Below are 57,671 nucleotides of genomic sequence, written 5' to 3' on the forward strand. Positions count from 1 at the left end.
CGAGGCCGCGGGCGGAGAGAATGGGTTCCTGACCGTTCATCACGCAGACACCTTTCTGATCCACTGGTCGATACCGACGGCAATGATGGTGAGCCAGCCGATCGCGAAGACCTGCCAGAGCACGTCGACGCCGATAAGCCTGAGACCCGAGTTGAAGACGCCGACGATGAGGGCGCCGATCAGCGGGCCGAGGATGGAGCCGCGCCCGCCGAAGAGCGAGATGCCGCCGATCACCACCGCGGTGATGGATTGAAGATTGGCCTCCTGGAAGGATTGCGGGCTTACCGAGCCGACGCGGCCGATCGAGGCCCATGCTCCGATGCCGCAGACGAGGCCGGCGACCATGTAGACCGAGATCAGGGTGCGGTCGGTGCGGATGCCGGACAGTTCGGCCGCTTCCTTGTCGTCGCCGATGGCATAGACGTGACGGCCCCAGGGCGTGTGATTGAGCACGTACCAGAGGATCGCGAAGATCACGATCATCAGGATCGACCCATAGGTGATCTGTGCATTGCCGATCCGCACGCTGTCGCCGAAGATCTTTAAGAGCGGCGCGACCTCGTCCAGGGTCTGGCTGCGAATCGACTGGGCGCCGGACAGCCACAGGTTCAGCGCGAAGAAGATGTTCCAGGTGCCGAGCGTCACGATGAAGGGCGGCAGCTTGATCTTGGTGACGAGGAAGCCGTTGAGCGCACCTGCTCCGGCCCCTCCGGCGAAGCCGATCAGGATCGCAAGCGGCGTGGGCAGCCCGGCGAAGACCGCGAGGTTCCCCATGATCACCGACATCAGCACCATGATGGCGCCGACCGAGAGGTCGATGCCGGCCGTCAGGATCACGAGGCTTTGCGCCGCCGCAAGGATGCCGATGATTGAGACCTGCTGCATGATCAGCGACATGTTGAAGGCGGAAAAGAACTTGGTGCCCGCCAGAATGCCGAAGGCCGCGATGGATAGCACCAGCACGATGACCGGCACCATGGTCGGATTGCCGTGCAGGAAATGCTGCGCCCTGTCGAACAGCGTCCTTTCGCGAACGTCGAACTCGGCGACACGCGTGTCGCTCTTGTTCAGCGCCGTTTCGAATTCCTGTGGGCCGCGCGGCGCCTGAGATGCGTCGCTCATGACCGTTCCTCCCGATTATACCACGTGTGAAGCCTTCGCTGCCGGCTTGCCGGACCCCGCCTGCAGGCGGGATCCGTATCGCGTTTGTCGTTCGTTAGCCGGCGAAAGGACTTGTCAGCCCCAGCACTTGTTGAGGCCTTCGGCCGAGTCGATCGATTCCACGCCGTCGACCGGCTTGTCGGTGATCAGCGTGACGCCCGTGTTGAAGAAGTCGAGGCCCGGCGAGTTTTCCGGCTTGGCGCCGCTGTCGGCCCAGGCCTTGATCGCCTCGATGCCGAGCGAGGCCATCAGCAGCGGGTACTGCTGCGAGGTGGCGCCGATCACGCCTTCCTTGACGTTCTGCACGCCGGGGCAGCCGCCGTCGACGGAAACGATCAGGACGTCGCTTTCCTTGCCGAAAGACTTCAGCGCCTCGTAGGCGCCGGCCGCCGCCGGCTCGTTGATCGTGTAGACGACGTTGATATCCGGATCCCGCTGCAGGAGGTTTTCCATAGCCTTACGGCCGCCTTCCTCGTTGCCGTTGGTCACGTCGTGACCGACGATGCGGGCGTCTTCCTCGTCGCCGATCTTGTTTGCATCCTTGATGTCGATGCCGAAGCCCTTGAGGAAGCCCTGATCGCGCAGGACGTCCACGGAAGGCGCGCTCGGTGCAAGGTCAAGAAGGGCAATCTTGGCATCGGCGGCCTTGTCGCCGAGGCTCTTGGCGGCCCAGGCGCCGATCAACTCACCGGCCTTGAAATTGTCGGTGGCGAAGGTCGCGTCGGCGGCGTCGATCGGTTCCAGCGGGGTATCAAGAGCGATGACCAGGAGACCGGCATCGCGCGCTTTCTTGACCACCGGCACGATCGCCTTGGTGTCGGAAGCCGTCAACAGGATACCCTTCGCGCCGGAAGCGATGCAGGTTTCGATCGCCTGGACCTGGGTTTCGTGGTCGCCGTCGATCTTGCCGGCATAGGTCTGCAGCTCGATGCCGAGTTCGCCGGCCTTGGCTGCCGCACCTTCCTTCATCTTCACGAAGAACGGGTTGATGTCCGTCTTGGTGATCAGGCAGGCGGAGACGTCGGCGGCAAGCGCCTGGCCCGCGCCCATGGCTGCCATGAAGGAGCCGGCGAGAAGCAATTTGCGAAGCATCATTTTTCCTCCCTGGTCTTTCCCTAGTCGCTTGCCCGGGAGCTGACCAGACTGGCTCCCCGGCGCGATGACGGCGCGACAGGGCCACCCCTGTCGGCAGGTCCCGGGCGCTCGGCCCGAAGCTGGTCCTCACCGATCAGGATCGAGGCCCGCGGCGAGAAGTTGAAGAACATCGGCAGGCTGGCCGCGCCGATGGCCCCTGCATCCGGACCGAAGGAGCCGCGCAGGATTTCCGGCGGCTGCCGTGCTTCCGGGGCAGTCTCCGCCAGGCGCTGGCGCAGCATGGCAATCATGCGGTCGATGAGGCCACCATCGATATCGGCGTCGAGCACGAGGTTCGGCGCATCCGCGATCGCATGCGCGGACCAGATGGCCGGGAGGAGCGCATCGACGCAGTCGTCGAGCCATTCCTCGACGGCCGGAAGTTTCTGCTCCACCGCTTCCTCCAAATCCGTCCGGCTGGAGGTTTCGTGGTTCTGGTAGGCCAGGTGTCGACCGAGAGCGGCCAGCGAGGCGCGCGTGATCAGCAACTCCCAGGGGCCTTTCGGCTTGGGTGCCGAGGCAAGCTTGCTCGGCGGCACGGGCATGACGGCGAAATGGCCGGCGTTTCCGGTCATGCCCCGCAGGCAATCGCCATTGACCACGATACCACCGCCGATGGCAGGGCCGATGAAGATGTAGAGGAAGTCGTCGGATGTCCGTCCGACTCCATAGAAAAGCTCTGCGATGGTGGCTGCGGTCGCGTCGTTTTCGCCAAAGACCGGATAGGGCAGCGCCTCTTCCAGAAGGGCTGCGAAGTCGACTTCGTCCCAGAGACGGAACGTTTCGCCCGGCAGGCCGAGCTCGCTCAGCCAGGAGCCGAGGTTGAACGGCATGCCAAGCCCGATCCCGGCAACCCTGTCGCGTTGCGCCTTGTCCAGCAGGTCGATTAGGCCGACCACGTCGCGGGTGATGATGTCGCGCGCCTTTTCGGGTGCGGGCAGGATCATGTCATGTGCCCGCCGCCCGATCACCCGTCCGGAGAAATCGACGAGAACCGTCTCCAGTGAGGTTCGATCCAGGCGTACGCCGATGCCGAAGGCGCCGCCGGCATCCAGCCTCAGCATAGTGGCGGGCTGACCGCGCCCGCCGTCGTGACGCTTGCCCAGTGTCTGGATGAGGCCTTCTGCCTCAAGTTCCTGGATGATGCCGCCGATCGCGGCGTTGGTCAGATGGGCATGGCGGGCGAGATCGGCCTTGGAAGCCTCGCCGACGCGGCGCAGTGCCTGCAGCACGATACGCTCGTTATAGCGCCTGAGCTGGACCGAATTGGATCCGCGCCCGGTGCGGGGCCGTTCTGCCACTTTCTCCTCCCGCGCATTCGGCTTATTCTATTTCTTATTTGCCTCTTTGACAGCTCTGCCGTCCCTGTGAGGCTCTCTCATGCCTGTTGCGTCGATAATTAATTCTAGTTGATTTAATTAATGTCTAGTTTTGAGTGACTGTCAAGCTCTTCCGCTGGAATCCGCTGCGTAAATAGAGCAATCGCCCTCCGCACGGCGGATCGCGATTTAATCGATAGGACAATTCGGGCGAATTCGTCGGGTTCTGCTGATCAACGCAATGCGGCCGGACATTGCTGCCCGGCCGTCATGTGTTTCCCGCCAATGGAAGTCGCATCATCCAGATGCGCCTGCGTCAAACGTCGAGATTGGCCACGGCCAGCGCGTTTTCCTGGATGAACTCGCGGCGCGGATCGACGTCGTCGCCCATCAGCTTGGTGAAGATGTCGTCGGCGTCGTCCGCCTCCTTGACCTTCACCTGCAGCAGAGAGCGCACGTTCGGATCGAGCGTCGTTTCCCAGAGCTGGTCGGGGTTCATCTCGCCCAGGCCCTTGTAGCGCTGCAGCGAGATGCCGCGGCGTCCGGCGGCAAAGACGGCATCCAGCAGGGCTCTGGGTCCGCGGATCTCCGTGGCGATATCGCGCCGGATGAGCTTGGCCGCCTTGATGTAGTTGGCCTGCAGGTGTTCCGCCTGGGCATTGAGCTTGCGTGCGTCCGCCGAGCCGAGCAAGGCGGCGTCGATGATCGAGACTTCCTTCACACCGCGCACGATGCGCTCGAAATGCAGCGAGCCGTCGTCATGTGCTTCGCCTGTCCAGCCGCGTTCAAACTCGTCGGCCAGGATATCGAGGCGGCGCGCGATGTAATGTGCTGCCTCGGTGGCTTTCTCGCGGTCGTGCAGCACTTCCGGATTGAGGGCGCCCGCGATGGCCGCCTGTTCGACCGTATCCCGGTCGTAGCGCGAATGCAGGCCATCGAGGATGGAGGCGATATTGCGGGCTCGCTCGACCGTCGCAAGCAGGTCGGGACCGGCCTGCACCTCACCTGTAGCGAGCGTCAGTGTCGCGTCATCGAGGCCTGATGAGATCAGATAGTCCTCGAGTGCCTTCTGATCCTTCAGGTACTGCTCCGACTGGCCGCGCTTGACCTTGTAAAGCGGCGGCTGGGCAATGAAAATGTGGCCGCGCTCGATCAGGTCGGGCATCTGGCGGAAGAAGAAGGTCAAAAGCAGCGTACGGATATGGGCACCGTCGACATCGGCGTCCGTCATGATGATGATCTTGTGGTAGCGCAGCTTTTCGACGTTGAACTCTTCCTTGCCGATGCCGGTGCCGAGCGCGGTGATCAGCGTGCCGATCTCGTTGGAGGAAAGCATCTTGTCGAAGCGCGCACGCTCGACGTTCAGGATCTTGCCGCGCAGCGGCAGCACTGCCTGGTTCTCGCGGTGGCGGCCCTGTTTGGCGGAACCGCCGGCCGAGTCGCCCTCCACCAGGAAGAGTTCCGCCTTGGAAGGATCGCGTTCCTGGCAGTCCGCGAGTTTGCCGGGCAGGGAGGCGATGTCGAGAGCGCCCTTGCGGCGCGTCAGTTCGCGGGCCTTGCGGGCGGCTTCGCGCGCGCTCGCGGCCTCGACCACCTTGGAGACCAGCGTGCGGGCCGGGGCCGGGTTTTCCTCAAGCCACTCGGCAAGCGATGCATTGACGATGTTCTCGACGACGGGGCGAACCTCGGACGACACCAGCTTGTCCTTGGTCTGCGAGGAGAACTTCGGATCCGGCACCTTGACGGAGAGCACGCAGGTCAGGCCTTCGCGGCAGTCATCGCCGGTCAGCGATACCTTCTCCTTCTTGAGCAGGCCCGACGTGTCCGCATAGCCGGTTATCTGGCGCGTCAGTGCGCCCCGGAAACCCGCCAGGTGCGTGCCGCCATCGCGCTGTGGGATGTTGTTGGTGAAGCACAGCACCTGCTCGTGATAGCTGTCGTTCCACCACATGGCCGCCTCGACGGTGATGCCGTCCTTTTCGGCGCGCATATAGATCGGCTTCTCGATCAGCGGATGCTTGGCGCGGTCGAGATAGCGCACGAAGGCTTCCAGTCCGCCCTCGTAGTGCAGTTCCTCGCGCCGCTGCTCCACGCCGCGGTCGTCGGTCAAGACGATGCGCACGCCGGAGTTGAGGAAGGCAAGCTCGCGCAGACGGTGCTCGAGCGTCGCATAGTCGAATTCGGTACGCGTGAAGGTTGCCGGCGAAGGGAGGAAGGTGACTTCCGTGCCCGTCCTGCCTTCGGCCTTGCCGACGACGGCAAGCGGGGATTCCGGATCGCCATTGCGGAAGCGCATGAAGTGCTCGCTGCCGCTTCGATAGATGCGCAGGTCGAGCCAGGTGGACAGGGCGTTCACCACCGATACGCCGACGCCGTGCAGACCGCCGGAGACCTTGTAGGAATTCTGGTCGAACTTACCGCCGGCGTGCAGCTGGGTCATGATGACCTCGGCCGCAGATACGCCTTCACCGGAATGGATGTCGGTCGGGATACCGCGGCCGTTGTCGGTGACCGTCACCGACCCGTCGGCATTGAGCGTCACGGTAACGAGATCGGCGTGGCCGGCCAGCGCCTCGTCGATGGCGTTGTCGACCACCTCGTAGACCATGTGGTGCAGGCCGGAACCGTCATCGGTGTCGCCGATATACATGCCGGGCCGCTTGCGGACGGCATCAAGGCCCTTGAGGACCTTGATGGATTCCGCGCCGTAGTCGCTGGCGCCATTCGCCGCTTCGGGCATGCCTTCGCCGGAGGTCGGTGTATCGCTCATCCGAATCACTTCATCCTTCGCAAGAAGAGGCTCTTCCCGGTTATACGGGCTCTGGCGCCCCCTTCAACCGGCCTGGAGCGCTTTCCACGAAAGCGGAACCGCTTTCGCCGTAGGAAGTTGCTCCAGGATCAATATCCGGAGCATCTCCCGCCAAATCCGATTCAGATTTGTCGGGATATGCTCAAGCCCGGCAGGGCCTCTTTCATGCCGGTTTTCCATGGAAAACATGGCTTTTTTGCCGTGTCGCGCCGACCGAACCCGCAAGGCAAACCGACGGTCGTGCCTGTTTCCGCAAGATTCCTGCGCGACAACGCGCCTTTCTAGCCGACAATCCGGCTTTCGGCCACTGTGAAGACCTGCGAGGCGTCCGGCAAATGATCGAACAGCAGCGGATCGGTCCCGGTCATGAACACTTGCAGTCCCAGCCGCTCCAGGCGTTCGAAAAGCGCCTTCCTCCGGTTGGGGTCGAGATGGGCGGCGATTTCGTCCAGAAGCAGCACCGGCGTCATGCCGGAAACGCTCGCCGTAAGCTCGGCGTGGGCCAGTACAAGGCCGATCAGAAGCGCCTTCTGCTCGCCGGTTGAGGCCATTCCCGCCGGCATCGCTTTCGCGACGTGGAGCACGGCGAGATCGGAGCGATGCGGCCCGTCGAGGGTGCGTCCCGCGGCCCGGTCGCGATACCGCGCCTGGCCGAGCATCAACCGGTAGCGGTCCTCAAGGTCGGAAGCGGCAAGGCTTGCCGCGGTTTCTTCGAACGGGCCTTCAAGTGTGACCTCGGCTTGCGGAAACGGCAGGTCGAGGGCTGCCTGCTCGGCCAACCTCCTGGCCAGCAGATCGACCGTCTCGCGCCGCGCCAGTGAAACCGCGACACCGATCATCGCCACCTGTGCCTCAATCGCGTCGAGATAGGCGGCGGATGCACCTTCCTCCAGCAATCGGTTTCTGGAGCGCAACGCCTTCTCGAAATCGGCAACCCGGCGGCCGTGACCCGGATCGACCGCAAGAACCAGCCGATCAAGGAACCGCCGCCGGTCGCCGGCCGGGCCGGTAAACAGGCCATCCATGGCAGGAAGCAGCCAGAGCACGCGGAGATAGTCAAGCAGCGCTTCCGACGAACGCGCTTCCTCGCCGTCGATGCGCACCTTGCGCGAGCCGTCTCCGGTCGCAAAGCCGGTGCCGAGCCGCGTTTCGCCAAACGGGCCGTCGACGATCGCGGAGATCGCGAAATCCTCGCAGCCGCGCTGACAGAGTTCCGGCAGCGGTGCGCGGCGGAGCCCCCGTCCGGCCGATAGCAGCGAGATGGCTTCAAGCAGATTGGTCTTTCCCGCGCCGTTCTCGCCGACGAAGGCGATCATCCGCGCGGCGAAGTCGAGCGTGAGGCCGTCGTAATTGCGAAAATGCGTCAGGCTCAACCGGCGCAGCGCAACCGGTGTCGGTTCAGCCATGCTGCCTCGCTTATCCGCGGCTTTCGTCGAACGTCAAACCCGCATCGGCATGAGGACGTAGAGCGCATCTTCCGCACCATCGTCCTGGATCAGCGTCGGCGCACCCGGATCGGCGAAACGGAAGGTCGCGGTGTCCTTCTGCAACTGGGCCGCGATGTCGAGGAGATAGCGGGAGTTGAAGCCGATTTCCAGCGGTTCGGCCTCATAGTCGACCGCGAGCTCTTCCGTCGCGCTGCCGGAGTCCGGATTGACGACGGTCAGTACCAGCCGGCCTTCCGAAAGCGCCATCTTCACCGCGCGACCGCGCTCGGATGAAATGGTCGACACGCGGTCCACTGCCTCGCGGAATTCGTCGCGATCGACCTGCAGGCGCTTGTCATTGTTCTGCGGGATGACGCGGCCATAATCCGGGAAGGTGCCGTCGATCAGCTTCGACGTCAGAACCACGTTGCCGGTGGTGATGCGGATCTTGGCTTCGGATATCTCGATCCGCACTTCCGCTTCCGGGTCTTCCAAAAGCTTCTGGATCTCGCCCACCGTCTTGCGGGGAACGATGACGCCCGGCATGCCGACAGAGCCGGAAGGCGCCGGGATCTCGGCCTGCGCCAGGCGGTGACCGTCGGTGGCGACCGCACGGAAACGGTCGCCGCCCGCACCCTGCACCGTGTGCAGGTAGATACCGTTGAGGTAGTAGCGTGTCTCCTCGGTGGAGATCGCGAATTGGGTGGAGTCGATCAGCCGGCGGATGTCGCGCGCGGTCAGCGTGAAGACATGGCCGAATTCGCCCGCCGTCAGGTCGGGAAAGTCGGATTCCGGCAGCATCTGCAGCGCAAAGCGCGAGCGTCCGGCGCGGATATCGAGCGTGGCGTTGTCCGTCGACGTTTCAAGTTGCACCTGGGCGCCGTCGGGCAGTTTGCGCACGATGTCGTAGATCATGTGCGCGGGAACGGTCGTCGCGCCGGGGCGCTCGACGAGTGCGGCGACGGTCTCCGTCACTTCCAGGTCGAGATCGGTCGCCTTCAACCGCAGCTGGCCGCCATCCGAGCGCAACAGCACGTTGGAGAGGATGGGAATGGTGTTCCTGCGCTCGACGACACGGTGGACATGGGTCAGGGACTTCAGGAGGTCCGAGCGCTCAAGCGTCACTTTCATAGTGTCGTCCGTCATCCAGTTGCGGCTGCGGCGCCGGTTACGGCGCATAGCCGGAAAATTAGGTCTTTGGCCCACCGCCCGCTTCGCCGGGCGGGGCGAAGACACTGCCCGCTCGCCCGGCCAAAAGCAAGGCCTTCGGCTCTATTCGGAAGCAGGAATACCCGCATTCACGGCCGGACTGAGGCGCAAACGGCCGACGGCGGTTCGTCCCGCCTGCCGGCCGCGTGCAATTCGTCGCCGTTCTACGCCTCAGGCGTCGAGCATCCGCTTCAGCAGTTCGATCTCCTGCGCCAGCGTTGCATCCGCCTTGGTCAGTTCCTCGATCTTGCGAACCGCATGCAGCACGGTGGTGTGATCGCGATTGCCGAAACGGCGGCCGATCTCGGGAAGAGAGCGCGGGGTCATGATCTTGGCGAGATACATGGCGATCTGGCGCGGCCGCACGATGGTGCGCGTGCGGCGGGCCGAAAGCAGGTCGGCCTTGGTCACGTTGTAGTGCTTGGAGACGATACGCTGGATATCCTCGATCTTCACCCGGCGCGGCTCGACAGCGCGGATGAGGTCGCGAAGCGTGGTTTCGGCCATCTCCTGCGTGACCGGCTGGCCGGTCAGCTGGTTATGGGCGATCAGCCGGTTCAGCGCGCCTTCCAGGTCGCGGCCCGAGGCGGTGATGTTGCGGGCGACGTAGTCCAGCACGCCTTCGGGGATCGAGAAGTTCGGGTAGGTGGCGCGCACCGTCTCGATACGGCTCATCAGGATGGCGCGGCGCAGGTTGTAGTCCGGATCGCCGATCGCAACCACCAGGCCGCCGGCAAGGCGCGACCGGACCCGGTCGTCGAGCGTTTCCAGTTCCGACGGCGGGCGGTCGGCGGCAACGATCACCTGGCGCGCGCTGTCGATCAGCGCGTTCAGCGTATGGCAGAACTCCTGCTGCACCTGCTTGCCATGGAGGAATTGCATGTCGTCGATGAGCAGCAGGTCGATCGCCCGCAAGGTATCCTTGAAGGCGAGGGCGGATTGCGCCTTCAGCGCCGCCACGAAGCGGTACATGAAATGCTCGGCGGTCAGGTAAAGCACGCGCCGCCCGGCCGCCTTCGCCTGGGCCGCAACAGCCTGCATCAGATGGGTTTTGCCGAGGCCGACGGAGGCATGCAGGTAAAGCGGATTGAAATTCACCTTCCCGCCCGCGGCAACCTGCCGGGCGGCGGCGAGCGCCAGTGCATTGGAATCGCCTTCAACGAACGAGCCGAAGGTGTATTTCGGATCGAGCGCCGCGCCGTCGAGGCCATCGGAGGCTGTAGCTGAAGATTCCGGCTGCTTCGCCGAAACTGCCACGGCCGGAACCGCCGGCGTTGTGGCCGGGCGCACTGCCTCGCCAATGGCGATCGGACGGGTGTCCCCTGCCGGCCGGGGCACCGGGTTCCGGGCGGCGACAGGGGCGGTGGCGGCCGTGGCGGCGCGCTGCACGGTCGGGCGGATCGCGCCGCGGACCGTCAGTTCGATGCGGTGAACATCGCCGCATTCACGCTTCCAAAGTCCCATCAGCCGGTCGCGGTAATGCGACTGGATCCACTGTTTCAGAAAGCGGGTGGGAACGGAAAGCCGGATGGTGCCGTCATCATGCCCTTCCAGGTCCACGCGAGCAAACCAGCTCGCAAAAACGTCCTCGCCGAGTTCCGCGCGAAGCCGCTTCTTGACCCTTGCCCATTGCTCCGGTCCCGGAACTTCCTGAAGGTCCATAGCTTTCGCCTCCAAATCTGGTCGGGAACGAACCGCCGCAGCCGTCCCGAATAAAAATGCCTCAGCCGCATGTGCGGCCTGGTTTGTGTCTTTTTGCGCAAAAGAAGCCACCGTGACGGACCTCTCCGTCGCGCGCGCACCTTCTGGCGTATTGCTGGTTGGGCTAGCTTTGCGAGCCCGGAAGGCGTGGCGCCCTCCGTGCAATCCCTGCCCCTTGGCGTCCTGCCTTGCGAGGCAGGGGCTGGGGGCCACCCATCACGATCGAGTGGCGCGAAAGACCGGTTTCTTCCGCAGCAGGTGCTGCCGATCGGGCCCTCGCGCCGGACCGGCACAGAAAATCGATTGAGCCGTCATGGTCAAGCCCTTCTTTGAAGAGATCCTGCAACAAGGTTTCCAGGGCATGTCCCGGAGAAGCGACTGCATGCAGGTTCCGCCGGGCGGCGGAAAGGGCTCTGCCGTGGACCTCGAATGAAGTCCGGGCGTTGGAGAAATACCAATTCGCGATCTCGTGCGAATGGAGAGAGCGGGTCTTCGATGTGTCGCAGAAAGCCTTGCAGGCTGTCTTAGCGTCGCCGTCCCCCGCATTTGCTGTTGATTGTTTATATGACACAGTGCCCCCTTCTTGCTGAAGTAAATCCAGCAAGTTCAACGCCGTTTGTTTTTATGATTATTACCCGCCGGCTAGTGGCGGGTTAGTCCCCCGCAGTGAAGAACGCCCACTGTAGGCAGGCCTGTCAGATTGGCCGAATGGTCTCGGTCTCTCTATAGTTCGGCAATAGTTAACCATTGCTCTTTCACAGGCTCTTTTGTTTCTGTTTTACGATTGGTCCGGGCGACCGCCCGATGGAGATGACAATACACAGGCGGGTTGGGGGTCGCAACAGCGTATGGTTACTAAAATCTTAACGTTGCGCGGGGCTGTGGCCTGACGACAACGCCCCTCTTCTGGCGAGGCCTGCGGAATGTATTTTGACTCAAGGTTTTTTGGACATGGCAGGGTTGATTCCCACTTTATGTAACAGGCCCAAAAAAAATTATTTCGACGCCGTCTTGACTCCTGCCGAATCCGCTTTTGCTCAGTCCATACTTGGGGACATAGGGCTAAGCCAATGAAAAATATAGAAAAATAGTGTCACCCGGATTTTCTGATAATTTCCTGTCTTCGGCATCAGTCTTTAGTCGGATAGCGTAGGGTACGGTTTCGTCGGCTAAACAAGAAACTAAACAAAAAAGCCCGGCCAATGGCCGGGCTTTTCAGTAATTCAAAATTTGAACTTTAGGCCTGAAGCGCCTTGATGCGGGCATTGAGGCGGGAAACTTTCCGCGCTGCCATGTTCTTGTGGAACACGCCCTTGGTGACTGCGCGCATGATTTCCGGTTGCGCCTGCTTGAAGGCGGTGTTCGCGGCCGTCTGATCGCCGGAAGCGATTGCTTCCTCCACGGCGCGCAGGAAGGTGCGCACGCGGCTGCGACGGGCCTTGTTGATGGCCGTGCGGCGAGCGATCTTGCGCGTCGCCTTCTTGGCCGAAGAGGTGTTGGCCATGGTCTGTCCTGATCCCCTACTCGGGCTTTGAGCGTGGAACTTGCGGTTCCGATCGCATGCGAGGCCGCCGCAAGCCGCCCCGGTCAATCGAAGTGAAACGAAAACGGCGGCAGGCCGACCTGCCACCGATCAAGCGGTGCTTATAGTGGTGCCGGTTGCCGCCGTCAACGCGTTTCCTGCGCGAGACCGGCTACTTGTTGCGGAATTGCGGAGCGCGCTTTTCCACGAAGGCAGCCATGCCTTCCTTCTGGTCCTCGCTGGCGAACATGGAATGGAAAACCCGACGCTCGAAGCGCACGCCCTCCGCCAGCGTCGTCTCATAGGCGCGGTTGACGCTTTCCTTGGTCATCATGGCGATGGGCAGCGAGTAATCGGCGATCTTCTCGGCGACCTTGAGGGCTTCCTCCAGCAATTCGTCGAGCGGCACCACGCGGCTTGCAAGGCCGGAGCGCTCGGCTTCGGCGGCGTCCATCGTGCGGCCCGTCAGGCACATTTCCATCGCCTTGGACTTGCCGACGAAACGGGTCAGGCGCTGGGTACCGCCGGCGCCCGGCATGACGCCAAGGGTGATTTCCGGCTGGCCGAAGCGGGCATTGTCCGCCGCCAGGATGAAATCGCACATCATGGCAAGTTCGCAGCCGCCGCCGAGCGCGTAACCGGCAACGGCGGCGATGATGGGCTTGCGGAACCGCGAAACGTAATCCCAGCTGGTGATGAAGTCGTTCTTGTAGGCGTCGATATAGGTGAGCGAGCTCATTTCCTTGATATCGGCGCCCGCGGCGAATGCCTTTTCGGAGCCCGTCAGCACCACGCAGCCCGTCTTGTCGTCCTTCTCGAACTTGGCGAGGGCCTCGTTCAGTTCGCCGATCAGTTCCGAGTTCAGGGCGTTGAGCGCCTTCGGCCGGTTGAGCGTGATGAGCCCCACCTTGCCGCGCTTCTCGACGATGATGTTGTTGTATGCCATGAAACCTCCCCCAGTCGGCCCGCCGCTTCCGCGCGGGCGAGTTCTCAAGGACGGACCTCGCCCTGATATGGAGCGACGGTCTTCTGTCGGCGAATTCTTGCGCATCAGGCGTAGCCCAAGGCCAATTGCCCCGCAACCACCCCTGACCGAATGGCGGGGGGCGGCCGGACGCTTGCGCTCCTATCCCTGGCACACCGGGCAATAGAATGTGGAGCGGCCCGACTGCACCAGTCGTTCGATGGTGCCGGAACAGGCCGGTTTGCGGCATTCCTCGCCTTCCCGGCCGTAGACGGCGAAGCGATGCTGGAAATAGCCGAGCGTGCCGTCGGCCTGCCGGTGGTCGCGCAGCGACGAGCCTCCCGCCTCGATCGCTTCGGCAATGACGCTCCTGACGGCCTCGGCCAGGCGCTCGGCGCCCTTCGTCGGCCTGCCCTTCGCGGTGACGAGGCTGGCGGCGGGATCCTTCGGTGAAAGATCCGCGCGGTGGAGCGCCTCGCACACATATATATTGCCGAGCCCCGCGATCAGATGCTGGTCGAGCAGGGTGGCCTTCAGCGGGCTCTTCCTGCCGGCGAACAGGCGGGCGAGGAGGTCGGCATTGAATTCGTTGCCGGTCGGCTCGACGCCAAGCCTTTCGAAGAGCGGATGGCGCTCCAGTTCGCCGCGCTCCACCAGGGTCATGAAGCCGAAGCGGCGCGGGTCGTTGTAGACGATGCGCAGCGCGGCATGGCCCGGCGGCGGCGCCAGGTGAAAGACCACATGGTCGTGGCGCGGATCCTTGGACTTTTCGTGGAAGAAGGGGCCGATCGCCTTCGTCGCTTCCGCTTCGATGCGGAAGGAGCCCGACATGCCGAGATGCATGACGAGGATGGTCTGATCGTCGAGATCGGCCATCAGGTATTTCGACCGCCGACCGAGGCTCGTGACCTTCCGGCCTTCCAGCCGCTCGGCAAAGGCGTCGGGAAAGGGAAAGCGCAGGTTGGCGCGGCGCTGTTCGACGCGTTCCAGCCGCGCGCCTTCGAAGCTTGGCGCAAGGCCGCGCCGAACGGTTTCCACCTCGGGTAATTCAGGCATTCAGGTGCAGGTCCTTGCATCGGGCGAGATCAAAGGGCATGAGGAGCGCTCGCCCGCCTCCGCCTTGTGGCGGGTGTGGCGTCGGGCGGCGTTTCTTCCATGCGCGCTATATATTATGGTCCGCCGCGAAAAGGAGAACAGGCATGGTTGCAAACGGTGATCCCGGTTCGGCGGGCGGACGCACGCAAGGTCCGGAGATGGCGACGAGCTTCGGCTTCAGGACCGTCGCGGATGGCGACAAGCAGCCGCTGGTCAACGATGTCTTCCACAAGGTCGCGCGCCGCTACGACATCATGAACGACCTGATGTCGGCTGGCCTGCATCGCGTCTGGAAGGATGCGATGGTGTCCACGCTGGCGCCGCCGAAATCGGCCGGACGCGGGTTCAAGGTGCTGGACGTTGCCGGCGGCACTGGCGACGTTGCCATGCGCATCGTCGAACGCTCCGGCAACACGGCGCATGCCGTGGTCTGCGACATCAACGGATCGATGCTGTCGGTTGGCCGCGACCGGGCGGCGAAGGCCGGCCTTTCCGAATATGTCCGTTTTGTCGAAGGCAACGCGGAATCACTTCCCTTTCCCGCGGGCCATTTCGACGCCTACACGATCGCTTTCGGCATTCGCAACGTGCCGCATATCGATCGCGCGCTCACCGAGGCCTTCCGCGTGCTGAAGCGCGGCGGCAGGCTGCTGGTGCTTGAATTCTCGCAGGTCGACATTCCGTTCCTGGACCGCATCTACGACGCTTATTCCTTCAACGCGATCCCGGCCATCGGCCAGGCGGTCGCCGGTGACGGGGAGCCTTACCGCTACCTGGTGGAATCGATTCGCAAGTTCCCGCATCAGGAGCGCTTCGCCCAGATGATCCGCGACGCCGGCTTCTCGCGGGTGACCTACCGCAATTACACCGGCGGCATCGCCTGCCTGCATAGCGGCTGGAAGATCTGACGCCGATGGCCCTTACCGCCCTTTTTCGGCTTGCCCGGGCCGGCTACGTGATGGCCCGCGAGGGCGTGTTCGGCATGTTCGACCTGCCGGACCTGCCGCCGGGGCCGCATTTCGCGCTGAAACTCGTGCGCCTGCTGGAGCGCCGTTCGGTGCGCACCAAGCCGGCGGATCGGCGGCTGACCGACGCCCTGACCAGGCTCGGGCCGTCCTATGTGAAGCTCGGCCAGTTTCTGGCCACGCGTGCCGACGTGGTCGGCAGGGACGTGGCGCGCGAGCTTGCAGCCCTTCAGGACAAGCTGCCGGCCTTCCCGGTCGAAGAGGCCCGCAAGGTGGTTGCCGAGCAGCTTGGCCGGCCGATCGACGAGGTCTTCGTCGAATTCGGCGAGGCGGTTGCCGCGGCGTCCATTGCCCAGGTCCACGAAGCGAAGGTGCTGGACCGAGACGGCGAGGTCAGGCGGGTCGCCGTCAAGGTGCTGCGGCCGGGGGTGGCCAGCCGCTTCAGGCGTGATCTCGACGGCTTTTATGCCGTCGCCCGCCTGGCCGAAAAGCTGCATCGTCCGTCCAGGCGGTTGCGGCCGATTGCGGTGGTGGACACCCTTGCCCGTTCCGTCGAGCTTGAGATGGATTTCCGCCTCGAAGCGGCGGCTTTGTCGGAAATGGCGGAGAACACGCGCGATGATCCCGGCTTCCGCGTGCCGGCGGTCGACTGGACGCGTACGGCGAAGTCGGTCCTGACGCTTGAATGGATCGACGGCCGCAAACTGTCCGACGTCGAGGGCCTCGCAGAGGACGGTCACGACCTTCCCGCCCTTGGCGCTTCCATCATCCAGTCCTTCCTGCGCCATGCCGTGCGCGACGGCTTTTTCCATGCCGATATGCACCAGGGCAATCTTTTCGTGGAGGCGGACGGTACGCTGGTCGCCGTCGATTTCGGCATCATGGGCCGCTTGTCGCGGGCCGAGCGTCGCTTCCTCGCCGAGATCCTCTACGGATTCATCACCCGCAACTACAAACGCGTGGCGGAGGTGCATTTCGAAGCGGGCTATGTGCCCGGCGATCAGGATGTCGATCTGTTCGCCCAGGCGATCCGGGCGATCGGCGAGCCCATCCACGGTCACGACGCGTCGGAAATCTCCATGGCGAGGCTGCTAACCCAGCTTCTGGAGGTGACCGAGCTTTTCAACATGCACACCCAGACCCAGCTCATCATGCTGCAGAAAACGATGGTGGTGGTGGAGGGCGTCGCCCGCACGCTCGACCCGCATCTCGACATGTGGCGGACGTCCGAACCGGTGGTGCGCAGCTGGATCGAGCACAATCTCGGGCCCGCCGGTCGCCTGCAGGATGTTGCCGGCGGGCTTTCGGCGCTCGGCCGCATCGCCACCGACCTGCCGATCTTTGCCGAGCGCATCGGCAGGCTTTCTGCCGATTTCGAGCGCATGGCCGAGCGTGGCCTGCGTTTCGACCCGGAGACGGCGGAGGCGATCGGCAAGGCGGAGGCTCGCCACACCCGCTCCGGCCGCGCGGCGCTGTGGGTCATTGCCGCGCTAATCGCGCTTACCCTTCTTGTCTGACCGGCGTGACCCGCCTGAGCGTCAGGTTGAGGCGGCCGCCATTGGCAAGCAGCGTCGAGGTGCCCGCCAGAACCCGGTCGATGCCGTGAAAGGCGAGCCTTGCGTTACCGCCCAGCACCACCACGTCGCCGGAGGCGAGCTTCATCGATGTGGTGGGGTCCTTGCGGTTCGTGCCACCGACGCGAAAGACCGCGGTATCGCCCAGCGACACGGAGACAACGGGGGCAGATAAATCTTCCTCGTCGCGGTCCTGATGCAGGCCCATCCGGGCGCCAGGTGCATAGAAATTGATGAGGCAGGCTTCCGGTTCGGGCGCGCCGGCTGCAACGTCCTCCCACAGATCCAGCAGGCGCTGCGGTATCGGCGGCCAGGTCCGTCCGCTGTCTGGATGGTGCGGCTGATAGCGATAGCCATCGATATCCGATACCCAGCCGAGCGGCCCGCAATTCGACATGCGCACGGAAAACGCCTTGCCGGTACGCGGCATCACCGGCTGGAAGAGCGGCGCCTGCGCGATCGCCTGCCTGATTTCCCCGACAAGGCTTTCCTGCGCCTGCCGGTCGAAATAGCCGGGCAGAAATCGCAGCCCGTTCCCGCTCGGATGTAACTTCAAGCTCGACGCCATCCCCTGAACTGTCTCTTTATATATGGAGGATCGTAGTGAACTGCCTCCCGTTCCGCCACTTGGTGGACTCCTCGGCAAGGAAGCGTTAAGCCCTGTTGTCCAAATCAACGCAAGAAGCGCCTTGCGCTCGTCTTGCGAGGCGCCAGCCGCCAACTTATATACCGTTCACGTTCAGCATCCCGCGTTTTCCTGCCATTTGGCAGGCGGCTGCCGGGAGCACATCAAAACGTGAATGGGGGCCGTCTGGATGCCGCAACGGGTCCGGTCGGTCTGCTGGAAAGAGAGGATATTATGGCAAAGGTCATCGGCATCGACCTCGGTACAACCAATTCCTGCGTCGCCGTCATGGACGGCAAGGCCGCGAAAGTGATTGAGAATGCGGAAGGCGCGCGCACCACGCCCTCGATGGTCGCCTTCTCCGACGATGGCGAGCGTCTCGTCGGCCAGCCGGCGAAGCGCCAGGCCGTCACCAATCCGACCGGGACCCTCTTTGCCGTCAAGCGCCTGATCGGTCGCCGCTACGAGGATCCGACGGTCGCCAAGGACAAGGCCCTCGTTCCCTACGAGATCGTCAAGGCCGACAATGGCGATGCATGGGTCCAGGCCAATTCGCAGAAATATTCGCCGTCGCAGGTTTCCGCCTTCATCCTGCAGAAGATGAAGGAAACCGCCGAAGCCTATCTCGGCGAAACGGTCACGCAGGCCGTCATTACGGTTCCCGCCTATTTCAACGACGCTCAGCGTCAGGCCACCAAGGATGCCGGCAAGATCGCGGGTCTCGAGGTGCTGCGCATCATCAACGAGCCGACGGCCGCCGCGCTCGCCTACGGGCTTGAGAAGAACGAAGGCAAGACGATCGCCGTCTATGATCTCGGCGGCGGCACCTTCGACGTGTCGGTGCTGGAAATCGGCGATGGCGTTTTCGAGGTGAAGTCGACGAACGGCGACACGTTCCTCGGCGGCGAGGACTTCGACATGCGCCTCGTCGACTATCTGGCTGCGGAGTTCAAGAAGGAGCAGGGCATCGACCTGAAGGCCGACAAGCTCGCCCTGCAGCGCCTGAAGGAAGCGGCGGAGAAGGCGAAGATCGAGCTTTCTTCCTCGTCGCAGACAGAGATCAACCTGCCCTTCATTACCGCCGATGCGTCCGGTCCCAAGCACCTGACCATGAAGCTGACGCGCGCCAAGTTCGAGCAGTTGGTCGATGATCTGGTCCAGCGCACCATCGAGCCGTGCAAGGCGGCGCTGAAGGATGCGGGCCTGGCGGCCGGCCAGATCGACGAGGTCGTGCTCGTCGGCGGCATGACGCGCATGCCCAAGATCCAGGAAGTGGTGAAGACCTTCTTCGGCAAGGAGCCGCACAAGGGCGTGAACCCGGACGAGGTTGTCGCCATGGGTGCGGCGATCCAGGCCGGTGTGCTCCAGGGCGACGTCAAGGACGTGCTGCTTCTCGATGTCACGCCGCTGTCGCTCGGCATCGAGACGCTGGGCGGCGTCTTTACCCGTCTGATCGACCGCAACACGACGATCCCGACCAAGAAGAGCCAGGTCTTCTCTACCGCCGAGGACAATCAGACGGCGGTGACGATCCGCGTCTTCCAGGGTGAGCGCGAGATGGCGGCCGACAACAAGATGCTTGGCCAGTTCGATCTCGTCGGCATTCCGCCGGCGCCGCGCGGCGTGCCGCAGGTCGAGGTCACATTCGACATCGACGCCAACGGCATCGTCAATGTCTCGGCCAAGGACAAGGGCACGGGCAAGGAACAGCAGATCCGCATCCAGGCTTCCGGCGGCCTGTCGGACGCCGACATCGACAAGATGATCAAGGATGCCGAGGCGCATGCGGACGAAGACCGCAAGCGCAAGGAGCTGGTCGAGGCGAGGAACCAGGGCGAGGCTCTGGTCCATTCGGCCGAGAAGTCCGTGAAGGACTATGGCGACAAGGTTTCTTCGGCCGAGAAGGACGCGATCGAAGCGGCGATCGCTGATCTCAAATCCGCGCTTGAGGGCGAGGACCTTGAGGCCATCCAGTCCAAGACGCAGTCGCTTGCCGAAGCTTCGATGAAGCTTGGCGAGGCCATGTACAAGCAGGCCCAGTCGGAAGAGGCGGATGCTTCCACCGGCGAGGGCGGTGACGACGCTTCGCGCAAGGATGAAGATGTCGTCGATGCCGATTTCGAGGAAGTCCGGGACGAGGACGATAAGAAGTCGGCCTGATCGAGGCCTGTTCGAGCCGGCGCCGGGGCAACCTGGCGCCGGTTCCTTTCGAAAATGGCCCGCTATGACAGTGCGCTTTTCGATCCGTTTCGTTTAAGAAGGCTGAGCCCGCGCCGTTGGAAAGGCGGCGCGGGCTTACCGCCGCGAACGGTGGGGATCCCGCGGGTGTCGTGCTGAATTCAGGTGAATGAATTCATGGAAAAACGTGATTTCTACGAAGTGCTCGGCGTTGGCCGCGAAGCGGACGAGAAGGAGCTGAAGAGCGCCTATCGCAAGCTCGCCATGAAGTTCCACCCGGATCGCAATCCGGGCGACGCCTCGGCCGAGGCCCAGTTCAAGGAAGTCAACGAAGCCTATGACACGTTGAAGGATGCGCAAAAGCGCGCCGCTTACGACCGCTTCGGCCATGCCGCGTTCGAGAATGGCGGATTTGGCGGCGGTCGTGGTCACGGCAACGATTTCGCGTCCGCGATGTCGGATATTTTCGACGAATTCTTCGGCATGGGTTCCAGCCGCCGTTCGAACGGGCGCGAGCGCGGTGCGGATCTGCGCTACAATCTCGAGATTACGCTTGAAGAAGCCTACACGGGCAAGGCGGTGGAGATCGAGGTGCCGACTTCGATCACCTGTGACGCCTGTTCCGGCAGCGGCGCCAAGCCCGGCACCCAGCCCACCAACTGCCGCACTTGCGGTGGGGCCGGCCGCGTGCGTGCCGCACAGGGCTTCTTCACGCTGGAGCGGACTTGTCCCACCTGTCAGGGACGTGGGCAGGTGATTTCCGACCCCTGCGGGACCTGCGGCGGATCCGGCCGCAAGACCCAGAACCGGACGCTCTCGGTCAACATTCCGGCCGGCATAGAGGATGGCACCCGCATCCGGCTCGGCGGCGAGGGCGAGGCGGGCCTGCGCGGCGGTCCTCCGGGCGATCTCTATATCTTCCTGTCCATCAAGCCGCACGCCTTCTTCCAGCGCGATGGCGCGGACCTCTTCTGCCGCGTGCCGATTTCCATGACGACGGCGGCGCTTGGCGGGCAGTTCGACGTGCCGACGCTCGAAGGCGCGCCGACCCGCGTCAAGGTTCCCGAAGGCAGTCAGACCGGCAAGCAGTTCCGCCTCAAGGGCAAGGGCATGCCGGTGTTGCGGACGGCGCAATTCGGCGACCTGTATATCCAGGTCACGGTCGAAACGCCGACGAACCTCACCAAGAGGCAGCGTGAGCTTTTGGCCGAATTCGAGCAGGAATCCTCCGGTGCCACGCATCCGGAGTCACACGGATTCTTTTCCAGAGTTAAGGATTTTCTAGATAATCTAGGTAGTTAGCGGATTTCGCCATCAATTTGCCATCTCGTGCGTCAAGCCTGTACCCTGCCGATTGAGTGAAAAGGTGTTTCAGCAATGCTTGACGTATCGGCCCGCAAGGTTCGGGGATTGACGGCAAAGATCGCAGATGAAGTGCGCTTCATCCGCAGTTGGGCGGAAAAGCCGCTGACGACGGGTGCTGTCAGTCCGTCGGGCCCCGATCTCGCGAAGAAGATGGCGGGCTTCGTTGAAGCCGGACGCAGCGGCGACGTGCTGGAGCTTGGACCGGGTACCGGAGTTGTCACCAAGGCGATCCTGGATCGCGGCATCGCGCAGGAACGCCTCGTCGCGGTCGAGTTCAACCGCGATTTCTGCGACCTTCTCGGGCGGCGGTTTCCTGGCATGAGTGTGGTGGAGGGCGACGCCTATCGCCTGCGCGACACGTTGAGCGACGTCGAGCCGGGCAGCCTTGCCAGCATCGTCTCCTCGCTGCCCCTGTTTACCCGGCCGAGGGAAGAGCGGCGCTCGCTGCTTGGCGATGCGCTCGATCTCCTGCAGCCCGGCGCCCCCTTCATCCAGTTCTCCTATGCCCTTGTGCCGCCGATTGCGGAGGAAGAGGGAAACCTGATGATCGAGCGGACGAACTGGATCGTCATGAACCTGCCGCCTGCCCGCGTCTTCGTCTATCGCAGGGCCGGGCAACCGAATTGATGTCCTGATCTGTTTCTGTGTTGTTTTCGGGTTTTACGAATCCCGCGAAAATTTGTTTTCGGTCCGACTGATTTCGCATATTCCCTTAAAGATTCGACACAGTTGTTGGTCGATGGGATGATGTTTCCGCTTTTCGGCTGGGGGAAATGAAAAGCGCCGCTGTCATGGAACTCTCGGGAGGAAACGCCATGGCTACCTGGAAACCGGATCCCTCTTTCTATCCATCTCCGCGAATGGCCGCCAAGGCTCCGATCGAAAAGCTCGCCTACGTGGCGGCCTTCGACCCGGACCGCAAGAAACCGGACGCCATTGCCGTCGTCGATGTCGATCCGAAATCGGCGACCTACGCCGAAATCGTCGGCCAGGTGGAAATGCCCAATACGGGAGACGAATTGCATCATTTCGGCTGGAACGCCTGTTCCTCCTGCCTGTGTCCGAACGCGCCGCATCCGCATGTCGAGCGGCGCTATCTCGTGGTGCCGGGCCTGCGCTCCTCGCGCCTGCATATCATCGACACCAAGCCCGATCCGAAGAACCCGAAGATCGTCAAGGTGATCGAACCGGAGGAAATCGCCGAGAAGGCCGGCTATTCGCGGCTGCACACGATCCATTGCGGGCCGGAAGGTATCTACGTGAACGCGCTCGGCAACGGCGAAGGCAAGGCGCCGGGCGGCATCTTCCTGCTCGACCACGACAATTTCGAGGTGCTGGGCCAGTGGGAGATGGATCGCGGGCCGCAGAAGCTTGCCTATGACTTCTGGTGGCATCTCGGCCACGACACCATGGTGACCAGCGAATGGGGCACGCCCGACACGTTTGAGAACGGACTGGTGCCGGAAGTGCTGCTGGGGTCCAAATACGGCCGGCGCATCCACTTCTGGGACCTGCACAAGCGCAAGCACCTGCAGGAGATAGACCTGGGCGAGGAGCATCAGCTCGTCTTCGAGCTTCGCCCGGCGCATGACCCGACCAAGGCCTATGGCTTCGTCGGCTGCGTCATCAGTCTGAAGGACCTCTCCGCGTCGATCTGGACCTGGTATCGCGACGGATCGAAATGGGCGATCAAGAAGGTGATCGAGATCCCGGCGGAGCCCGCCGATCCGGACCGGTTGCCGCCGATCCTGAAAGGCTTCAAGGCGGTGCCGCCGCTGGTTACCGATATCGATCTGTCGATGGACGACCGCTTTCTCTACGTCTCGTGCTGGGGAACGGGCGATATGATCCAGTATGACGTTACCGACCCGTTCAAGCCGAAGGAGACGGGGCGCGTACGCATTGGCGGCATTGTGTCGCGCGCAACCCATCCCGGCGCGCGCAACGGCGCTTTGAATGGCGGACCGCAGATGGTGGAGGTGAGCCGCGACGGCAAACGCGTCTATTTCACCAACTCGCTCTACGGCGCCATTGATCCGCAATTCTATCCCGAGGGTATAGACGGCTGGATGGTGAAGCTCGATGTGGGCGACAATGGCGGCATCGACTTCGACGAAAGGTTCTTCGTCGACTGGCCGAAGGGCCATCGCCCGCATCAGGTGCGGCTGGAGGGCGGCGATTGCTCGTCCGACTCCTACTGCTACCCGTGACCGGGCAGCCGGCAACCGGCAGGGGCGGCTGAAATGTCGCCCTGGCTGGTGCTGGCCGGCCTCGGCGCCTTTCACGGCATCAATCCGGCGATGGGTTGGCTTTTCGCGGTGGCGCTCGGCCTCCACCGTGACAGCCGCTCCGCGCTGTGGCTTTCGCTGATCCCGATCGCCGCCGGCCACGCGGTCTCGATCGCCCTGGTGGCGGCGGCTATCGTTTTTCTCGGCCTTGTGGTGGAGCCGCAATTGCTGGAGCGAGTGGCGGGGATCTTTCTGATTGCCTGGGCTGCCTATTATGCCGTTTACGGCCATCGTCACCGCGTGCGCATCGGCATGACCACGGGTCTTGCCGGGCTTGGCCTGTGGTCCTTCCTGATGGCGACCGGCCACGGCGCCGGGCTGATGCTGGTGCCGGTGATCATTCCCCTTTGCCTGTCGGCAAGCCCGGCCGGCGAGCTGACCGCCTCAGGCTCGCTGCCCGTGGCTCTTGCGGCGATCGGCGTCCACACCGGCGCCCTGCTGGCAACCACCGCGCTTGTCGCAGGCGTCGTCTATGAATGGGCGGGGCTCGCTTTCCTGCGCCAGGGCTGGATCAACATGGATATGATCTGGGTGGCGGCGCTGCTCGCCACCGGTTTGATCCTTATCCTTTAACCTACGCCACCTGCCCCGCCAGACGGATCGGGCGGCCCGGCGCGATCTCGGAGGCGGCGGCAACGATCGCATCCGCGTCGATGCCGAAATGCCGGTAGAGATCGGCGATGGTGCCGGTCTGGCCGAAATGCTCGACGCCAAGCGCCACGGTACGATGGCCGATCACGCCGCCGAGCCAGGCAAGCGTGGCGGGATGTCCGTCGGTGACGCTGATCAGCGTGCAATGGCGCGGCACGTCGGCAAGCAGGCGCTCGATATGGCTCGTCGCGCCTTTTTGCCCGCGCTTGCGCATGCGCATCGCCGCGTGCCAGCCCGCGTTCAGACGGTCGGCGGAGGTTACGGCAAGAACGCCGATATCGCGCCGGTCGTCACCGATACGGCCGGCCGCCTCGATCGCCTCTGGGGCCACCACGCCCTGATAGGCGATGACGACCTCCGCGTTCGGTCCGGGCTTGCGCAGCCAGTAGGCGCCGTCGATGACACCCTGGCGGAATTCGGCGGTGTCGCGGCTGGCCGGCTGTTCCAGCGCGCGGGTGGACAGCCTGAGATAGACGGAGCCGCCGGTCTCGTCGCGCAGCCAGGTGTTCTCGTCCCGGTCCGCCTTGCCGTCGCGCTGCATGTAGTCGAAAGCCCAGTCCATGACGATCGACAACTCGTCGAGATAGGCGGGCTCGAAGGAGGCGAGGCCGTCCTGCGCCATGCCGATCAGCGGCGTGCCGACGGACTGGTGCGCGCCGCCTTCGGGCGCCAGCGTCACGCCGGAGGGTGTGGCGGCCAGCAGGAAGCGCGCATCCTGGTAGCAGGCGTAGTTCAGCGCATCGAGACCGCGCGCGATGAAGGGATCGTAGAGCGTGCCGACGGGCAGCAGGCGTTCGCCGAACAGCGAGTGCGACAGGCCGGCGGCTCCCAGCAACAGGAAGAGGTTCATCTCGGCGATGCCGAGTTCGATATGCTGGCCCTGCCTGTCGAACCGCCACTTCTGCGCCGAAGGCACGCGCTCGTCGCGGAACGTGTCGGCGATCTCCTCGCGGGCAAAGAGCCCGCGCCGGTTCACCCATGGCCCAAGATTGGTGGAGACGGTCACGTCCGGCGACGTGGTGACGATGCGGTCGGCGAGCGAGCTGCCGGACTTGGCCAGCGCGTCGAGGATCTTGCCGAAGCCCGCCTGCGTCGAAAGCTCCCTGTCGTCGAGGAAGACCGGTCCCGGCGTGGCGAGCCGGCCGGCGGAATGGCGGCGGCGTCCTTCCCGGAAGAAGGGAACCTCCTTCAAAAAGGCGTCGAGGCCATGGTCGAGGTCCCATTCGCGGCCGTCGCGAACGCCCATCTGCTGCTTGAAGGCGTCCATCTGCGCCGGCGTCATCAGGCCGGAATGGTTGTCCTTGTGCCCTGCCAACGGCGTGTTCCAGCCCTTGATGGTATAGGCCACGAAGGCGACTGGCCGGTCGTGATCTATCCGCGCGAAGGCGTCCGTCAGCGTTTCCAGGCAATGGCCGCCGAGATTGGTCATCAGTTCCTGCAATTCGGCATCGGAGCGGCGGCCGATCAGCGCGCTGACCTTGCCCTGGTCGCCGATATCGTCCTGCAGGCGCTTTCGCCACGCCGCTCCGCCCTGGAAGGTCAGCGCGGAATAGAGCGCGTTCGGGCAGTCGTCGATCCAGCGCTTCAGCGCCTCGCCACCCGGCTCGTCGAAGGCCGCGCGTTGCAGGGCGCCGTATTTCAGGCGCACCACATCCCAGCCGAAAGCGCCGAAGATCGACTCGATGCGCCGGGCAAGGCCCTCGCGCACCACGCCGTCGAGGCTCTGGCGGTTATAGTCGATGATCCACCAGGTGTTGCGCAGGCCGTGCTTCCAGCCTTCCTGCAACGCCTCGTAGACATTGCCCTCGTCGAGCTCGGCGTCGCCGACGAGTGCGATCATCCGTCCCTCGGCGCGCGTCTTCGCCCAGGGTTTGGCGGCGATATAGTCCTGCACCATGGAGGTGAAGGCGGTGATCGCGACGCCGAGACCGACGGAACCGGTAGAGAAATCGACGTCGTCCACGTCCTTGGTGCGGCTGGGATAGGACTGCGCGCCGCCATAGCCGCGAAAATTCTCGAGTCTTTCGCGGGTCTGGTTGCCCATCAGGTACTGGATGGCATGGAAAACGGGCGAGGCATGCGGCTTCACCGCCACGCGGTCCTGCGGCCTCAGCGAATGGAAGTAGAGCGCCGTCATGATGGAAACCATCGAGGCGGACGAAGCCTGATGGCCGCCGACTTTCAGCCCGTCGGTCTTCTCGCGCAGGTGATTGGCGTTGTGGATCGTCCAGCAGGCGAGCCACAGGAGCTTCTTCTCGATTTCCTTCAGGCGGGCCAGATCCATGCCGTTCCTCCCCACAATTCCGGAATGCAGGCTACGCCGCCTCCCGAGGCAGAACTTTATCTGTTATTGCCGACAGACGGCTTCGCTGCGGAAGAATGTTCCTTCTTCCGCAGCGAAGCCGCAATAAATATTCGCCGGTCACGCGGCGAGGCGTTGCCCGTCCTCCCCGAGCGCCTGACGCAGGTCGGCAAGGATGTCGTCTAGCGTCTCCAGGCCGACGGACAGGCGGATCAGCCCGTCCGAAATGCCGTGCTCATGCCGTTCCTCGGCGGTGTAGGTGGAATGTGTCATGCTCGCGGGATGCTGGATCAGCGTTTCGGCATCGCCGAGGCTGACCGCGCGGCGGATCAGCTTCAGCCGGTTGAGAAACGCCATGCCGGCCGCGTAGCCGCCCTTCAGCTCGAAGGCGATCATGCCGCCGAAGCCCGGCATCTGGCGCGTCGCCAGCTCATGTTGGGAGAAGCTTTCCAGCCCCGGATAGTAGACTTTGGCAATGGCCGGGTTTTCCTCCAGCGCGCGGGCGACGGCGTTGGCGGAGGCGCAATGGCGCTCCATGCGCAGTTCCAGCGTCTTCAGCCCGCGCATGATGAGATGGGCGGTCAGCGGCGAAAGCACAGCACCGGTCATGTCCTTCAGGCCGAAGAGGCGGACGTTGCGCATGTCTTCCGCATTGCCCACCGCGATGCCGGCGATCAGGTCGCCGTGGCCGCCGAGATATTTCGTCGCCGAGTGAACGACGACATCGGCGCCGAGTTCGATCGGTCGGGTGATGACGGGCGTGGCATAGGTGTTGTCGACAACGACCCTTGCCCCGTGCCGACGGGCGATCCGGCTCACCGCGGCGATGTCGACAAGGCGCATGTTCGGATTGGCCGGCGTCTCGAAATAGACGACGCGGGTGCGCCCGGAAATCGCGGCCTCCAGGTTCTGCGGGTCGCTCATGTCGACATGGGTGATCGTGATGCCGAAGCGGGTCAGGCCGTGGCGCATGAAGGCGAAGGTGCAGCCGTAGAGCGTCTTGTCGACGATCACCTCGTCGCCCGGCGAAAGGAAAGTCCACAGCACTGCCGTGATCGCGCCCATGCCGGACGCGGTCGCAACACCGGCTTCGGCGCCTTCCAGCATCGCGACGCGTTGCTCCAGCAGATCGACCGTCGGATTGGAAATGCGGGAATAGACATGGCCCGGCCGCTCGCCGGCGAAGATCTCGCCGCCCATCTCCGTCGTCTCGAATGCGAAGGTCGAGGTCATGTGCACCGGCGGTGTCAGTGCGCCCTCATGAGCCATCGGGTCGTAGCCATGGTGGATCGCCGTCGTCGCAAAGCCCTTGAATGTGGTGTCGGCCATGATCTGTCTTCCTTGCTCGCAAAACACTCGCTGACCGAAAGACTAGATGAAAGTGCCTGCGCATTTGTGGCAAAGTCAGGCTCGATCAAGTTTCATATTGGCAGATTCTGCCAGAAAGGCCGCAAATGGATGCGATAGATCGCCGGATCGTCCGCGAGCTTCAGGCAGACGGCAGGCTCACCAACCAGGAACTTTCCGAGCGCGTGCACCTGTCGCCCTCGCCCTGCCTGCGGCGGGTCAGGAACCTGGAAATGGCCGGGATCATCGAAGGCTATGCGGCGATCGTCGACCAGGAGGCATACGGCCTGCCGGTGACGGTGTTCCTGCAGGTCCGCCTCGACCGGCATTCGGAGGAAAATGTTCGGCTCTTCGAGGAAGCGATCCGCAAGATCGACGAGATCATGGAATGCTACCTGATGGCGGGCGATCGCGACTATCTGCTCAGGGTCGTGGTGGCGAGCCTTGGCGACTACGAGGATTTCATCCGCCGCCGCATCCACAAGATCCCGGGCATCGCCTCGCTCGATTCAAGCTTTGCCTATGGCATCGTCAAGAAAAGCCAGGTGCTGCCGGGTTGAGGCATCCGGGAAGCTGAGGCTGAGAGGCAGCAGCTTCTCTGCCATAGCCTCTCGGTTCATCATTGCCGGGCTTAACCCGGCAATCCATCGGGAGCCCGAGTTCTTGACCGCCGCCCGTTGGATCGCCGGGTCTGGGCCCGGCGAAGACGAGCGGAGAGGATGTGCGACCCATTTGGCGAGCGAACTTGCTGCAAAGGCTTGCCCCAAGCTCCCGTCACGCTGGCTCCCGTCACCCTGGCTCTCGCGATGCGCGTTGCCGCGCACGCGGGCCCGGATGACACAGCGAGGGACAACCTCAGGAGCTGCTTGGTGGACCGGGTGCCGTAGCTCGGGCTGGCCGGCGCGGAACCACGCTTTATATGCGAGGGGAGCCCAATCGAAGAATAGAGCGGAGACGCCATGCGCACCCCGAGGATCCTCGTTTTTGCCGGCTCGACCCGCACCGGTTCCTATAACGGTCGGCTTGCCGATCATATGGTGCAGTGCCTGGAAGCGGCCGGAGCGGAGGTAACGCGCATCTCGCTTGCCGACTATCCCCTGCCGATCTTCAATGCGGATCTGGAACGCGAGGAAGGTGCGCCGGAAAACTCCGTCCGGCTGAAGGCGCTTTTCCAGCGGCATGACGGAATTTTCATAGCAAGCCCCGAATACAACACCTCCATCACGCCGCTGCTGAAGAACACGCTGGACTGGGTGTCGCGCCTTTCCGAAGACGGCGAGCCGCCGTCCGCCGCCTTCAAGAACCGCGTCTTCGCGGTGGGCGCCGCCTCGCCCGGACAGTTCGGGGGCATGCGCGGGCTGATCGGCCTGCGGACGATCCTTGAGATCGGGGTCGGCGCCTTTGTGATTCCAGAGATGGTGTCGATCCCGAAGGCGAAGGACGCCTTCGACGAGGACGGCAGGCTGAAGGAAGGACCGCCGACCCGCCATGCCGACGCCCTGGTGAAAAGGCTGCTTGCCGAAGTGGCGCTGAGGTCTGGATGAGGTTGCGGCGGTTGGCATTCTCCATCGTCGGCCTTACATAGGGCGGGCCCGGTTGCCTTCCTGGACCGGGGCAACGAATGAGAGGCTTTCATGAACCAAAATGGCGAACCGGCCAGCTGGCACGGCACGACCATTCTCACGGTGCGCAAGGCCGGCCAGGTGGTGATCGCCGGCGACGGCCAGGTGTCGCTCGGCCAGACCGTGATCAAGAATTCCGCCCGCAAGGTCCGTCCGCTTTCCAAGGGCGACGTGATCGGCGGTTTCGCCGGCGCCACGGCCGACGCCTTCACGCTGTTCGAGCGGCTGGAAGCCAAGCTCGAGCAGTATCCCGGCCAGTTGATGCGCGCCTGCGTGGAACTGGCCAAGGACTGGCGCACCGACCGCTATCTGCGCCGGCTGGAAGCGATGATGATCGTCGCCGACAAAACGACCTCGCTGGTGCTGACCGGCAATGGCGACGTGCTGGAACCGGAAGGCGGCGTGATGGGTATTGGCTCGGGCGGCAATTTCGCGCTCGCCGCGGCGCGCGCGCTTGTCGACACGGATCTCGATGCGGAAGCCGTCGCCCGCAAGGCGATGGCGATCGCCGCCGATATCTGCGTCTATACCAACAGCAACCTGACGATAGAGCGGCTGGAAAGCGAGCGCTGAGGCTCAGGCAGCTTTCCAGGCCAACCCGATCGAGGAATCAATCGTCCATGTCCACGTTTTCCCCCCGCGAGATCGTCTCCGAACTCGACCGCTACATTATCGGCCAGAAGGAGGCGAAGCGCGCGGTCGCGATCGCGCTCAGGAACCGCTGGCGCCGCCAGCAGCTGACCGGCGTAATGCGCGAGGAAGTGCTGCCGAAGAACATCTTGATGATCGGCCCGACCGGTGTCGGCAAGACGGAGATATCCCGCCGTCTCGCCAAGCTGGCCAACGCGCCCTTCGTCAAGGTGGAGGCGACGAAGTTCACCGAGGTCGGCTATGTGGGCCGCGACGTGGAGCAGATCATCCGCGACCTGGTGGAAGCCGGCATTTCGCTGGTGCGCACGGAAAAGCGCAAGGCCGTGGAGGCCAAGGCGCATATCCAGGCCGAGGAGAGGGTGCTCGACGCGCTGGTGGGCAAGAATTCCAGCCCTTCGACCCGCGACGCCTTCCGCAAGAAGCTGCGTGACGGCGAGCTGGACGACAAGGAAATCGAGATCGAGGTCCGCGCCCAGGCGCAGATGCCGAGCTTCGAGATGCCGGGCATGCCGGGCGCCAGCGTCGGCGTGATGAACCTGTCGGACCTGCTCGGCAAGGCCCTTGGCGGGCAGACGCGGACCAAGCGCACCACGGTAAAGGACAGCTACGGCCTCTTGATCACCGAGGAATCCGACAAGCTTCTCGATGAGGAAAAAGTGGTCGAGGAAGCGATCGCGCTGGTGGAAAATGCCGGCATCGTCTTTCTCGACGAGATCGACAAGATCTGCGCGCGCGGCGAAAGGGTCGGCGGCGACGTGTCCCGCGAGGGCGTCCAGCGCGACCTGCTGCCGCTGATCGAGGGGACTGTGGTCGCCACCAAATACGGGCCTGTGAAGACGGACCACGTGCTCTTCATCGCCTCCGGCGCCTTCCATGTCGCCAAGCCATCGGACCTGCTGCCCGAACTTCAGGGCCGGCTGCCGATCCGCGTGGAACTGCGGGCGCTGACCAAGGACGATTTCCGCGCCATCCTGACGGAAACGGAAGCGAGCCTCATCAAGCAATATGTTGCCCTGATGCAGACGGAGGGGGTCGAACTCGCCTTCTCCGACGAGGCGATCGACGAGATCGCGACGATCGCCGTCGACCTCAACGCGACGGTGGAGAATATCGGCGCACGGCGGTTGCAGACGGTGATGGAGCGGGTGCTGGATGAAGTGTCCTTCACGGCGCCGGACCGCTCCGGCGACAAGGTGACGATCGACGCGTCTTATGTGCGCGACAACATTGGCGAGCTTGCCAAGAATATCGATCTGTCGCGCTTCATCCTTTGACGGACGGGCGAGCCACTTGTCGGCCCGCCCCGGCAATGGCAGCATGCGGCCATGGTAGCGATCCGAAAGAGTTTCGAGGAAGGCCATCGCCGCAAGTTCATGTGCGTCGTCGACGAGACGCCTGAATGCGATAAGGCGATCCTCTATGCCGCAAAGCGCGCGGAGCGAACCGGGGGCGTGGTGACATTGCTCTATGTCATCGCGCCCGGAGACTTCCAGCACTGGCTGGGAGTGGAAGACATCATGCGCGCCGAAGCGCGCGAGGAAGCCGAGGCCGTGCTGGCAAAGGCTGCCGACCGGGTGCGCGCCGTCGCCCGCATCGAACCCGAATGCGTGATCCGCGAAGGCAACCGTTCTGACGAGATCGTGGCGCTGATCGAGCAGGACGCCGACATCGCCATCCTGGTGCTGGCCGCCGCGACAGGCTCGGAGGGGCCGGGACCGCTGGTATCTTCCATAGCTGGGAAAGCGGCGACCACGTTCCCCATTCCGGTGACAATCGTGCCGGGCGACCTGGACGAGGCCTCGATCTTCGCGCTGGCCTGATTGTCCCGCCGGATTCGGCGAAAATTAGCGCCACTGCGGTGAGGTGACGCCTTGACTGGGCGGAGGCAACGTCTATTTTTGCGATCAAAGTCTGGAATTATTCTAAGATTGCACCTACGCAGCGATACGTATCTGGTGTAGGTTGAAGTTCAGTGGATGAGGGCTCGCGCGACATCGCCGCGGCCCCGTATGCGACAGCAGGGCGGAGCGGGAAGCTCGCCGAAAGAGGACCTTTTCGATGTTCATTCAGACGGAAGCCACGCCGAACCCGGCGACGCTGAAGTTTCTGCCGGGCCGCATCGTGCTGCCCGAAGGTACGCGCGATTTCCGCTCGGCCGCCGATGCCGCGATCTCGCCGTTGGCGGAAAAGCTCTTCTCGGTGCCGGGCGTCGTCGGCATCTTCTTCGGCCACGACTTTATCACCGTCACCAAGGACGATACCGACTGGCAGCACATGAAGCCGGCGATCCTCGGCGCGATCATGGAGCATTTCATGTCGGGCGCGCCGGTGTTGCGCACCGAAGGCCAGGCCGAGGCGTCGGAAGAATTCTTCGATGATGGCGACGAGGAAACCGTCGACATGATCAAGGACCTGCTGGAGACCCGCGTCCGCCCGGCGGTCGCCCAGGATGGCGGCGACATCACGTTCAAGGGCTACAAGGAAGGTATCGTGTATCTTTCGATGCGCGGTGCCTGCGCCGGCTGCCCGTCGTCGACCGCGACGCTGAAGCACGGCATCCAGAACCTGCTGCGGCATTTCGTGCCGGAAGTGGAGGAAGTGCGCTCGCTCTAGGCGCTTCGGCAAGGTTCCCGAAATCCCGAAGGCCCGGCGAGGTGCTCGCCGGGCCATTTTTGCATCACGGTCGGCGGCGCTTTACGAAGCGGGGCGGAAGCTGTTACCTCGCAGCATGATTCTGCTTGCGATCGATACCGCGCTTGCCGCCTGTTCCGTTGCCGTGCTCGACACGCGGAACGCAGGCGAGCGGCTTTTTACCGTTTCCGAGGAGCTTGGCCGCGGTCACGCCGAGCGGTTGATGGACATGGTCGATCAGGTCATGGCCGAGGCCGGTGTCGCCTTTGAGCATCTCACCCGCATTGTCGTGACGACCGGGCCGGGCAGCTTCACGGGCCTGCGCGTCGGCATATCGGTCGCGCGGGGCCTCGCGCTGGTGCTTGGCATCCCGGTCGTCGGCGTCACGACGCTTGAGGCCATTGCCGCCGGCGCCCTGCATCGTGGCGAGGCCGCCATGCTCGACGTCGTTCTCGATGCACGCGGCAACGAGGTCTATCACCAGCGTTTCGATGGACGCCGCGAGCCGCTCACCGCCCCGGGCGTGACCGATGCGCAACGTCTTGCCGCCAATCTGCCGCCGAACGCCTGCCTTGCAGGCTCCGGCGCAAGGAAAGTGGCCGCTCTCGCTGGCCTTGGCGGGGATTGCATAGTAACGGAAGCTGCATGGCCGGCGATTGGGGACGTGGCCAGGCTTGGGCATGCCGCCGAGGCGGACGGCAAAATGCCCGTGCCGCTCTATTTGCGTCCGCCCGACGCCAGACCGCAGGTCAGCGACGAACGGTTGCGGGTATGAGCTTCTGGTGGTTCTGGGCACCTCCCCCGGTGGTGGAGGAAGCGGAGGCGGGCGATCTCGATCGCCTGGCGGAGATTCACGCAAAGTCCTTCAATCAAACCTGGGACGCGGAGGAACTCGCCGCCCTGCGCAGCCAGCCGGGCGTCACCATCCTGCTTGCCCGCCGCTCCAGTCCGTCCGCCAGCCGCAGGCCGCTCGGCTTCGTCATCGTGCGAAAAGCCGCGGACGAGGCCGAGGTCCTGACGATTGCCGTCGATCCGCGCCATCGCGGGCGCGGCATTGCCCGCCAGCTCATGGGCGCGGCGATGTCCAGGCTCTACGCCGAGCGGGTGAAGAGCCTGTTTCTGGAGGTCGACGCTGGCAACGAGGCGGCCCTTTTGCTGTATCGGGGCCTTGGCATGCGCCAGGTCGGCGAGCGCCGCGCCTATTATTCGGGCGGCAAGGGCGACGGCAGCGCGCTTGTCATGCGCGTCGATCTGGCTTAATCGCTTGGCTTGCAGGAGGTGCGCCCGGGGCGCAGACTTTCCCTTGGCAAATCGCACAGGCGATCTGGAGTTGACGTGACGACCTCTGAAAATCAGGTATCGCTGGAAGAGCTGTGCGTGACCAAGGGTATGCGCATGACGGACCAGCGCCGCGTGATCGCACGCGTCATCGAAACGTCGACCGACCATCCCGACGTGGAAGAGCTCTATCGCCGGGCGGTGGCGGAGGATCCGCGCATTTCGATTTCCACGGTCTATCGCACGGTGAAGCTATTCGAGGACGCAGGTATCATCGCAAGGCTCGATTTCCGCGACGGCCGCGCCCGCTACGAGACCGTTCCCGACGAGCATCACGATCACCTGATCGACCTGAAGTCCGGCAAGGTGATCGAATTCCGCAACGAGGAGATCGAGGCGCTGCAGGAGACGATCGCCCGCAAGCTCGGCTACAGGCTCGTCGATCACCGGCTGGAACTTTACGGCGTGCCGCTGAAGCCGGGCGAAACGGAGTAGGGCCATGCCGAGGGTGCGGGCCGGCTTCGTCCTGACGATCCTCACACTGGTGACGCTGACGCTCATTCCCGTGCAGTGGGCCGCAGTCAGGACCCGTCGTCCGCTCGCCCGACGCCTGCCCGTGCTGTGGCATCGCATCGCCTGCGCCCTTGTCGGCATCCGCGTCATCGAGCGTGGCCGCCCCGCTTCCGAGCGGCCGCTGCTGGTGACCGCCAACCACGCCTCCTGGATCGACATTACGGTGCTTGGATCGCGCATGCCGCTCTCCTTCATCGCCAAGTCGGAAGTGGCCGGCTGGCCCGTCTTCGGCCTGTTCGCCAGGCTGCAGCGCACCGTCTTCGTCGACCGCCAGCGCCGCTCGGAAACGGGCAGGGTCGCGCGCGAGATCGGCGCGAGGCTCGTCGGGGGCGATGCCATGGTGCTGTTTGCCGAAGGGACGTCGAACGACGGCAACGGCGTGCTGCCCTTCCGCTCCGCCCTCATCGGAGCGGCCCGTCACGCGCTGGGCGATGCGGGCGCGGAGGTTTACGTGCAGCCTTTGTCCATCGCCTATACCCGTCTGCAGGGCCTGCCGATGGGCCGGCAGTTCCGCCCGCATGTGGCCTGGTACGGCGACATGGAGATGATCGGCCACTTCCTGGCCGTCTGCCGCGACGGGGCCATCGATGTCGAGCTCACCTGGGGCCAACCGGTTCCCGTCGGCAGCGCAACGGACCGCAAGGAACTCACCCGCTATCTGGAGTCGACGGTGCGCGAGATGACGGCGGCCGTGCTTTCCGGGCGCGAGCCGGCTGTCGCGGACGGGAAAGCTCGCCTATTCTCAAGCGGAGAGAAAACCGTTAAAGCTGGCGCCGCCTGAGGAAAGATATGGTTTCGGGCGCCGGTCGCGGCACCGGCAGGGAAGACCGGCAGGGAAAGAGATGACGGACAATTCAGCTCAAGGGTCCGCCGGCCGAACGGCCGATGACGTGAACGCGAAGGGGCGGCAGGGCCGCAACGTCTTCGTCAAGACCTATGGCTGCCAGATGAACGTCTACGATTCCGACCGCATGGCGGATGCGCTGGCGCCGGAGGGTTACAGCCTGACGCAGGTCGCAGACGATGCGGACCTGATCATCCTCAATACCTGCCATATCCGCGAGAAGGCGGCGGAGAAGGTCTATTCCGAACTCGGGCGCCTGAGACTGCTGAAGGCGGAGCGTGAAAAATCCGGCAAGCGGCTGATGATCGGCGTGGCCGGCTGCGTCGCGCAGGCCGAGGGTGAGGAGATCGCCCGGCGCGCGCCGGTGGTGGATCTCGTCTTCGGGCCTCAGAGCTACCACCGCCTGCCGGAACTGGTGGCACGCGCCGGCAACGGATCCACCGTGGTCGAGACCGGCTTCGATGTCGCCGACAAGTTCGAGCATCTGGCGAAGCCCTCGGCCAAGGCCGTGCGTTCGCGCGGCGTGACGGCCTTCCTTACCGTTCAGGAAGGCTGCGACAAGTTCTGTACTTTCTGCGTCGTGCCTTATACGCGAGGCGCCGAGGTTTCACGCTCCGTCGGCCAGATCGTCGAGGAGGCCAGGCGGTTGGCCGATGCCGGCGTGCGCGAGGTGACGCTGCTGGGCCAGAACGTCAATGCCTGGCATGGCGAGGGGCCGGACGGGCGGAATTGGGGGCTTGGCGAACTGCTGTTCCGTCTTGCCGAAATCGAGGGCATCGACCGGCTGCGCTACACGACCAGCCATCCGCGCGACATGGACGACGCGCTGATCGCCGCCCATCGCGACCTCGATATCCTGATGCCCTATCTTCATCTGCCCGTGCAATCCGGCTCCGACCGGGTCCTGAAGGCCATGAACCGCAAGCACACGCGGGACGTCTATTTCCGCCTGATCGAGCGGATTCGCGAAGCGCGTCCGGATATGGCGATGTCGGGCGATTTCATCGTCGGCTTCCCGGGCGAGAGCGATCTGGACTTTGCCGATACGATGGACCTGGTAGAGCGCGTCGGCTACGCCTCCGCCTTTTCCTTCAAATACAGTTCCCGTCCCGGCACGCCGGGAGCCGCGATGGCGGATCAGATCGATGAGACGGTCAAGTCGGAGCGCCTTGCGGCCTTGCAAGACCTGCTCGTGCGCCAGCAGCGGGCCTTCAATGCCTCGCTCAAGGGAAAGCGGATGGACGTGCTCTTCGAAAAGCCGGGCCGGCATGCCGGCCAGCTCGTCGGCCGCTCTCCGTGGTTGCAGCCGGTGCAGGTCGACGCCCCGGAATCCCTCATCGGGGCCTTCGCAACGGTGGAAATCGACGACGTCAGCACAAACTCACTATTCGGCAGGCTCGTAAAGGGGCAGGATAGGCAAGAATCCAACGGAAGCGTTGCGATTCCTGCCTGAGGGGAAACCAGGAGGTGGTACTTGACGGGCAATGCCCATCCACCGGCCCGTTTCGGCGCTAGTCGCGATGCGGTGCCTGCCTCCGACATGACACATGTCGTGCTGGCCTTCGACGACAATCGCCTCGTTGGCGATCTGTTCGGGCAATTCGATCAGAATCTTGCCATCATCGAACAACGACTGGGCGTGGATGCCGTCGCGCGCGGCAACCAGGTCACGATCAAGGGCATGCATCCGGCCTGCGAGCAGGCACGCCATGCGCTTGAATCCCTCTATGTCCGGTTGCAGCAGGGACATGAGATCCACCCGGCCGACGTGGAAGGGGCGTTGAGGATGGCGGCGGCCGCCGAGGCGCAGCTTACCCTGCCGACCATGGAATCGAAATCGCGCCTGGCCTTCGCGCAGGTCTCCACCCGTCGCAAGACGGTGGTTGCCCGCACGCCCGCCCAGGACGCCTATCTGAGAGCCATGGACCGGGCGGACCTTGTCTTCGGCACCGGACCAGCCGGTACCGGCAAGACCTTCCTGGCGGTCGCCTACGCGGCTACGCTGCTGGAGCGGGGTGACACGGCGCGCCTGATCCTGTCGCGTCCCGCCGTCGAGGCGGGCGAGAGGCTTGGCTTCCTGCCTGGCGACATGAAGGAAAAGGTCGATCCGTATCTGCGGCCTCTCTACGACGCGCTCTATGAGATGATGCCGCCGGAAAAGGTCGATCGCGGCCTGCAGTCGGGCATGATCGAGGTGGCGCCGCTGGCCTTCATGCGCGGGCGCACGCTCTCCAATGCGGTGGTGATCCTCGACGAGGCGCAAAACACCACCGCCATGCAGATGAAGATGTTCCTCACGCGCCTTGGCGAGAATTCCAAGATGATCGTGACGGGCGATCCGAGCCAGGTCGATCTGCCGCCGGGCCAGTCGTCGGGCTTGCGCGAGGCGCTGGCCCTGCTGCGCGAAGTGCAGGGCGTGGCGCATGTCGCCTTCACCGAGGTGGACGTGGTGCGCCACGAGCTTGTGGCGCGCATCGTCAAGGCTTATGACGATGCCTCCCGCAAGGCCTCTGAACAGCGGGAACTGGCCGCCTCGGTGAACGAGGGCCGGGAGGCGTTGGCCTGGGAACGCCGAAGGGCGGACAGATGAACGCGCATAGCGGCGGGGCCTCCCAAGGCCTCGTCATAGACATCAGTATCGAGGCTGAGGGCTGGGCGGGGGAAGACGATCTTGCCCGGCTCGTCGGTCTGGCGGTGGAGACCGCCTTTGCCGAGGAAAGCCTTCAGGCCCTGCCGGGTTCGGAGCTGTCCGTCGTCTTCACCGACGACGCCCGCATCCGCGAGCTGAACCGCGAGTGGCGCTGCAAGGACAAGCCGACCAATGTGCTTTCCTTTCCCGGCGACGAGGGCGAGGAACCGCCATTCGGGCCGCTGCTCGGCGATATCGTGATCGCGCGGGAAACGGTGGCGCGCGAGGCGGATGAACTCGAAAAACCGTTTGACGCCCATCTAACGCACCTTGTCGTTCACGGACTCCTTCACCTTTTCGGTTATGATCACCAAATAGACGACGAGGCCGAGGAGATGGAGGATGCCGAAAGGCGCATTCTTGCGCGACTCGGGCTCCCCGATCCCTATCAGGATGCGCCGCTTGCCGGCGACGAATAGCAAAGAGGATATTCTGGTCCGCCGAGCGGACGGAAAATGAAGATGACAGACTCCGAAGCCCGAAGTCCCGACGCGCCGGCCGAACAGCCTTCAGAAACAGGAGAGGCGCCGGCAGCCCGACAACCGGTCGGGACAGTGATCTTCCACCCCTTCCGCGAGGCGTTCCGCAAGCTTCGCGGCGCGTGGAACAGCGGCAAGGGTACGCTGCGCGAAAACCTCCAGGACGAGCTCGCCCGCGACGGTGGCGGGGCGGACATGATCTTCTCGCCGGAGGAGCGCATGCTGCTTGGCAACATCCTGCGCCTGCGCGAGGTGCGCGTCGATGACGTCATGGTGCCGCGCGCCGATATCGATGCGGTGGAGGAAACGATCGTCGTCGGCCGCCTGATGGACGTCTTCCGCGAATCCGGCCACTCCCGTATGCCCGTCTATCGCGACAGCCTCGACGATCCGCGCGGCATGGTCCACATCAAGGACCTGATGTCCTACTTCGTGGAAAACGCGAAGGTGAACGGCAACGGCGAGGACAGGGAGGAGGCGGAAGCGGTGGAACGCAACGCCTCAAATTCCGATCTCGGCCTCGACCTGTCGAATGTCGATCTTCAGAAACCTCTGTCCGATCTCGGTATCGTGCGGCCGATCCTGTTTGTCCCTCCGTCCATGCCGGCGACAGACCTGATGGCCAAGATGCAGGCCGGCCGCGTCCAGATGGCGCTTGTCATCGACGAGTATGGCGGTACGGACGGTCTCGTCTCGCTCGAGGACCTGGTCGAGACGGTTGTCGGCGATATCGAGGACGAGCACGACGAGGACGAGGAAACGCTGATCGCCTCCGTCGGCGACGGCGTGTGGATCGCCGATCCGCGCGCGCCGCTCGAGGAGGTCGAGGAAGAGCTCGGCGCGGATTTCAAGATCGGCGATCTCGCCGAGGAGGTCGATACGCTGGGCGGATTGCTCTTCACGCTGATCGGCCGCGTGCCGGTACGCGGCGAATTGATCTCGCCCCGCGTGCTGCCGGGTTTCGAGTTCGAGGTGCTGGACGCCGATCCCAGGCGTTTGAAGCGTCTCAGGATTCGGCGCAGGCGGGGCGAGCCGCGAGCTGTCGACAGCCGCAGGCGCGGCCGGCGCGGTCCGGGCGGCGAGACGGGTAGCGACGATTGACCGCAACCATGACGTACTTGACCGGGGCGACGCCTCGCGCTGAACATCCTCCCCGCTTGCGGTGATTCGCCGCTATTCTGCCAAACAGGATTGGGTCCGGCTTCCCGACCGGGGTTCGGGCCCTTCGAGGCGTCGGGACGACGTTGGCCTCTGTTCCTCGCATCGGGGATGAGGCGGCGCGCGCGTCCGGGACGGGAGCAAGCGCGTGCAGCGACTTTCGCATGTCTTCCTGCTTGCCTGGGGCTGGCGCCGCTGGGGGCTGGCCTTGTTCGCGGGTGCGGCTTCTGCCTTGTCGCTCGCGCCGCTGGGCTGGTTCGCCGTCCTGTGGCTGACTTTTCCCGCGCTCGTCTGGCTGCTTGACGGGGCGATAGCGGCGGAAGGTACGGGACGCCGAAGGTTCCGCCCCGCCATGGCTGTCGGCTGGTGGTTCGGCTTCGGCTATCACCTGGCCGGCCTGTGGTGGATCGGGCGCGCCTTCCTCGTCGATGCCGAGGCCTTTGCCTGGCTGCTGCCGGCCGCCGTGCTCGCCATGCCGGCCGGGCTGGCGTTGTTTTCCGCCCTTTCCGGGGCGATCGCGGCCCTCTTCTGGCGGTCCGGCTGGCCTCGCATCGTGGTGCTCGCCTTTGCGCTTTCGTTGACCGACTGGCTGCGCGGCACGATCCTGACCGGCTTTCCCTGGAATACCTTCGGGCAGGCCTTCGCGGGCAATCTGGTCCTGGTGCAGGGGGCCTCGATCGTCGGTGCCTATGGCCTCGGTTTTCTTGCCATCCTCATCTTCGCCGCTCCCGCCGTCCTGGCCGACGAGGCTCCCGGACGGCGTATCTTTGCGGGCCTGGCGGCGTTGCTTCTTGCCCTGATGGCGGGCTTCGGTTTCTTCCGCCTGTCGCAGGAAAGCCCGGGCGAGGTCGCGGACACCGCGATCCGCATCGTCCAGCCCGCCATCCCGCAGGAAGAGAAATGGTTGCCGGAAAACCGCGCCAATGTCTTTTCCACCTATGTGGAGATGAGCGGGCGTCCGTTTCCCGAAGCCCTGGCTGGCGCATCGCGGCGCCTGACCATCTGGCCGGAATCGGCGGTGCCCTTCCTGCTGACCGAGGAGCCGGGCGCGCTGGCGGCGATCGCGGGTTTCCTGAAGCCGGGCGAGACGCTGGTGACGGGAGCCATCCGCTCGGAAATACGGGGCGAGCAGCGCGTCTTCTACAACAGCATCTTCTCCATCGCCGATGACGGCACGATCGTGGATGCCTATGACAAGGTGCGCCTGGTGCCTTTCGGCGAATACGTGCCGCTGGAGGGCTTTTTCGAGGCCTTGGGCATCCGCGGGCTCGTTCAGGGCGCGGGAACGTTCGAGGCCGGGTTCCGGCAGCGTCCGATGCGGCTGGATGGCCTGCCCGCCTTCCTGCCGCTGGTGTGCTACGAGATCATATTTCCGGGAATTGCATCGACCTCTGAAGAAGAGGCGGGGTGGATACTCAACGTCACCAACGACGCCTGGTTCGGCATGACTGCCGGCCCATACCAGCATTTGGTGCAGGCGCGCTTGCGTGCCGTGGAGCAAGGAATGCCGGTAATCCGCGCCGCAAATACCGGAATTTCAGCGATTTTCGATTCCCGCGGGCGCATTCTCGATCGTCTGGAGCTTGGGGTTCGCGGAGCGATTGACGCAGCGTTGCCTGCCCGGCTTCCGCCCACATTTTATGCGCGGCACGGATTATCGTTATTTTTCATTGCCTTGCTGGTTTCGTTCGGATTTATTTTCATATTAAGACTAAAAATCAATACTCGTAATGATTGACGACCGCATAGTCGTAGCGTCATCATTTTAACGTCGTCACTACGTCTAATTGCGGACGACACTGAAAAGGAGTGTATGCAAGGTCAATTCGCTTGCTGATCTTGGTGTGGTCGCCAGTTAGACAAGGCGAAATCCAAAACAGTTCGTCGATTGTATCGGCATAAAATAAAATAACCTTAGGTCACTATGCGAGACAAACCGTGAAAGAAGGCCACAATGCCCAGTAAGAAAGCACCAAACCCCATCGATGTTCATGTTGGCAGTCGAGTTAGACTTCGTCGCATGATGCTCGGCATGAGCCAGGAAAAACTTGGTGAAAGCCTTGGAATTACCTTTCAGCAGATTCAGAAATACGAGAAGGGGACGAACCGCATCGGTGCCAGCCGTCTTCAGCATATTTCGACCGTCCTGAAGGTTCCCGTTTCCTTTTTCTTTGAGGATGCCCCCGGCACTCCCCAGGAAGCCATGGAGGCGAGCGGCACCCAGCCAACGTCCTACGTGGTCGACTTTTTGTCTTCCTCGGAAGGGTTGTCCCTCAACAAGGCCTTCGTTCGCATCGAGGATGCGCGGGTCCGCCGCCGCATCGTCGATCTCGTTCGCTCGCTTGCCGGCGAGGAGGCGTAAGAGGCCGGTGGCCGACACCCCGGCGGGCGTGCCGCGCCTGGTTGCGGAGCGTGTAACGGGGTAGCCGTGTGCGCCCGCGCCCGGACCGCCAAGGCTTGACGACGTCCTTCAAACGCTGCATTAGACCCGCGAAGCGGCAGGTAATACTGCCGCTTCGCGCTTTTTGCTTCCCAGAAGGACGATCTGCCATGGCGCGTCAGGACTACCTTTTCACCTCCGAATCCGTCTCGGAGGGGCACCCGGACAAGGTGTGCGACCGTATCTCCGACACGATTGTCGACGCTTTCCTGGGCGAAATGCCCGAGGCGCGGGTCGCCTGCGAAACGCTGGCCACGACCAACCGCGTCGTCATTGCCGGCGAGACGCGCGGTCCCAATACCCTGACGCATGATTATCTCGCCCATCTGGCGCGCCTGGCCATCAAGGACATCGGCTACGAGCAGGAAGGCTTCCACTGGGAGACCTGCGACGTTGCCGTTCACCTGCATCCGCAGTCGGCTCACATCGCCCAAGGCGTGGACGCGGCGGAGAACAAGGACGAGGGCGCCGGCGACCAGGGCATCATGTTCGGCTACGCCTGCCGCGAGACGCCGGAACTGATGCCGGCGCCGATCTTCTACGCCCACAAGATCCTGCGCATGCTGGCCGAGGCCCGCAAGTCGGGCAAGGAGCCGGCGCTGGGGCCGGATGCCAAGAGCCAGGTGACGGTCCGCTATGCGAACGGCCGTCCGGTCGGCGTCACGTCCATCGTGCTGTCCACCCAGCATCTCGACGCCTCGCTTGAATCGGAAGATGTCCGGGCGATCGTCGAACCCTATATCACCGCCGCCCTGCCTTCGGGCTGGATCTCGCGCGACACGGGCTGGCACGTCAATCCGACGGGCAAGTTCGTCATCGGCGGTCCGGACGGCGACGCCGGCCTCACCGGCCGCAAGATCATCGTCGACACCTACGGCGGCGCGGCTCCCCATGGCGGCGGCGCGTTCTCGGGCAAGGATCCGACCAAGGTCGACAGGTCCGCGGCCTATGCCGCGCGCTACCTGGCGAAGAACGTGGTGGCCGCCGATCTCGCCGACCGCTGCACCATCCAGCTTGCCTATGCGATCGGCGTTGCCGAGCCGCTTGCGGTCTATGTCGACCTGCACGATACCGGCCGTTGCGACGAAAGCCGGCTGGAAATGGCGCTCCGCGAGGTCATGAACCTGACCCCGCGCGGTATCCGCCAGCACCTGGGCCTCAATCGCCCGATCTACGCCCGCACCGCCGCCTACGGCCATTTCGGCCGCGAGCCGGAGGCCGATGGCGGCTTCTCCTGGGAGAAGATAGATCTGGTGCATACGCTGCGCGACATCGCGGGCTGACAGGCAACCTCGAACGAAGATACGCCCGGCCGGAGCAATCCGGCCGGCCTTGCACGACAGCCGCGACATGACCGATCACAGGGAAGGCTCCTTCTTCGGCCGCCGCAAGGGCAAGCCCTTGCGCGAGCGCCAGACCGCGCTCATGCAGACCCTGTTGCCGCGTCTGAAGGTCGATATCGCCGCGCCGCCACCCGCCGACCTGAAAAGTCTGTTCGCCGCCGACGTCGCCGCTGTCTGGCTGGAGGTCGGTTTCGGGGGCGGCGAGCATTTTCTACACGAGGCCGCGCGCCTGCCCGACATCGGCTTCATCGGCGTGGAGCCCTTCGTCAGCGGTATGGCGAAGGCGGTCGCCGCCCTCGATGAGGCGCCGCTTGCCAATGCGCGGCTCTTCGACGACGACGCCGGCAAGCTGCTCGACTGGCTGCCCGCCTCCTCCGTCGACGGCGTCTATCAGCTCTATCCCGATCCATGGCCGAAGAAGCGGCACTGGAAGCGGCGCTTCATCAACCCGGTCAATCTCGACCGTTACCACAGGGTGATGAAACCGGGCGCTATCTTCCGCTTCGCCAGCGATATCGACACCTATGTCGACTGGACGCTTCGCCACATGCGCGACCATCCGGGCTTCGAATGGCTGGCGGAAAGCGCGGCCGACTGGAAGACGCCCTGGCAGCCCTGGTCCGGCACGCGCTACGAGGAAAAGGCGGTCGGCGAGGGCCGCGTGCCCCGTTACCTCGAATTCCGGCGCATCTGACGGCGCAGCAAGGGGCGGGGATAATCTGCCCTTGCTTCCTGGCCGGTTTTGACTATATTCCGCGACAAAGTTCTCAAGCGGCTCGTAAGAGTGGTTGGAGAGTGGGCCCACCCGGGACCCGCTCTTTTTTGTTTCAGGGACCTGGTTTTGCCGTTTGCGAAGCGGCCGACGAAAACAGGCGTCTGTGCTTATCCTCTTGAGCTGACGGTCGAAAGACGGGGAAATCTGTGCAGGATCAGGATCCAAGGCTGGTCAGGGAAAGCGGGCTGGAGGCGCGCGTCGCCGCGATAGTCGAGCCTGTCGTCGAGGATCTCGGCTACCGGTTGGTCCGGATCCGCATTTCGAGCCTGAACGGCTGTACGCTGCAGATCATGGCCGAGCGCCCCGACGGCACGATGACCGTCGAGGATTGCGAGGAGGTCAGCCGCGCGGTTTCGCCGGCGCTTGACGTGGATGATCCGATCAACCGCGCCTATCATCTGGAAGTGTCCTCGCCGGGTATCGACCGGCCGATGGTGCGGGAGGGCGATTTCGACCGCTGGAGCGGCCATGTCGTCAAGGTCGAGATGGCGATCCCGCTGGATGGGCGCAAGCGCTTCCGCGGCATCATCCTCGGCACGAAGCAGGGCGCGGCCCTGTTACGCCTCGACGACGCCAAGGCGGAGGAGGTGCGTGACGTGACGCTTCCCATCGCCGATATCCGCGAAGCGCGGCTGGTGTTGACGGATGATCTGATCGCGGCGGCATTGCGGGCGGACAAGGCGGCGCGGGAGGGACGCGGCGCTGCGCCCGGTGAAGTTGAAGACGAGTGAAATTCGACCGGGACGGTGCCCATGCGGGTGCGGTCCTCAGGGAGTGAAGGGCCCGGCTTGCGAGCGGGCGCCAAAGGAGTGAACTGAGATGGCAATCAGTGCGAACCGGCTGGAACTCTTGCAGATCGCCGATGCGGTGGCGCGAGAGAAGTCGATCGACCGCGAGATCGTAATCGCCGCCATGGAGGATGCGATCCAGAAGGCCGCGCGGTCCCGTTATGGCACCGAGACCGAGGTGCGCGCGGAGATCAACGGCCGCACTGGCGAGATCCGCCTGCAGCGCCTGCTTCTGGTCGTGGAAAATGTCGAGAATATCTCCACCGAGATCGCTCTCGACGAAGCGCGGCGGCGCAATCCGGAGGCCCAGCTTGGCGATTTTATCGCCGAGCCGCTGCCGCCGCTCGATTTCGGCCGCATCGCCGCCCAGTCGGCCAAGCAGGTGATCGTGCAGAAGGTGCGCGAGGCCGAGCGCGACCGCCAGTACGACGAATTCAAGGACCGTATCGGCGAGATCGTCAACGGCGTGGTCAAGCGTGTCGAATACGGCAATGTCATCGTCGACCTCGGGCGTGGCGAAGGCATCGTGCGTCGCGACGAACTGATCCCGCGTGAGATCTTCCGCAACGGCGACCGTATTCGCGCCTATATCTACGACGTGCGGCGCGAGCAGCGCGGCCCGCAGATCTTCCTGTCGCGCACCCATCCGCAGTTCATGGCCAAGCTCTTTGCCCAGGAAGTGCCGGAAATCTACGACGGTGTCATCGAGATCCGCGCCGTGGCGCGCGATCCCGGCTCCAGGGCCAAGATCGCCGTCATTTCCAAGGACAGCTCCATCGATCCCGTCGGCGCCTGCGTCGGCATGCGCGGCAGCCGCGTCCAGGCGGTGGTGGCCGAGCTCCAGGGCGAGAAGATCGACATCATTCCCTTCAACGAGGATGCGGCGACCTTCATCGTGAATGCGCTGCAGCCGGCGGAAGTCGCCAAGGTGGTGCTGGACGAGGATGCCGAGCGCATCGAGGTGGTGGTGCCGGACGACCAGCTGTCGCTGGCGATCGGCCGTCGCGGTCAGAACGTCCGCCTTGCCTCGCAGCTTACCGGCTGGGCGATCGACATCATGACGGAGCAGGAAGAGTCCGAGCGGCGCCAGAAGGAATTCGTCGAGCGCTCGAACCTGTTCATGGAATCGCTCAACGTCGACGAGATGGTCGGCCAGCTGCTGGCGTCCGAAGGGTTTGCCTCCGTTGAGGAAGTCGCGTATGTGGACCTTGACGAGATTTCCACCATCGAGGGCTTCGACGAGGAGACCGCCGAGGAAATCCAGGCGCGGGCCCGCGAGCACCTGAACGAGCTGGAAGAGAAGCTCGACGCGGAGCGCCGTGAACTCGGCGTTTCGGACGAGCTTCGAGCCATCGACGGCCTGACCACGGCGATGCTCGTGGCGCTCGGCAAGGAGGACATCAAGACGATGGATGATCTCGCCGGATGCGCGGCGGATGATCTCGTCGGCTGGACCGAGCGCAAGAATGGCGAGGTTACCAAGCACCTTGGCGCTCTGAGCGACTTCGAGGTCAGCCGCGCGGATGCGGAAGGCATGGTGATGGCCGCCCGCATCGCCGCCGGCTGGATCAGCGAAGAGGACCTTGCGGTCGAGCCGGAGGAAGAGGTCGAGGTGGAGGCAGAGGAGCCAGTTGCGCCGGCTCACTCGGTCGAGCCGACAGGCCGCGTGCACGAGGCCTGAGCGGATTTGGAGATATCCGGCGCCGCTGTGGCGCCGGAACGAACGACGGAGCGGCTGTTGCCAAGGAAGAACGAACCGCTGGAGCGCTGCTGTGCACTGACGCGCGACGTGCGGCCCGTTTCCGAGCTGGTGCGCTTCGTCGAGGCGCCTGATGGCGGCCTGGTCCCGGATATCAAGGCGAAGCTGCCGGGGCGGGGCGTCTGGGTGACCGCGACGGCGGTTGCGGTGGCACAGGCAGAGCGCAAGCGCGTCTTTGCCAGGAGCCTGAAATCGGCGGTTCGCGTCGAGCCCGGGCTGGCGGAGCGTGTGGATGGCCTGCTGGAGCAGGCGGCCCTCTCGGCGTTGTCGCTTACCCGCAAGGCCGGACAGGTGGTTACCGGCTTCGCCAAGGTCGAGGCGGCGTTGAGGTCCGGCGAGGCTGTTGGTCTGGTGCAGGCCAGCGACGGCGCCGAAGACGGTTTGGGTAAGCTTGCGGCGCTTGCGGGTGCCCGGTTTGCTGGTTCAGGCGGATGTCCGATCGTCCGTTTGTTCACCTCGGCTCAATTGGATTTGGCATTGGGCCGGTCAAATGTGATACATGCTGCACTGCTTGCCGGACCGGCGAGCGCAGGATTTCTTGAAAGGGCGGTTCGCCTGGCGCGCTATCGAAGCGTGTCGGACGGGGTGCCGGTTGACGACGAAGGATCGGCCGATCTCGAACCCAGGGCGGTTTGAGGCTGGAACGGCTGGTCGGTTTCTGGATGCGAAGCGGTCTGAAAAGTGCCCGGCGGGGTGCGGAACGCTTCGACGATGCGGCTGCGCAGGACTGAAGGCGATATGAGCGAAACGAAAAATCCCGGCGACAAGACGATCAGCGTGGAGCGCAAGACGCTTGGCTTGAAGCGCGTTGGCGTCGAGCAGGGCACGGTGCGTCAAAGCTTCTCCCACGGACGGTCGAAGGCCGTCGTCGTGGAGAAGAAGAAGCGCCGGATCGTGATGCCTGGTCAGGAAGGCCGGCCCGAGGGCGAGATGGACGCGCCCGTCGAGGCGGCGGCCGAGCCGCAGCGGGTCGAGCAGCCGGAGCGCGCGGCTCCGCGCGCCGATGCCGGTCAGGGTCGCCGTCAGGGCGGCGGCCAGCGCCAGCAGCAGCGCTCGGGTGGCGGCGCGGTTCTGCGCACGCTGACCAGCGAAGAGGCCGCGGCCCGCGCCGCGGCCCTGCGCGAGGCGCAGATCCGCGAGGTCGAGGATCGCAAGCGCCGCGAAGAGGAAGATCGTATCCGCGCCGAGCAGGAAGCCAGGCGCAAGGTTGAGGAAGAAGAGCGCGCCCGCCGCGAGGCCGAGGAGGCTGCCAGGCGTGCGGCCGAGGAAGTGGCTGCCGCGGCCGCCGCTCCGAAGGTCGAGGATGCGGCGGCAGAGCCGCAGCCCGCCGCCGTCGCGCCTGCCGCGGCCAAGGTTGCCGCCGACGCGAAGGCTGACAAGAAGGAGGCCGTCGCTCCACGCGTCGACCGTCCCGGAGTGCGCAAGCCTGTGGCCGAGGCGGAAGAGGAAGAGGCGCCCAAGGGCGGTCTCAAGGCCGTCAAGCGGCCGAAGGCTGCGCCCGTTCGCGCTCCGGCGCGTCCCGGCGGCGACGATCGCCGCCGCTCCAAGCTGACCATCACCTCGGCGACGGGTAGTGAGGAAGGCCGCAGCCGTTCGCTCGCCTCGCTTCGTCGCCGTCGCGAGAAGGAAAAGCGGGCCGGCATCCAGGTGCAGCGCGAGAAGATCTCGCGCGAGGTCATCCTGCCGGAAGCGATCACCATCCAGGATTTCGCGAACCGCATGGCGGAGCGCGCCGTGGACGTCATCAAGCTGCTGATGAAGCAGGGGCAGATGCTCAAGATCAACGACGTGATCGACGCCGATACGGCGGAGCTGATCGCCTCGGAGATGGGGCACACGGTGAAGCGCGTCTCCGAATCGGATGTCGAGGAAGGCCTGTTCACCGAGGTGGATGCGGACGAGGCCATGGAGTCCCGGCCGCCGGTCGTCACGATCATGGGTCACGTCGATCATGGCAAGACCTCGCTGCTCGACGCCATCCGCAAGGCCAATGTGGTTGCTGGCGAAGCCGGCGGCATCACCCAGCATATCGGCGCCTATCAGGTCGAACTCGGCGATCAGAAGATCACCTTCATCGATACGCCGGGCCACGCCGCCTTCACGCAGATGCGCGCTCGCGGCGCCAAGGCCACGGACATCGTGGTGCTGGTGGTTGCGGCCGACGACGGCGTGAAGCCGCAGACGAAGGAAGCCATCGCCCATGCCAAGGCGGCGGGCGTGCCGATCATCGTCGCCATCAACAAGATGGACAAACCGGCGGCCGATCCCACCCGCGTCCGCACCGAACTGCTGCAGGACGAGATCGTCGTGGAATCGATGGGCGGCGACGTCATTGACGTCGAAGTCTCCGCGCTGAAGGGCACCAATCTCGAAAAGCTGCTGGAGATGATCCTGCTGCAGGCCGAGGTGCTGGAACTGAAGGCGAATGCGGACCGCACGGCGGAAGGCATCGTCATCGAGGCGCAGCTCGACAAGGGCCGCGGTCCTGTCGCGACCGTCCTCATCCAGAAGGGCACGCTCAGGGTCGGCGACATTCTGGTTGCCGGCGCCGAATGGGCCCGCGTCCGCGCCATGCTGGACGAGAACGGCAATCAGGTGAAGGAGGCGGGGCCCTCCAAGCCGGTCGAGGTGCTGGGTTTCCAGGGAACGCCGGAAGCCGGCGACCGTGTCGCGGTGGTGGAAAACGAGGCGCGTGCGCGCGAGATCGTCGACTATCGCCAGCGCCAGAAGCGCGAAAAGGCATCGCTCCATATCAGCGGCGCCCGTGGGTCGCTGGAGCAGATGATGAACCGCCTGCAGGAGTCGGGCCGCAAGGAATTCCCCCTCGTCATCAAGGGCGACGTGCAGGGTTCCGTCGAGGCGATCGTCGGCGCGCTGGAAAAGCTGGGCACGGACGAGGTGGCGGCGCGCGTGCTGCATGCCGGCGTCGGCGGCATCACCGAGTCGGATGTGACCCTCGCTTCGGCCTCGAATGCGCCGATCATCGGCTTCAACGTGCGCGCCAACAAGCAGGCGCGCGAGGCGGCCGACCAGGAAGGCATCGAGATCCGCTACTACAACATCATCTACGACCTGGTCGATGACATTAAAGCGGCGATGTCCGGCCTGCTGTCGCCGGAACGGCGCGAGACCTTCCTGGGCAATGCGGAGATCCTCCAGGTCTTCAACATTACCAAGGTTGGCAAGGTCGCCGGCTGCCGGGTCACCGAAGGTGTGGTGGAGCGCGGTGCGGAAGTGCGTCTCATCCGCGACAACGTGGTGATCCACGAAGGCAGGCTCGGCACCCTGAAGCGCTTCAAGGACGAGGTGAAGGAAGTTCAGGCCGGTCAGGAGTGCGGCATGAATTTCGAGAACTATCAGGACATGCGGCCGGGAGACATCATCGAGTGTTTCCGGGTGGAGCAGATCGCCCGTACCCTCTGATAGGCAAATCGGACAGGATGCGACAGCTGGCGACACGTTTTCGTCAGCGTCGCGCGGACCATTTCATGAGCGGAAAAGATCATGGCGCGCACACGCGGTGAAAGCGCGGGCCAGCCTTCGCAGCGCCAGCTGCGGGTGGGCGAACTCGTCCGCAAGGAACTTTCGGACATCCTGTCGCGGGGCGAACTGTCCGACCCCGAGCTTGCCGGAACGATCATCACGGTGCCGGAAGTGCGCATGACGCCGGATCTTCGCCTTGCGACCTGCCTCGTCATGCCGCTCGGCGGCCAGAATGCCGGCAGGGTCGTCAACGCCTTGTCGCGGCATACGAAATTCCTGCGCGGCCAGGTGTCGCGGCGCCTGACCATGAAATTCAGCCCGGACCTGCGCTTCATACTGGACACGCGCTTCGACGACGACGACCGTATCGGCCGTCTGCTGGGCTCGGATACCGTCCGCCGGGATCTCGACGACGACGCGGCCGGCGATACCGACTGAGGCCATGGCGGTGCAGCGCGGCAAGAAGAAACGAAACCGGATCGACGGCTGGCTGGTCCTCGACAAGCCGAAGGGCCTGACCTCCAACGAGGCGCTGGGGCGCATCAAGCGGATCCTTCACCCTGAAAAGGTCGGCCATGCCGGCACGCTCGACCCGTTGGCCTCGGGCCTGCTGCCGCTTGCTTTCGGCGAGGCGACGAAGACGGTCCCCTTCGCCATGGACGGCCGCAAGGTCTACCGCTTCGAGGTGACCTGGGGCGCGGAAACGGCGAGCGACGATGCCGAGGGGGCGGTTGTCGCCACGTCCGAAATCAGGCCCACGGAAGCCGAAATTCTGGGCGTTCTGCCCGAGTTCGTCGGCACGATCATGCAGGTGCCGCCGAAATTTTCCGCCATCAAGGTGGCGGGCGAACGGGCCTACGATCTTGCGCGCGCCGGGGAGGAGGTGGAACTTTCCGCCCGCCCGATCGATGTGCACGCGCTTTCGCTCGCCGCACTTCCGGACGCCGATCATGCTGTTTTCGAAGCCGAATGCGGCAAGGGCACCTATGTGCGCGCCCTGGCGCGCGACATTGCCCACCGGCTCGGCACGCGCGGTCATGTCACCGGCCTTCGCCGCCTCGTTGTCGGTACCTTCGCCGAAGAAGACATGATTCCGCTGGAAAATATCGAGAAACTGGGGCAATGTGCGCCCGGCGAAGGGCTGAGTGAAGCCCATGCCAATCTGTTTCTGCCCGTTGAGACCGCGCTGGACGACATCCCGGCGCTGGCCGTCAGCCGGGCGGATGCTGCTCTGCTTCGCAAGGGGCAGGGCGTTTTGTTGCGCGGCAGGGACGCGCCCGCATTCAAGGGTCTTGTCAGTGTTACATCGGCCGGCGAGCTGATAGCCCTGGCCGAGATCCTGCGTGGCGAAGTGCTCCCCAAGCGCGTTTTCAACGTGGCGCCGCTTCGCGGCGGCGCTCAGGCAACAGCAAAGGACTGACCGATGTCGATTACCGCTGAGCGCAAGGCTGAGCTGATCAAGGAATACGCCACCAAGGAAGGCGATACGGGTTCCCCGGAAGTGCAGGTCGCTATCCTGTCGATTCGCATCTCCAACCTGACCGAGCATTTCAAGTCTCACGGCAAGGACAACCATTCCCGCCGTGGTCTGCTGAAGCTGGTCAGCCAGCGCCGCTCCCTGCTTGACTACCTCAGGCAGAAGGATGAGGAGCGCTACAAGACGCTGATCCAGCGTCTCGGCATTCGCCGCTAATTGCTTTAAGAAGGCGCGGCAGGCTTCGGTCTGCCGCGTTTTCGCTTGGTTGCGTAGTGTGTCGCCGGAAAAGCCTGTTCGCTCGGCGACGAGATGCGGGTTCCGTTTCAGGGCCTTCGAGACGCTGAACGTCTCGAAAAGAGGGAAGCGGATCCGCTGGAGCAGGAAGGCAAAAAGTGTGAGCGGTCTTCGCCTGAAATCCCGCTCCGGACTATAAGAATCGATCACGTTTTATGAGACCGGCTCGTATCGATCCGATCTCGTCGTGATCCAAAGGCCGCAAAGGCGGTCATGGGGCAGGATCGCAAGACGTTTCGCCGCCGCTGAAAAGGCTGAGCGTCTCGCCGTCTTGCCCATGGCGCGTCCTGCGGAATTCGCGCTCCTTCCTGATGGAAGGACGCTTCATGCAAGCGCTGCCGCTTGAGGTGATCGCCATTGAACGATCCCGTGCGGCGGCAGGAAGTTAGGAAACGACATGTTCAATATTCATCGCGTGCAAATCGATTGGGGCGGACGTCCTCTGACGCTCGAAACCGGCAAGATCGCACGGCAGGCCGACGGCGCCGTCATGGCGACCTATGGCGAGACCAAGGTGCTGGCGACGGTGGTCGCTGCCAAGGAGCCGAAGCCGGGCCAGGATTTCTTCCCGCTGACGGTCAACTATCAGGAAAAGGCCTTCGCCGCGGGCAAGATTCCGGGCGGCTATTTCAAGCGTGAAGGCCGTCCGTCCGAGCACGAGACGCTGACCTCGCGCCTGATCGACCGGCCGATCCGCCCGCTCTTCGTCGACGGCTTCAAGTGCGACACCCAGGTGATCGCCACCGTGCTTTCGCACGATCTGGAAAATTCGCCCGATATCGTGGCCATGGTTGCCGCTTCCGCCGCGCTGACCCTTTCCGGCATTCCCTTCATGGGCCCGATCGGTGGCGCGCGCGTCGGCTATATCAACGGCGAATACGTCCTCAACCCGATGATCGACGACATGCCGGAATCGGCGCTCGATCTCGTCGTCGCGGGTACGGGCGAGGCTGTGCTGATGGTGGAATCGGAAGCCAAGGAGCTCCCCGAGGACGTCATGCTCGGCGCCGTGATGTTCGGCCACCGCGGTTTCCAGCCGGTGATCGAGGCAATCATCAAGCTTGCCGAGACGGCCGCCAAGGAACCGCGCGAGCTGATCGTCAAGGACACCGAGGAACTTTCCGGCAAGATCCGCGACATCGCCGCCGAAGACCTGGTGTCGGCCTATCAGATCACCGCCAAGACCGAGCGCCGCAATGCGATCGACGCTGCCAAGGCGAAGGTCGTCGAGGCCCTCATCACCAATGGCGGCGAGGATGCTCCTGCTTCCAACGTGGTTTCCGACCTGTTCAAGAAGCTCGAAGCTGAAATCGTGCGCGGCGGGATCCTCGACAAGGGCGTGCGCATCGACGGCCGCGACCTGCAGACGGTCCGCCCGATCGTGTCGGAAGTCGGCGTGCTGCCGCGTTCTCATGGTTCCGCTCTCTTCACCCGCGGCGAAACCCAGGCGCTTGCGGTGGCCACGCTCGGCACCAACGAGGACGAGCAGTTCGTGGACGCGCTTGAAGGCACCTACAAGGCGACCTTCATGCTGCATTACAACTTCCCGCCCTTCTCGGTCGGCGAAACGGGCCGCATGGGCTCGCCCGGCCGTCGCGAGATCGGCCACGGCAAGCTTGCCTGGCGGGCGATCCATCCGATGCTGCCGGCCCATCACGAATTCCCCTACACGATCCGCGTCGTGTCGGAGATCACCGAATCGAACGGATCCTCGTCGATGGCCACCGTCTGCGGCACATCGTTGGCGCTGATGGATGCCGGCGTGCCGCTTCGCTCGCCGGTCGCCGGTATTGCCATGGGCCTGATCAAGGAAGGCGACCGCTTCGCGGTTCTGTCCGACATCCTGGGCGACGAAGACCATCTCGGCGACATGGACTTCAAGGTGGCGGGCACCGCTGCCGGCATCACCTCGCTGCAGATGGACATCAAGATCGACGGCATCACCGAGGAAATCATGCGGGTTGCTCTCGACCAGGCGAAGGACGGTCGTGTCCATATCCTCGGCGAGATGGCCAAGGCGATCACCGAGGCGCGCGCCGAGCTTGGCGAGCACGCCCCGCGCATCGAGGTGATCAAGATCCCGGTCGACAAGATCCGCGAAGTGATCGGTTCGGGCGGCAAGGTGATCCGCGAGATCGTCGAGAAGACCGGCGCCAAGATCAATATCGAGGACGACGGCACGGTGAAGGTCGCTTCCGCCGACGGCAAGGCGATCAAGGCGGCGATCAACTGGATCAACTCGATTGCGGCCGAGCCGGAAGTCGGCATGATCTACGAGGGAACGGTCGTGAAGTGCGTCGACTTCGGCGCCTTCGTGAACTTCTTCGGCGCCAAGGACGGCCTCGTCCACATCTCCCAGCTTGCTCCGCAGAAGGTCGCCAAGGTGACCGATGTGGTCAAGGAAGGCGACAAGGTGTGGGTGAAGCTGATGGGCTTCGACGAGCGCGGCAAGGTGCGCCTGTCGATGAAGGTCGTCGACCAGTCGACCGGCCAGGAGATCCAGGCGGCCGAGTAAGCCGGCCGTCTCGGCAATTTACCAAGATGCAATGGCCGGGCCGCAAGGTCCGGCCATTTGCGTTTGCGCCATTGCCTTGGTGAAATGAGGTGATATACCCGCCGCAACTCGACGCGGCCGGCGTGCTGTCGCCGAATCGGGTCGATTGTCCGGGTCCGCTGGAGGAATTGTCATGAACGACATGCGCCTTGTGGTGGTCGGCGCCGGCGGGCGGATGGGCCGCGCGTTGATCCGTGCCGTCACGGAAATGGAAGGCGCGGTCGTGTCCGCCGCGATCGATCGCGAAGGTTCCCAGGTCATCGGCAAGGATGCCGGCGAGCTTGCCGGTGTCGGTCCGATCGGTGTTGCCGTCAGCGACGATCCGCTGCCCGCCTTCGCGAAGGCTGACGGCGTGCTGGATTTCACCTCGCCTGCGGCGACCCGGCTCTACAGTGAATTTGCGGCCCAGGCGCGCATCGTCCATGTCATCGGCACGACCGGTCTTGGCGCGGAAGACGAGGAGCGGATCAATGCCGCGGCCCGCCACGCGCGGATCGTCAAGTCCGGCAATATGAGCTTCGGCGTCAATCTCCTTGCCGCGCTCGTCAGGAAGGCGGCGGAGGTGCTGGATGTCGACTACGACATCGAGATCGTCGAAATGCACCACAAGCATAAGGTGGACGCACCGTCGGGAACCGCGCTGCTGCTGGGCAAGGCTGCCGCGGACGGGCGGAAAATAACGCTGGACGACCATTCGGTGCGCGTCCGCGACGGTCATACCGGGCCGAGGCGCGAAGGCGATATCGGTTTTGCGACATTGCGCGGCGGTTCCGTGGTCGGCGATCACAGCGTGATCTTCGCCGGCCCCGGCGAACGCCTCACGCTTTCCCATCATGCCGAAGACCGGCAGCTGTTCGCGGCCGGTGCGGTCAAGGCCGCCTTGCTGGCGCGCAACATGAAACCGGGACTCTATTCGATGGCCGATCTTCTCGGCCTTGCTTTCTGAGCGCTCCGTGCTGGGGTGCGAACTGGGAGACTGATTGAGATGGAACGCCTCTTGGTGCTGGTGCGGCATGGCCAGAGCGACTGGAACCTGAAGAATCTCTTCACCGGCTGGAAAGATCCGGACCTGACCGAGCAGGGCGTGGCCGAGGCGGTGGAAGCGGGCAAGAAGCTGAAGGATCTCAAGCTTTCCTTCGATATCGCCTTCACGTCGGACCTGACGCGGGCGCAGCATACGCTGGCGCTGATCCTGGAGCAGCTTGGCCAGACGGGCCTTGAGACACTCAAGGATCAGGCGCTGAACGAACGCGACTACGGCGACCTGACGGGCATGAACAAGGATGAGGCGCGCGAGAAGTTCGGCGAGGAGCAGGTGCATGTCTGGCGCCGCTCCTTCGACGTGCCGCCCCCGGGCGGCGAAAGCCTGAAGATGACGGCCGAGCGCGTTCTGCCCTACTACCATGCCGAAATCCTGCCGCGCGTTCTCGGCGGCGAACGCGTGATCGTGGCCGCGCACGGCAATTCGCTGCGTTCGCTCGTCATGGAACTGGAAGGGCTGACGCCCGAGCAGATCCTGAAGCGGGAACTGGCGACGGGCGCCCCGATCGTCTACCGGCTGAAGGAAGACGGCTCGATCGACAGCGTGCAGGACCTGACCGACTGACTGCGGGAATCATTCCCGCAGTAGCGGAAAAGGCGGCCCGACGGCCGCCTTTTTCATTTCACACTCAGGAAACGAAACCTTCCTGCCTGGCGAGATCGGCCAGGTTCCTCTCGGGTCGGGCTCCCACATGGCCGATCACTTCCGCAGCACACAGGCAGCCGAGTTCGGTCGAGGTGGTCAGGTCGAAATCGCGAGCCATGCCAAAGAGGAAGCCGGAGGCGAACAGGTCCCCCGCGCCGGTCAGGTCCACGACTTCGATGTCCTTCCGGGCGGGCACATGCACCGTCTCCTCGCGCGAGATCGCCATGGCGCCCTCTCCACCGAGGGTCAGCGCGGTCAGGCGGCAATCCTCGCGCACGGCATCGATCGCCGTCTGGAGGTCGGAGGTCTCGTAGAGCGAGCGAAGCTCGTGTTCGTTGGCAAACAGCAGGTCGACGATGCCGTCGCGCATCAGCGCCAGGAACTCCGGCCGGTAGCGATCGACGCAGAAGGCGTCCGACAGGGTGAGGCTGACACGCCGCCCGGCCGCATGCGCAATCTCGGCCGCCCGCAGGAAAGCCTGCTTCGCCGCCGGCGGATCCCAGAGATAGCCCTCCATATAGGTGACGGCCGCCGCGCGCACGGTATCGGGGTCGATGTCCTCCGGCGACAGCTCGACGCAGGCGCCGAGATAGGTGTTCATCGTGCGCTCGCCGTCCGGCGTGATCAGGATCATTGAGCGAGCAGTAGGTGCGCGATTGGCGAGCGGTTGTGTTGCAAAATGTACCCCAACACCGCGCATGTCGTGCGCATAGCTCTGGCCGAGTTCGTCTTCCGCAACCTTGCCGACATAGGCTGGCTTGCCGCCGAGCGACGCGATACCTGCGGCGGTATTGCCGGCGCTGCCGCCCGAAATTCGCACCGTCTGTCCCATCTGGTCGTAGAGGCGAACGGCTTCGGCGGTGTCGATCAGCCGCATGGCGCCTTTCACCAGGTTTTCCCGGCTCAGGAAGTCCTCCTCCACATGAGAAAAGACGTCGCAGATGGCGTTGCCGATGCAAAGCGCATCGAAGCGGGTGTCGGTCATTGGATCGGATATCCTTGATGATTTGGGTCAGATTGCCGGAGTGGGACGCAGCGCGCGATTGGCCTCTGGCTCGCGGATCTTCTCGCGGAAGGGGCTGGCGCGGTAGATGCCCAAAATCTTCAGCTCGGCGGAGAAGAATTCGAGCTCTTCAAGCGCCAGCGCGACGGAGCGGTCGTCGGGATGGCCTTCCACATCCGCATAGAACATGGACGCGAAGAACTGGCCTTCCAGCTGGTAGGACTCAAGCTTCGTCATGTTGACGTTGTTGGTGGCGAAACCGCCGAGCGCCTTGTAGAGCGCGGCCGGCACATTGCGCACCCGGAAGACGAAAGTGGTGATCACCGGCTGGCCGTTATTGGCGGCCTTCAGGTCCTCGCGCGACAGGATGACGAAGCGGGTCGTGTTGTGCGCTTCGTCTTCCACGTCGCGCTTCAGGATATCGAGACCATAGATCTCAGCTGCGATTTCCGGCGCAAGGGCCGCCGCGCTCGGGTCGTTTCGCTCGGCAATCTGGCGTGCGGACCC

The 57,671-nt window shown here is 64.1% G+C and carries 51 protein-coding genes (2 of these 51 cut by a window edge); 35 read left to right on the forward strand and 16 right to left on the reverse strand.

The features are described from left to right. The 11 genes from H2509_RS02800 to mutM form a co-directional block, all read right to left on the reverse strand. Window positions 1-40: the 5' end (the start) of an ATP-binding cassette domain-containing protein gene (locus H2509_RS02800; protein ID WP_182162079.1), read on the reverse strand. The gene continues 746 nt to the left of window position 1, outside the view; only the first 40 of its 786 coding nucleotides appear in the window; its start codon is at window positions 38-40; its stop codon lies beyond the left edge, outside the window. Then, window positions 40-1,122 (reverse strand): ABC transporter permease, encoded by a 1,083-nt coding sequence (locus H2509_RS02805; protein ID WP_182162081.1) that lies wholly within the window; start codon window positions 1,120-1,122, stop codon window positions 40-42. The genes H2509_RS02800 and H2509_RS02805 overlap by 1 nt, the downstream gene beginning before the upstream one ends. A gap of 114 nt (window positions 1,123-1,236) precedes the next feature. Beyond that, window positions 1,237-2,253, reverse strand: coding sequence for a sugar ABC transporter substrate-binding protein (locus H2509_RS02810; RefSeq protein ID WP_182162208.1), 1,017 nt, complete (start codon window positions 2,251-2,253; stop codon window positions 1,237-1,239). A 23-nt stretch (window positions 2,254-2,276) separates the two neighbouring features. Continuing rightward, entirely contained in the window at window positions 2,277-3,596 is a 1,320-nt protein-coding gene (locus H2509_RS02815) for an ROK family transcriptional regulator (protein ID WP_182162083.1), read from the reverse strand. Window positions 3,597-3,930: 334 nt separating this feature from the next. Next, window positions 3,931-6,384 (reverse strand): DNA topoisomerase (ATP-hydrolyzing) subunit B, encoded by a 2,454-nt coding sequence (gene gyrB / locus H2509_RS02820; protein ID WP_182162085.1) that lies wholly within the window; start codon window positions 6,382-6,384, stop codon window positions 3,931-3,933. Between the two features lie 320 nt (window positions 6,385-6,704). Beyond that, a complete protein-coding gene (gene recF / locus H2509_RS02825) occupies window positions 6,705-7,829 on the reverse strand; it encodes a DNA replication/repair protein RecF (RefSeq protein WP_182162087.1) in 1,125 nt (374 codons plus the stop codon). Between the two features lie 33 nt (window positions 7,830-7,862). Then, complete coding sequence (gene dnaN / locus H2509_RS02830; RefSeq protein ID WP_182162210.1) at window positions 7,863-8,981, reverse strand: DNA polymerase III subunit beta; 1,119 nt, start codon at window positions 8,979-8,981, stop codon at window positions 7,863-7,865. Window positions 8,982-9,230: 249 nt separating this feature from the next. Further along, window positions 9,231-10,721 (reverse strand): chromosomal replication initiator protein DnaA, encoded by a 1,491-nt coding sequence (dnaA, locus tag H2509_RS02835; RefSeq protein ID WP_182162089.1) that lies wholly within the window; start codon window positions 10,719-10,721, stop codon window positions 9,231-9,233. A gap of 1,276 nt (window positions 10,722-11,997) precedes the next feature. Further along, entirely contained in the window at window positions 11,998-12,264 is a 267-nt protein-coding gene (rpsT, locus tag H2509_RS02840) for a 30S ribosomal protein S20 (RefSeq protein ID WP_182162091.1), read from the reverse strand. A 190-nt stretch (window positions 12,265-12,454) separates the two neighbouring features. Then, window positions 12,455-13,228, reverse strand: coding sequence for an enoyl-CoA hydratase (locus H2509_RS02845; protein WP_182162093.1), 774 nt, complete (start codon window positions 13,226-13,228; stop codon window positions 12,455-12,457). A 180-nt stretch (window positions 13,229-13,408) separates the two neighbouring features. Continuing rightward, the gene (gene mutM / locus H2509_RS02850) at window positions 13,409-14,302 is read right to left on the reverse strand and encodes a bifunctional DNA-formamidopyrimidine glycosylase/DNA-(apurinic or apyrimidinic site) lyase (RefSeq protein ID WP_182162095.1); all 894 of its coding nucleotides are present in this window, start codon (window positions 14,300-14,302) and stop codon (window positions 13,409-13,411) included. A 197-nt stretch (window positions 14,303-14,499) separates the two neighbouring features. Here mutM and ubiE point away from each other — a divergent pair, with 197 nt between their 5' ends. Both ubiE and ubiB read left to right on the forward strand, forming a co-directional pair. Next, window positions 14,500-15,249 (forward strand): bifunctional demethylmenaquinone methyltransferase/2-methoxy-6-polyprenyl-1,4-benzoquinol methylase UbiE, encoded by a 750-nt coding sequence (ubiE, locus tag H2509_RS02855; protein ID WP_182162212.1) that lies wholly within the window; start codon window positions 14,500-14,502, stop codon window positions 15,247-15,249. 5 nt (window positions 15,250-15,254) lie between these two features. Then, entirely contained in the window at window positions 15,255-16,823 is a 1,569-nt protein-coding gene (ubiB, locus tag H2509_RS02860) for a 2-polyprenylphenol 6-hydroxylase (protein WP_182162097.1), read from the forward strand. On the opposite strand, the gene H2509_RS02865 is transcribed toward ubiB, so the two are convergent. Next, window positions 16,807-17,448, reverse strand: coding sequence for an alpha-ketoglutarate-dependent dioxygenase AlkB family protein (locus tag H2509_RS02865; protein WP_182162099.1), 642 nt, complete (start codon window positions 17,446-17,448; stop codon window positions 16,807-16,809). The two genes, ubiB and H2509_RS02865, sit on opposite strands and share 17 nt — an antisense overlap. A gap of 291 nt (window positions 17,449-17,739) precedes the next feature. On the opposite strand from H2509_RS02865, the gene dnaK reads away from it, so the two are divergent. The 5 genes from dnaK (at window position 17,740) to H2509_RS02890 (ending at window position 23,909) form a co-directional block, all read left to right on the forward strand. Then, entirely contained in the window at window positions 17,740-19,665 is a 1,926-nt protein-coding gene (gene dnaK, locus H2509_RS02870) for a molecular chaperone DnaK (RefSeq protein ID WP_182162101.1), read from the forward strand. A 195-nt stretch (window positions 19,666-19,860) separates the two neighbouring features. After that, window positions 19,861-20,985: a molecular chaperone DnaJ gene (dnaJ, locus tag H2509_RS02875; protein WP_182162103.1), complete on the forward strand. Its 1,125-nt coding sequence runs from the start codon at window positions 19,861-19,863 to the stop codon at window positions 20,983-20,985. Window positions 20,986-21,060: 75 nt separating this feature from the next. Then, window positions 21,061-21,675 (forward strand): class I SAM-dependent methyltransferase, encoded by a 615-nt coding sequence (locus tag H2509_RS02880; protein WP_182162105.1) that lies wholly within the window; start codon window positions 21,061-21,063, stop codon window positions 21,673-21,675. Window positions 21,676-21,863: 188 nt separating this feature from the next. Continuing rightward, window positions 21,864-23,258 carry a selenium-binding family protein gene (locus H2509_RS02885; protein ID WP_182162107.1) on the forward strand — a complete coding sequence of 465 codons (1,395 nt, stop codon included), beginning with the start codon at window positions 21,864-21,866 and terminating at the stop codon, window positions 23,256-23,258. Window positions 23,259-23,291: 33 nt separating this feature from the next. Further along, on the forward strand, window positions 23,292-23,909 hold the full coding sequence (locus H2509_RS02890) for a hypothetical protein (protein ID WP_182162109.1): 618 nt from the start codon (window positions 23,292-23,294) through the stop codon (window positions 23,907-23,909). Between the two features lies 1 nt (window position 23,910). On the opposite strand, the gene H2509_RS02895 is transcribed toward H2509_RS02890, so the two are convergent. Then, the gene (locus H2509_RS02895) at window positions 23,911-26,271 is read right to left on the reverse strand and encodes a transketolase-like TK C-terminal-containing protein (protein WP_182162111.1); all 2,361 of its coding nucleotides are present in this window, start codon (window positions 26,269-26,271) and stop codon (window positions 23,911-23,913) included. 138 nt (window positions 26,272-26,409) lie between these two features. Beyond that, a complete protein-coding gene (locus H2509_RS02900; RefSeq protein WP_182162113.1) occupies window positions 26,410-27,618 on the reverse strand; it encodes a methionine gamma-lyase in 1,209 nt (402 codons plus the stop codon). A gap of 125 nt (window positions 27,619-27,743) precedes the next feature. Here H2509_RS02900 and H2509_RS02905 point away from each other — a divergent pair, with 125 nt between their 5' ends. From H2509_RS02905 to H2509_RS03040, 28 genes are all read left to right on the forward strand, one after another. Beyond that, window positions 27,744-28,196 carry an Lrp/AsnC family transcriptional regulator gene (locus H2509_RS02905; protein ID WP_182162115.1) on the forward strand — a complete coding sequence of 151 codons (453 nt, stop codon included), beginning with the start codon at window positions 27,744-27,746 and terminating at the stop codon, window positions 28,194-28,196. A 399-nt stretch (window positions 28,197-28,595) separates the two neighbouring features. Then, a complete protein-coding gene (locus tag H2509_RS02910; RefSeq protein ID WP_182162117.1) occupies window positions 28,596-29,180 on the forward strand; it encodes an NADPH-dependent FMN reductase in 585 nt (194 codons plus the stop codon). A 90-nt stretch (window positions 29,181-29,270) separates the two neighbouring features. Further along, window positions 29,271-29,831, forward strand: a complete 561-nt coding sequence (gene hslV / locus H2509_RS02915) for an ATP-dependent protease subunit HslV (RefSeq protein WP_182162119.1) — start codon at window positions 29,271-29,273, stop codon at window positions 29,829-29,831. Window positions 29,832-29,878: 47 nt separating this feature from the next. After that, on the forward strand, window positions 29,879-31,183 hold the full coding sequence (gene hslU / locus H2509_RS02920) for an ATP-dependent protease ATPase subunit HslU (RefSeq protein ID WP_182162121.1): 1,305 nt from the start codon (window positions 29,879-29,881) through the stop codon (window positions 31,181-31,183). A 51-nt stretch (window positions 31,184-31,234) separates the two neighbouring features. Next, the gene (locus H2509_RS02925; protein ID WP_182162123.1) at window positions 31,235-31,729 is read left to right on the forward strand and encodes a universal stress protein; all 495 of its coding nucleotides are present in this window, start codon (window positions 31,235-31,237) and stop codon (window positions 31,727-31,729) included. A gap of 238 nt (window positions 31,730-31,967) precedes the next feature. Next, window positions 31,968-32,522 carry a NifU family protein gene (locus H2509_RS02930; protein WP_182162125.1) on the forward strand — a complete coding sequence of 185 codons (555 nt, stop codon included), beginning with the start codon at window positions 31,968-31,970 and terminating at the stop codon, window positions 32,520-32,522. A 115-nt stretch (window positions 32,523-32,637) separates the two neighbouring features. Next, window positions 32,638-33,315: a tRNA (adenosine(37)-N6)-threonylcarbamoyltransferase complex dimerization subunit type 1 TsaB gene (gene tsaB, locus H2509_RS02935; RefSeq protein ID WP_182162127.1), complete on the forward strand. Its 678-nt coding sequence runs from the start codon at window positions 32,638-32,640 to the stop codon at window positions 33,313-33,315. Beyond that, a complete protein-coding gene (locus H2509_RS02940; RefSeq protein WP_182162129.1) occupies window positions 33,312-33,800 on the forward strand; it encodes a GNAT family N-acetyltransferase in 489 nt (162 codons plus the stop codon). The genes tsaB and H2509_RS02940 overlap by 4 nt, the downstream gene beginning before the upstream one ends. A gap of 129 nt (window positions 33,801-33,929) precedes the next feature. Beyond that, window positions 33,930-34,313, forward strand: coding sequence for a Fur family transcriptional regulator (locus tag H2509_RS02945; RefSeq protein WP_182162214.1), 384 nt, complete (start codon window positions 33,930-33,932; stop codon window positions 34,311-34,313). A 4-nt stretch (window positions 34,314-34,317) separates the two neighbouring features. After that, window positions 34,318-35,172 (forward strand): lysophospholipid acyltransferase family protein, encoded by an 855-nt coding sequence (locus H2509_RS02950; RefSeq protein ID WP_182162131.1) that lies wholly within the window; start codon window positions 34,318-34,320, stop codon window positions 35,170-35,172. 61 nt (window positions 35,173-35,233) lie between these two features. After that, a complete protein-coding gene (gene miaB / locus H2509_RS02955) occupies window positions 35,234-36,688 on the forward strand; it encodes a tRNA (N6-isopentenyl adenosine(37)-C2)-methylthiotransferase MiaB (RefSeq protein WP_182162133.1) in 1,455 nt (484 codons plus the stop codon). Window positions 36,689-36,775: 87 nt separating this feature from the next. Next, on the forward strand, window positions 36,776-37,825 hold the full coding sequence (locus H2509_RS02960; RefSeq protein ID WP_182162216.1) for a PhoH family protein: 1,050 nt from the start codon (window positions 36,776-36,778) through the stop codon (window positions 37,823-37,825). Next, window positions 37,822-38,343 carry an rRNA maturation RNase YbeY gene (gene ybeY / locus H2509_RS02965; protein WP_182162135.1) on the forward strand — a complete coding sequence of 174 codons (522 nt, stop codon included), beginning with the start codon at window positions 37,822-37,824 and terminating at the stop codon, window positions 38,341-38,343. Before H2509_RS02960 ends, ybeY begins: the two co-directional genes overlap by 4 nt. A gap of 42 nt (window positions 38,344-38,385) precedes the next feature. Then, window positions 38,386-39,504: a transporter associated domain-containing protein gene (locus tag H2509_RS02970; RefSeq protein WP_235974638.1), complete on the forward strand. Its 1,119-nt coding sequence runs from the start codon at window positions 38,386-38,388 to the stop codon at window positions 39,502-39,504. 205 nt (window positions 39,505-39,709) lie between these two features. Then, window positions 39,710-41,299 (forward strand): apolipoprotein N-acyltransferase, encoded by a 1,590-nt coding sequence (lnt, locus tag H2509_RS02975; protein ID WP_182162139.1) that lies wholly within the window; start codon window positions 39,710-39,712, stop codon window positions 41,297-41,299. A gap of 216 nt (window positions 41,300-41,515) precedes the next feature. Beyond that, window positions 41,516-41,923 (forward strand): helix-turn-helix domain-containing protein, encoded by a 408-nt coding sequence (locus H2509_RS02980; RefSeq protein ID WP_182162141.1) that lies wholly within the window; start codon window positions 41,516-41,518, stop codon window positions 41,921-41,923. Between the two features lie 188 nt (window positions 41,924-42,111). Beyond that, the gene (gene metK, locus H2509_RS02985; protein WP_182162143.1) at window positions 42,112-43,284 is read left to right on the forward strand and encodes a methionine adenosyltransferase; all 1,173 of its coding nucleotides are present in this window, start codon (window positions 42,112-42,114) and stop codon (window positions 43,282-43,284) included. A 67-nt stretch (window positions 43,285-43,351) separates the two neighbouring features. Next, the gene (gene trmB / locus H2509_RS02990) at window positions 43,352-44,038 is read left to right on the forward strand and encodes a tRNA (guanine(46)-N(7))-methyltransferase TrmB (RefSeq protein WP_182162145.1); all 687 of its coding nucleotides are present in this window, start codon (window positions 43,352-43,354) and stop codon (window positions 44,036-44,038) included. A 227-nt stretch (window positions 44,039-44,265) separates the two neighbouring features. Further along, window positions 44,266-44,850 (forward strand): ribosome maturation factor RimP, encoded by a 585-nt coding sequence (rimP, locus tag H2509_RS02995; protein WP_182162147.1) that lies wholly within the window; start codon window positions 44,266-44,268, stop codon window positions 44,848-44,850. 88 nt (window positions 44,851-44,938) lie between these two features. Continuing rightward, on the forward strand, window positions 44,939-46,588 hold the full coding sequence (gene nusA, locus H2509_RS03000; RefSeq protein ID WP_182162150.1) for a transcription termination factor NusA: 1,650 nt from the start codon (window positions 44,939-44,941) through the stop codon (window positions 46,586-46,588). A 57-nt stretch (window positions 46,589-46,645) separates the two neighbouring features. Further along, the gene (locus H2509_RS03005) at window positions 46,646-47,302 is read left to right on the forward strand and encodes an RNA-binding protein (RefSeq protein ID WP_182162152.1); all 657 of its coding nucleotides are present in this window, start codon (window positions 46,646-46,648) and stop codon (window positions 47,300-47,302) included. Between the two features lie 102 nt (window positions 47,303-47,404). After that, entirely contained in the window at window positions 47,405-50,089 is a 2,685-nt protein-coding gene (gene infB, locus H2509_RS03010; RefSeq protein ID WP_182162154.1) for a translation initiation factor IF-2, read from the forward strand. A gap of 81 nt (window positions 50,090-50,170) precedes the next feature. Next, entirely contained in the window at window positions 50,171-50,587 is a 417-nt protein-coding gene (gene rbfA, locus H2509_RS03015; RefSeq protein ID WP_182162156.1) for a 30S ribosome-binding factor RbfA, read from the forward strand. A 4-nt stretch (window positions 50,588-50,591) separates the two neighbouring features. Beyond that, on the forward strand, window positions 50,592-51,569 hold the full coding sequence (gene truB, locus H2509_RS03020) for a tRNA pseudouridine(55) synthase TruB (RefSeq protein ID WP_182162158.1): 978 nt from the start codon (window positions 50,592-50,594) through the stop codon (window positions 51,567-51,569). Between the two features lie 3 nt (window positions 51,570-51,572). Further along, window positions 51,573-51,842 (forward strand): 30S ribosomal protein S15, encoded by a 270-nt coding sequence (gene rpsO / locus H2509_RS03025; protein ID WP_182162160.1) that lies wholly within the window; start codon window positions 51,573-51,575, stop codon window positions 51,840-51,842. Window positions 51,843-52,317: 475 nt separating this feature from the next. Then, complete coding sequence (gene pnp, locus H2509_RS03030; RefSeq protein WP_182162162.1) at window positions 52,318-54,435, forward strand: polyribonucleotide nucleotidyltransferase; 2,118 nt, start codon at window positions 52,318-52,320, stop codon at window positions 54,433-54,435. Between the two features lie 172 nt (window positions 54,436-54,607). Beyond that, a complete protein-coding gene (gene dapB, locus H2509_RS03035; RefSeq protein WP_182162164.1) occupies window positions 54,608-55,420 on the forward strand; it encodes a 4-hydroxy-tetrahydrodipicolinate reductase in 813 nt (270 codons plus the stop codon). A 39-nt stretch (window positions 55,421-55,459) separates the two neighbouring features. Further along, on the forward strand, window positions 55,460-56,080 hold the full coding sequence (locus H2509_RS03040; protein WP_182162166.1) for a 2,3-bisphosphoglycerate-dependent phosphoglycerate mutase: 621 nt from the start codon (window positions 55,460-55,462) through the stop codon (window positions 56,078-56,080). A 64-nt stretch (window positions 56,081-56,144) separates the two neighbouring features. Here the strand turns inward: H2509_RS03040 and H2509_RS03045 are convergent, their stop codons facing one another. Beyond that, entirely contained in the window at window positions 56,145-57,146 is a 1,002-nt protein-coding gene (locus tag H2509_RS03045; RefSeq protein ID WP_182162168.1) for an adenosine kinase, read from the reverse strand. Between the two features lie 27 nt (window positions 57,147-57,173). Next, window positions 57,174-57,671 carry the 3' portion of a prephenate dehydratase gene (locus H2509_RS03050; RefSeq protein ID WP_182162170.1) on the reverse strand. The gene runs 393 nt beyond the window's last position, so the window shows 498 of its 891 coding nt (coding positions 394-891); the start codon falls outside the window, past its right edge; the stop codon is at window positions 57,174-57,176.

Source organism: Stappia albiluteola (assembly GCF_014050225.1).
Lineage (GTDB): Bacteria > Pseudomonadota > Alphaproteobacteria > Rhizobiales > Stappiaceae > Hongsoonwoonella > Hongsoonwoonella albiluteola.

Bases quoted from the DNA above. Each gene is read 5' to 3' on its own strand.
- H2509_RS02805 (WP_182162081.1), bottom strand. From the start codon at position 1,122: ATGAGCGACGCATCTCAGGCGCCGCGCGGCCCACAGGAATTCGAAACG.
- H2509_RS02810 (WP_182162208.1), bottom strand. From the start codon at position 2,253: ATGCTTCGCAAATTGCTTCTCGCCGGCTCCTTCATGGCAGCCATGGGC.
- gyrB (WP_182162085.1), bottom strand. From the start codon at position 6,384: ATGAGCGATACACCGACCTCCGGCGAAGGCATGCCCGAAGCGGCGAAT.
- recF (WP_182162087.1), bottom strand. From the start codon at position 7,829: ATGGCTGAACCGACACCGGTTGCGCTGCGCCGGTTGAGCCTGACGCAT.
- dnaN (WP_182162210.1), bottom strand. From the start codon at position 8,981: ATGAAAGTGACGCTTGAGCGCTCGGACCTCCTGAAGTCCCTGACCCAT.
- dnaA (WP_182162089.1), bottom strand. From the start codon at position 10,721: ATGGACCTTCAGGAAGTTCCGGGACCGGAGCAATGGGCAAGGGTCAAG.
- rpsT (WP_182162091.1), bottom strand. From the start codon at position 12,264: ATGGCCAACACCTCTTCGGCCAAGAAGGCGACGCGCAAGATCGCTCGC.
- H2509_RS02845 (WP_182162093.1), bottom strand. From the start codon at position 13,228: ATGGCATACAACAACATCATCGTCGAGAAGCGCGGCAAGGTGGGGCTC.
- mutM (WP_182162095.1), bottom strand. From the start codon at position 14,302: ATGCCTGAATTACCCGAGGTGGAAACCGTTCGGCGCGGCCTTGCGCCA.
- ubiE (WP_182162212.1), top strand. From the start codon at position 14,500: ATGGCGACGAGCTTCGGCTTCAGGACCGTCGCGGATGGCGACAAGCAG.
- ubiB (WP_182162097.1), top strand. From the start codon at position 15,255: ATGGCCCTTACCGCCCTTTTTCGGCTTGCCCGGGCCGGCTACGTGATG.
- H2509_RS02865 (WP_182162099.1), bottom strand. From the start codon at position 17,448: ATGGCGTCGAGCTTGAAGTTACATCCGAGCGGGAACGGGCTGCGATTT.
- dnaK (WP_182162101.1), top strand. From the start codon at position 17,740: ATGGCAAAGGTCATCGGCATCGACCTCGGTACAACCAATTCCTGCGTC.
- dnaJ (WP_182162103.1), top strand. From the start codon at position 19,861: ATGGAAAAACGTGATTTCTACGAAGTGCTCGGCGTTGGCCGCGAAGCG.
- H2509_RS02880 (WP_182162105.1), top strand. From the start codon at position 21,061: ATGCTTGACGTATCGGCCCGCAAGGTTCGGGGATTGACGGCAAAGATC.
- H2509_RS02885 (WP_182162107.1), top strand. From the start codon at position 21,864: ATGGCTACCTGGAAACCGGATCCCTCTTTCTATCCATCTCCGCGAATG.
- H2509_RS02890 (WP_182162109.1), top strand. From the start codon at position 23,292: ATGTCGCCCTGGCTGGTGCTGGCCGGCCTCGGCGCCTTTCACGGCATC.
- H2509_RS02895 (WP_182162111.1), bottom strand. From the start codon at position 26,271: ATGGATCTGGCCCGCCTGAAGGAAATCGAGAAGAAGCTCCTGTGGCTC.
- H2509_RS02900 (WP_182162113.1), bottom strand. From the start codon at position 27,618: ATGGCCGACACCACATTCAAGGGCTTTGCGACGACGGCGATCCACCAT.
- H2509_RS02905 (WP_182162115.1), top strand. From the start codon at position 27,744: ATGGATGCGATAGATCGCCGGATCGTCCGCGAGCTTCAGGCAGACGGC.
- H2509_RS02910 (WP_182162117.1), top strand. From the start codon at position 28,596: ATGCGCACCCCGAGGATCCTCGTTTTTGCCGGCTCGACCCGCACCGGT.
- hslV (WP_182162119.1), top strand. From the start codon at position 29,271: ATGAACCAAAATGGCGAACCGGCCAGCTGGCACGGCACGACCATTCTC.
- hslU (WP_182162121.1), top strand. From the start codon at position 29,879: ATGTCCACGTTTTCCCCCCGCGAGATCGTCTCCGAACTCGACCGCTAC.
- H2509_RS02925 (WP_182162123.1), top strand. From the start codon at position 31,235: ATGGTAGCGATCCGAAAGAGTTTCGAGGAAGGCCATCGCCGCAAGTTC.
- H2509_RS02930 (WP_182162125.1), top strand. From the start codon at position 31,968: ATGTTCATTCAGACGGAAGCCACGCCGAACCCGGCGACGCTGAAGTTT.
- tsaB (WP_182162127.1), top strand. From the start codon at position 32,638: ATGATTCTGCTTGCGATCGATACCGCGCTTGCCGCCTGTTCCGTTGCC.
- H2509_RS02940 (WP_182162129.1), top strand. From the start codon at position 33,312: ATGAGCTTCTGGTGGTTCTGGGCACCTCCCCCGGTGGTGGAGGAAGCG.
- H2509_RS02945 (WP_182162214.1), top strand. From the start codon at position 33,930: ATGCGCATGACGGACCAGCGCCGCGTGATCGCACGCGTCATCGAAACG.
- H2509_RS02950 (WP_182162131.1), top strand. From the start codon at position 34,318: ATGCCGAGGGTGCGGGCCGGCTTCGTCCTGACGATCCTCACACTGGTG.
- miaB (WP_182162133.1), top strand. From the start codon at position 35,234: ATGACGGACAATTCAGCTCAAGGGTCCGCCGGCCGAACGGCCGATGAC.
- H2509_RS02960 (WP_182162216.1), top strand. From the start codon at position 36,776: ATGACACATGTCGTGCTGGCCTTCGACGACAATCGCCTCGTTGGCGAT.
- ybeY (WP_182162135.1), top strand. From the start codon at position 37,822: ATGAACGCGCATAGCGGCGGGGCCTCCCAAGGCCTCGTCATAGACATC.
- H2509_RS02970 (WP_235974638.1), top strand. From the start codon at position 38,386: ATGACAGACTCCGAAGCCCGAAGTCCCGACGCGCCGGCCGAACAGCCT.
- H2509_RS02980 (WP_182162141.1), top strand. From the start codon at position 41,516: ATGCCCAGTAAGAAAGCACCAAACCCCATCGATGTTCATGTTGGCAGT.
- metK (WP_182162143.1), top strand. From the start codon at position 42,112: ATGGCGCGTCAGGACTACCTTTTCACCTCCGAATCCGTCTCGGAGGGG.
- trmB (WP_182162145.1), top strand. From the start codon at position 43,352: ATGACCGATCACAGGGAAGGCTCCTTCTTCGGCCGCCGCAAGGGCAAG.
- nusA (WP_182162150.1), top strand. From the start codon at position 44,939: ATGGCAATCAGTGCGAACCGGCTGGAACTCTTGCAGATCGCCGATGCG.
- infB (WP_182162154.1), top strand. From the start codon at position 47,405: ATGAGCGAAACGAAAAATCCCGGCGACAAGACGATCAGCGTGGAGCGC.
- rbfA (WP_182162156.1), top strand. From the start codon at position 50,171: ATGGCGCGCACACGCGGTGAAAGCGCGGGCCAGCCTTCGCAGCGCCAG.
- truB (WP_182162158.1), top strand. From the start codon at position 50,592: ATGGCGGTGCAGCGCGGCAAGAAGAAACGAAACCGGATCGACGGCTGG.
- rpsO (WP_182162160.1), top strand. From the start codon at position 51,573: ATGTCGATTACCGCTGAGCGCAAGGCTGAGCTGATCAAGGAATACGCC.
- pnp (WP_182162162.1), top strand. From the start codon at position 52,318: ATGTTCAATATTCATCGCGTGCAAATCGATTGGGGCGGACGTCCTCTG.
- dapB (WP_182162164.1), top strand. From the start codon at position 54,608: ATGAACGACATGCGCCTTGTGGTGGTCGGCGCCGGCGGGCGGATGGGC.
- H2509_RS03040 (WP_182162166.1), top strand. From the start codon at position 55,460: ATGGAACGCCTCTTGGTGCTGGTGCGGCATGGCCAGAGCGACTGGAAC.
- H2509_RS03045 (WP_182162168.1), bottom strand. From the start codon at position 57,146: ATGACCGACACCCGCTTCGATGCGCTTTGCATCGGCAACGCCATCTGC.